Source organism: Rhodohalobacter halophilus, assembly GCF_001715195.1.
GTDB classification, from domain to species: Bacteria; Bacteroidota; Rhodothermia; order Balneolales; family Balneolaceae; genus Rhodohalobacter; species Rhodohalobacter halophilus.
Window position 1 is genome coordinate 57,672 of sequence record NZ_MDWE01000005.1, and the last position, 57,671, is coordinate 115,342.

Genomic DNA, 57,671 nt, shown 5'->3' on the forward strand with positions numbered 1-57,671 from the left:
CATTGTACATGAGGAGCTTCCCTTTGAGGATACCTACAGCAGCGGCTGGATTGATCACGCCTACGACATCTTTATTCCGGCACGGCAGCACGCCTCACCACCGGAGTACTGGGCGAGTTATCCGCAGGAGAAACCGCTATTTATTGCCGAGTATGGCGATTGGGAATACTACGCTCACAATGCCGGATTTAACCAGGATGCCTATGAAGATCTTCAGGAAGAAGAGCGGAATTCACGACAGCTTCGGGGCGACGGACAGGTTCGGCTGGCTCAGCAGGCGCTCAACTTTCAGGAAGCGCACAACAGCAACCTTCAAGGCTGGGCGTTTGGTGATGCCAACTGGGTGATGTACGACTACAACCGCGGTTACGATGTGGATCTGGAAGCATCGGGAATTCGGGATATTTTCAGGCTGCCCAAGTTCACCAACTACTTTTATCAGAGTCAGGTCGAACCCAGCATGGATCCGGCTGCAAAGTTCAACCGGCCGATGATCTATATCGCCAATTACTGGCATGATCCTGATTATACAACGGCTAAAATATACAGCAATACCGAGGAGGTTGAGCTGTTTTTGAACGGAGAATCCCTTGGGAGAAAATCACCGGACAGCGACCGGGTATCGACACATCTGAATCATCCGCCATTTACCTTTGATCTTGAAGAGTTCGAACCCGGCACATTACGGGCAGTGGGATACATTAACGGAGAGATTGTTACCGAAACAGAACGATCTACGCCTGGAGAGCCGGCTACCGTTAAACTGGAGTACGATCGCAGCGGCAGAAATCTAACCGCAGGACAGAATGATGTTGTGTTCATATACGCCTCCATTGTGGATGAAAACGGCACAACAATTCCCATCACAGATCAGGAAGTACATTTTGAGGTGGAGGGAGACGCTGAGTTGATCGGGTACAATCCGATTAAAGCGGAGGCCGGAATCGCAACCATACTGCTTCGGGCCGGAGAAAGTTCAGGTATAGTGGCAGTTGAAGCGTACTCTGATGGATTAGCTTCCGCCCGTTTAGACATTGAAGTTGAAGAGTAAACCAATAGGAGATGGTATGATGAGTAAAAGTAGAAGATTTGGGGCAGTGATCACGGTTATTTTCCTGCTGTCTGTACAAATAGCAAATGGCCAGGAACAGGTTGAGATCAAACAACAGGCAGACATCACTTACGCAATCGGAGCAGACCTTTCATTTTTGAAAATGGCCGAGGAACAGGGTGTGGAGTTTAGGGATGAGGGTGTGGTGAAACCGGGTTTGGAAATCTTTTCCGATCACGGTTACAACTGGATTCGTTTGCGACTGTTTCACACCCCCGATGAACTCCCGAACGATTTAGAGTACACTATTGAACTGGCTCAGGAGGCGAAAGAGTATGGGTTTAAATTTCTGCTCGACTACCACTATGCCGATAGCTGGGCCGATCCCGGTAAACAACCGATTCCCGCTGCATGGGAGGGACTTTCGGTGGATGTATTGGCTGATTCTGTTTACGAATACACCAAAAATACCATCACTGCTTTCCGTGAAGCAGGAGTGATGCCGGAGATGGTTCAGATCGGGAATGAAACCCGGAACGGGATGCTTTGGCCAACCGGTAAACTGCCCGAAAACTGGGACAACTACGCAAATCTGACCAAAGCCGGGATTGACGGGGTGGATGCCGGACGAGGTCAGGAGGCTCGTCCCATCATCATGATTCACTACGATCAGGGTGCGGATAAAGTGGGAGCCCGGGCTTTTTATGAGAAGTTTGAATCGTACAATATTCCTTACGACATGATCGGCCTCTCGTACTATCCGTGGTGGCATGGAAATCTGCTTGAATTCAGAGCCAATCTTCTTTCACTTGACCGCCATTTTGATAAGGATATCATGCTGGTTGAAACGGCGTACAACTGGCGCCCCAGCGAGTATCAAAACGCCAGAGCTCCATACCCAGAGACTCCGGAAGGTCAGGTTGAATTTCTTGAGTCTGTGAATGAGACGATGCTCAGCATCAACAGTGAAAAAATTAAAGGAATCATGTGGTGGGAGCCGGCTGTGATGGGCGGATTGCGATCGCGGGGATTTTTTGATGATGACGGCAATGCGCTGCCGGTAATCAACGTGTTTGATAAATACAGGCTGGGTCGACTGGATAACGAGGGGATGCCGGATTAACATAAGAAGACTACTAAATGAAAGATGATCTGTCCATAGAAAAAGAGGTTGGTTCGGCTCCGCTAAACCGTGAAATGGTTTTGGTGAACAGCCGACTTATTGTGACTGTGCTTCCCGAAATGGGTGGGAAAATCTCAGGGATTGTACGAAGAAAGTCCGGTACTCAATTTCTTCATCAGACAGATGAAAACTATCAAAATGTTGAACTCCCGGCGTATGGACAGGATTTTCAGCTACCTTATGCGGCCGGTTTTGACGACTGCTTCCCAACCGTTGCTCCCTGTTTGATCTCTTTAAATGGAGAGACTATCGAACTGCCGGATCACGGTGAACTTTGGAATTCAAGATGGGAAGTGGAACAAGCAGGTGCGGGTATGAAATTGACCACTTATGGAAAAAAGCTGAACTATCGTTTTTCAAAGTGGGTTCAGCTCGATGGTGATTCGCTGATAATACGATACCGGGCGGAGAATTTAGGGAATTTCGCTATTCCGTTTATCTGGTCGTCTCATCCATTGTTAAATGTAAATCCTGGGGATGAACTGGTGCTGCCTCTAGAGCTGAATGAGATTTTGGTGGATGGAATGTCGGAAGAGGGAATCGGCAAGTTTGGTGATCGATTGTCGTGGCATGAGTTAAAAACAAAAAAGCTCCCGTTTGATCTATCGGTAGTACAGCCAAAAGAGACTGAGTTTGCAGGGAAATTTTTTTCGGAAAAACTACATACCGGCCGGACAGGAATCTACCGCAAGCAGACAGATGAATCCCTCATTTTCGATTTTGATACGAATGTCATTCCCAATCTGGGAATCTGGCTCTGTTACGGTGGCTGGCCGGAAGATTCAGATGAAAAAGATCTGACCGTTGCACTGGAGCCGTGCATCGGTCGCCCCGATAGTTTAAATAAAGCGATGGAGTGGGGTGAACATCTGGAGATTCAACCATCGCAAATGCGAGAGTGGTCTCTGAAAATCTCAGTCCAAGACGGAAAATTTAAAATATAGAAACTAACAAAATAAACTTATGGAATTCGCCTTATTAGATACAATCGTTTTTGTGGCATATGCCCTGGCTATTGTGGGACTGGGTTTATGGGTGTCGCGGGAGAAAGAGGGATATCAAAAAAATGCGGAAGATTATTTCCTGGCGGGGAAGTCGCTTCCCTGGTGGGCCATTGGCGCTTCGCTCATCGCGGCCAATATATCGGCTGAACAGATTATCGGGATGTCGGGATCGGGTTTTGCGGTGGGGCTGGCGATTGCTTCCTACGAATGGATGGCTGCCGTTACGTTGATTATTGTGGGTAAGTATTTCTTGCCCATTTTCATCAAGAAAGAGCTTTTTACCATTCCTGAGTTTATTGAGTATCGATTTAATACCACGCTTAAAACCATTCTGGCGGTATTCTGGATTGCACTCTTTGTATTCGTCAATCTAACCACGGTGATGTACCTCGGTGCCCGAGCTATGGATACCATTATGGGAACCGGGGATGGAAGCCTGTTAATTCCCGCGTTGATTGGACTGGCTTTTATTGCTGCGGCTTATTCGTTGTATGGAGGTTTGTCGGCAGTTGCCTGGACGGATGTTCTCCAGGTTGTTCTATTGATTATCGGGGGTACGGTTACAACCATTGCAGCCTTGAATCATGTAACTCCCGACGGAGGAATTTTGAACGGCATGGTTCATATCTACGATGTTGCGGGCGAGAAGTTTAATATGATTTTGGATAAGTCGAATCCTGAATATTCAAATCTGCCCGGAGTTGGAGTGTTAATTGGCGGTTTATGGGTTGCAAACCTCTACTACTGGGGATTTAATCAGTACATCATTCAGCGAACACTGGCTGCCAAATCTTTACAGGAAGCTCAGAGAGGAATTATATTTGCAGGCTTTCTGAAACTGATCATCCCTCTGATTGTTGTGATTCCGGGAATCATCGTTTATGTACTCTATGTACAGCCGGAAGGAACCACAATCATACCGGGTGTAGCGGATGTGTTTACCAACCCGGATGGGAGTATTGTTTACGATAATGCCTACCCGTGGTTAATCAGGGTATTTTTAACACCGGGCTTTAAGGGTTTGGTGGTAGCGGCGCTTGCGGCGGCGATTGTCTCCTCGCTGGCATCGATGCTCAATTCCATTGCCACGATCTTTACAATGGACATTTATCGTCCATATTTCAACAAAAATGCAACCGATAAGCAAACAGTAAATACCGGTAGAATTACGGCTGCCGTTGCACTGCTTATTGCCATTCTGATGGCGCCTCAGCTGGCCAATGTTCCACAGGTGTTTCAATATATCCAGGAGTATACGGGATTGGTGAGTCCCGGTATTTTGGCCGTGTTTATTATGGGGCTTTTCTGGAAGAAAACGACGACAAAAGGAGCGATTTACGGTGTGCTTTCATCCATTGTTGTTGCCCTGCTGCTCAAGGTACCGGCGCTTGAGATGCCATTCCTCGATCAGATGTTCTACACACTCATCATCACCATTGTGATTATTGCAGGAGTAAGTTTGACTACCAATCCATCCGATGAGGATCCGAAAGCGATTCATACAACTTCAGAGATGTTTAAAACCGGCCCTGCGTTCAATATCGGTGCTTATGCAATATTGATCATTGTAGCGGTTCTCTACGCTGTATTCTGGTAACGAAAAAAATTCAACGCATAAATGATTGAACAGATTGAATTTGAGTTTCAAAAAAGATTCGGTGATCAATATCTGATCATCGAAGCCCCCGGACGGGTAAACCTGATTGGAGAGCATACCGATTATAATGACGGATTTGTACTCCCCGCCGCGATTGATAAGGCAATTTGGCTCGCCATGAATTTAAATGATACAGGGCGAATTCGACTCTTTTCAGTGGATATGAATGAAGAGTATGATGTAGAACTTACTTCCAGTCTCCAAAAATCAGGAATGGGTTGGCCCGATTATATTCTGGGAGTAGTGGATCAGCTTCGAAAACATGGAATGAACAGCGTGGGGTTCGACTGCGTGTTTGGCGGAAATGTGCCAATCGGGGCCGGGCTTTCATCCTCAGCCGCTCTCGAGGGCGGGGTTCTCTATGGATTGGCTGAATTGAATGGATGGAAAATCTCTACCATGAATATGGCTCAGATAGCTCAAAAAGCTGAGAATGAATTTGTGGGAGTCCAGTGCGGTATCATGGATCAATTTGCCAGTATAAATGGAAAAGAATCCCACGCCTTGAAGCTGGATTGCCGTACTCTGGAGTATGATAAAATTCCATTTCGCGACCCCGATTTTAAAATTGTACTGTGCGATACCGGAGTTCGCCGTGAACTTACGGGCTCTGAGTATAATGTCCGCAGAACACAGTGTGAGGAGGGAGTTTCTATTATTCAAAAGTCACACCCGCAAGTGAAAAAACTTCGGGATGTAACTATTGAAATGCTGGAAGAGTATATAGATCAGATGGATGATGTTGTTTACAAGCGATGTAAATTTGTGATTGAAGAGAACCGGCGTGTGTTGGATGCATGTGATGATCTTGAGCAAGACAACATCGGTGCATTTGGGGAGAAGATGTTTCAGTCTCATCAAGGGTTGCAGCACAAATTTGAGGTAAGCTGCAAGGAGCTGGATATCTTGGTTGAGGTTGCAAAAAAAGTGGAAGGCGTGATCGGCTCAAGGATGATGGGCGGCGGATTTGGCGGCTGTACCATCAACCTGGTACGGACCAATACAGTAGAGCAGTTTAAGCAGGAAGTTTCGAGAGATTATTTGAAACAAACCGGGCTTAAGGTGGAAATATATGAGACAACCATTTCGGATGGAACGCGCGTCATCAAGTCAACAGAGAAACAAACGACCGAATAAAATTAAAGAATTATGAAGCTAGATCTGTCAAATCATCCGCATCGAAGGTACAATCCGTTAACCGGTGAGTGGGTTCAGGTTTCGCCACATCGCACCAAGCGACCGTGGCAGGGCAAGCAGGAGAATGTCCCTCAGGAGAAGAAACCGGAATATGATCCGAATTGTTATCTCTGTCCCGGAAATTCGCGTGCCGGAGGTGCACATAATGAGGACTACAAATCGACTTTTGTTTTTGATAACGATTTCAGCGCGCTTTTACCCAATACGCCAAATGAGGAGTACAACAAAAATGATCTGCTGATTGCCAAAGGGGAGAAGGGAATTTGCCGGGTGATCTGTTTCTCGCCTCGCCACGATTTAACACTGCCTGAGATGGAGCATTCTCAAATACGAAATGTGGTAGATCTGTGGGTAAAAGAGTATGAAGAGCTTGGTTCCCGAGACTACATTAACTACGTCCAGATTTTTGAGAACAAAGGAGAGATGATGGGATGCAGTAATCCGCACCCTCATGGACAGATCTGGGCACAGCAGACCATCCCGAATGAGCCGAAAAAAGAGTTGGTTCAGCAGAAAGAGTATTACTCAAAACACAGTCGAACCTTGCTGAGTGATTATTTAGCATTGGAAATGGAGCAAGATGAACGTATAGTAGCTCAAAATGATCACTTTGTAGTTATTGTTCCATTTTGGGCATTTTGGCCGTTTGAAACGATCGTCATTAGCCGCAGGCCGTTTGCTCGATTTACAGACATGACGAGTGAGGAGAGAGATGCACTGGCGGATATCATCAAACAGATTACGGTTAAGTACGATAACATTTTTGAGATCTCCTTTCCCTACTCAGCCGGCTTTCATCCCGCGCCAACCGATGGGGAAGAACATCCCGAATGGCACTTTCACATGCATTTCTATCCGCCGCTGCTTCGATCGGCAACAGTCAAGAAATTTCGGGTTGGGTACGAGATGCTGGGAAATCAACAGCGGGATATTACTCCGAAAGCGAGTGCCGATCTGATGAATTCACTTTCGGATGTGCATTACATGAATAGATAATAAAAAGTATTGGTGGCGGCATATTGAAATTCTCCTATCCGGAACTTCAGGAAACCGGATTTTTTCAAAATCTTGGCTTCATTTCAGCCGGAGCTATGGTAACCGTCATCTCAACATTTGAGGTGGTTTGTGGTTTGCTCATCATGGTGGGACTTTTTACAAGATTAGCCGTAATACCTCTCTTGTTAACCATTAGTTTTACGGTGCTGATTGGCAAGTTTCCAATTTTATTTGAAGAGGGTTTTTGGCTGATGGCTCACATCTCCAGAATTGATTTTGCGATGTTTCTGGGGTGCGTATTTCTCTTCATTACAGGATCAGGGTTTTGGTCATTAGACTGGAGGATATTGCCGAGGGAAGTGTAGAATAAGCAGACCTGCAGAATATGATCGATGAACTGCGAATGACCAATTGACGAACAACGAAATGTGATTTTTCCATTGATATCGCGTTCACTTGTTGGTCTTATTATTTATCTATCTGTTTGGACTGCGCCTAAAAAAATTCTGAAAGGACGAACAGACAGTAGACCCGTGCGTCAGCTCTGTGAAAGGATGAATTATCAAGTATAGTCGCCGAATAGAGGGATTAGTTTGAAACTCAAAATAGCATAGAGGCGATGGTACGGCTGAATTGCTTTACATAAATTTTCCAGAATCAAAACCTGATGATCCATGATACTTCGTGATTGGACTGTGAGCAACCTAGTCTCAAACCTCCAATTCGTCTCTGATTTTTTCAAGTTCGATCTGTAATTTTTCTACCTGTTCAATTTGTCGGACACGCTTTCCTCTTGAAAAGTAGTATACACCTGCAAAGAACAGTGTTGTGAGAGCATAAGCAGTAAATGTACTAACCGGCTCTGCATCTTTAAAGGTATCTGCGTAATAGAAGTAGAAGCACACCAAGAGCAGAATCATGTAAACCGGCATAAATTTCTGCAACATAAATTTTCGAATAGTAAGTTTTTGAATGTTAGCCTGCAGGAATTCAAGGGTGCCTTTATAGGTGTGTTCGTTTTTGTACTGCACGCCTGCCCACAAGCCTGCCAGTGTCCCTGCCAGAAGGATCGACATACTGATCAAGCTTGCGTAGAAATAGATCGTTCTGTCCGGATTTGAGCTCCAAACCCATGCCATCACCACAAATACAATGGCAAAAGAAACCGATACAAAAAGGTTGGATAAAATGAGCTTTTTCTGATCGCTTACTAAACGTTTCATTACTTTTTCTTTCAGTTGATGAACGTCAATTTCAGCATCATTTTGCTGAGATTTCCAATTTTGTTTTAGTTCATCAAACGTTTTCATAATGCTTCTCCATTAGTTTCATAATTCGTTTTTTTACCCGGTTAATACGAACTCCAATCAGGTTCGTGTTGCTGTCTAGAATATCGGCAATCTCTTTGTAGGTTAGATCTTCAAGCACAAGTGTGATCAATAGTTTATCCCCATCACTCAACATCTGAATACAGGCGTGCATTGCATTCAGTCTCTTCTCTTTGTAAATATAATCTTTGTTATTAGAGTTCTCCTCAGCTTCTAAGTCAGACCGGATATACTTTTTGTCGTTACTATTTTTTCGTTGGAACTTAATAGCGGTATTCAATGCAATACGATAGATGTAGGTACTCCATGTTGATTCATTCCGAAACCTGTCGATCGACTTCCAGATTTGAATCAGGATCTCTTGATAGAGATCGGGAATATCTTCCCTGTTCTTTAAATAAGAGCGGCAGATACGATAAATTCGATCTTCGTTTGATTGAATTAAATCTTCAAACAGCCGCTCTTTTTCAGCTTTTTTCATTGCTGATTGAATTGATTTTTTTTCATAAAATCTTTCATTGTTTCGACCATCCATTCCGGTTTGTCGTACATAATAAAATGTTTGGCGCCATCGGCAACTTCGAACTGCAGATTTTTAATATTTTGATACTGTGAAAGATAGGTTTGCTCCATTTGTTCTCTTGTAAATCCCGGAAATTGAGGATTTTCGTCAAATGCACCGATGGCCAAAACGGGGACAGTTATATTTGCAATATCCTCTCTCAGGTCGATTCCCATCATTTCAGTGGCTGAATAGGCTTCCGTTTTTAAATCTGAATTCAACGTCCATTCGGTCAGTATTTCCCATCGTGTTGAATCGTTTGTCATTCCACGAGCCATCATCATGCGAGTGTTTTTTAACTGATCGACATCCATGCCGGAGAGTGAGCTCATATACTGTTTTGCATTGGCCTCGTTAAATCCGGTTACTGCATTGGGATTCATAGTACCGGCCAGAAAAGGTAAAGCATCTACCACAATAATCTGTTTTAACTGAGGCAGATTATCTGATGCGATCCATATGCTCAAGAATCCGCCTAAACTGTGACCGACCAGTGTGACACGATCCAGGTTTTGCTCTTGAATATACCTTTCGATTTCGTCTTTCCATGTTTCTATATAGGGTGCATCAGTCTGAGGAGGAACACCTGCAAATCCCGGCATGGTGAGTACATGGCACTCATAATTCTCAGATAGCGTGAGCACTGTCTCATTCCAGACTTCACCGCTGCTAATCAATCCCGGAATCAGGAGAACAGGTTTTCCGTTTCCCGAAATATCAACCTTGAAACTGTAGTTCGTTTGGGCGAAAGAGGAGATGGAAAAAGCGGTTACCAATATGATAAAATAGAAGAACCTAATGGTTAATTGTTTCAGAAATAGATGTCGGTTGTTAGCTTTCATGATTGTTGGACTTTTGTTGATGTTTGAAACCTTTCTGTTCTGTTAGTACCGAAAAAATTCATTTTATTACACTTCGGATTAAAATTTCTCCCGGATGAATCGATTTCTCTTCATACTTGTTGAACATAACAGCGCTATTTTGAGACGAAATTTTAAACACTTAATTCGCGGTTTGACATGATTTTTATCGAGAATGAGGGGATTACCGATCCACGCATCAATCTTGCCCTTGAAGAGTACGCACTTCGGAATTTTGGGGAGAGTGAGGACTACCTGTTGTTCTACATTAACGGGCCGTCTATCATCATCGGGCGGAATCAGAACACCCTTGAAGAGATTAACGACGAATATGTTCGGGAGAACGGAATTCATGTGGTTCGCCGGATGTCGGGTGGGGGGGCTGTTTATCATGATGAAGGGAATTTGAACTTCAGTTTCATCACCAACTACAAAAAGGAGAACCTTCATAACTTCAAAAAATTCACAGAGCCGGTTATTCAGGTTTTGAAAGAGATGGGCGTGGATGCAGAAATGAGCGGCCGCAATGACATTCTTGCCGAGGGGCGAAAAATCTCCGGCAATGCTCAGTTCTCAACCGGGAAGAGGATGTTCAGTCACGGCACACTGCTGTTTAACAGTGACCTGGAGGAGGTAACCCGCGCGCTGGATGTGAAGATGAGTAAAATCGAATCGAAAGGACATAAATCCGTTCGAAGCCGTGTTGCCAACATCAGTGAGTTTTTGAATGAGGGGATGAGTGTTTCTGAATTCAGACAGCGGTTGCTGGACGGACTGTATCGGGAGCGCGATCATTTCGAAACGTATCACCTCACAAATGATGAGTGGAAGGCCGTACACGAGTTAAAGGATGAGAAATACGGAAACTGGGACTGGAATTTTGGCCGATCGCCGGAGTTTAATATTCAGCGTACAAAACGGTTTTCGGTTGGTGAGATCGATCTTCGGCTGGATGTGAAGAAAGGCCACATCAAAAACCTGAAAATTTACGGAGACTTTTTTGGCCGGGATCCGGTAGAACGAATTGAAAACTTGCTTCAGGGAGTTCGATACGAGCCGGCTGATATTGCTGAAGCGCTTAACGGAGTGGATGTGAAGGATTATTTTGGAAATGTAGAGCGCGAGGATTTTCTCAGTCTGGTATATGGAGAGGATGAATAAGAAAGGGATTTTCAATGTCTGTACATCTCTTTTAAATGTCGTAACGGCCATCAGACCTGATTTTGAGTAGCTACCGCTGCATGCCGGGTGCTCGACTTTCCTGATTGAGACTTTGTTTCAAAAATTACATTATTCGTTTTTGAAATCTTCATGTATAATGTTTGAAACAACTTATCTGGGATGAATTCAATCAAATACACTCTACTATTATCAATCTTGGTTCTGTTGGCTGTCTCCTGCAGCAGCGTCAGTGAACCTGATAAAGCTGTTCATCAATTAGAGGTTACCGCTGAATTATCTGAAGCGGAAGTTGACTCGATAGCCTCTGCTCTCAGCCTTTTTCCAAACGGTACTCAATTTTCCATTGCGTTTATTTCTGATTCTATCGTTTCATTTTACGGTGCCCATCGCATCAACGACGTGTTGGAAAGTATCGACAATCATGATCGTGTATTTGAAATCGGATCCATCTCCAAAGTGTTTACATCCACGCTGCTGGCCCATGCCATACACGATTCGGCAATCAGTGCAGATCAAACGGTAAGAGACGTTTTGGATGTTGAAATGGCAGGGAATCCCGATTTTACCTTTTTGCAGCTATCCAATCACACGTCCGGTTTACCGAGATTGCCCGGAGGCTACACGTTCAACTTTTTGTGGAATATGGACAATCCCTACAAAATTTTTGATGAAGTGGAACTGAAATCCTACTTGAAAAATGATCTTACACTATCTAGAGATCCGGGAGAAGCCCATCGCTATTCCAATTTAGGGGCCGGTTTATTAGGATTTTTTTTAAGTGAATTGGAAAACATCAGTTATGAGGATTTGCTTCAGAGAAAAATCTTTGAACCGATGGGAATGAATCGATCAACCACCGATCGGGAGAATGTTGAAGAATATTTGGTGAGTGGGGTAACGAAAAGAGGGGGATCGGCAACAAACTGGGATTTAGCGGATCTGGCCGGCGCAGGAGGTATCCTCTCAACCGCAGAAGATCTGTCCCGGTTTATCCGATCCAATTTCAATCCTGATGATCCTGTTCTTTCGCTACAGCGTGAGCCTACATTTCAGGTCAGTGATAACATGGATGTAGCGATGGGCTGGTTTATTTTGAATCGGGACAGCGGTGCCAAATGGTACTGGCACAACGGAGGCACCGGCGGATACCGTTCTTCAATTGTGATGGATCCGGATCAGAAAATCGGCGTGGTCGTTTTGTCCAATATTTCAGCCGGTCATTCAAAGGCGGATAACATTGACAGACTGAGCTTTGACCTGATGGAAACGTATTTTGCAAACTGAGAGGGATTAATAATGAGGGGGGCTTGGTTAGAACTATAATTCTAATCTAAATCTATATAAATCAGTAATTCCCCTATACTCTATGATGTAAAATTAGATAACTTTGATAAGTGACTAATGAATCAATCAATGAGGTGGAAAAATGAAAAACCAAGTTCTGTTACTGCTACTTACCGCTCTGATATTGGGTGGGTGTACAAGTTCAGGCGCATTTTTAGCGGCCAATCAAACCATCGTAAATCTTGAAGATGGCAACTACACGATTGCTGCTGCGAATGTAACCGGGGAGTCAGAGTCGGATTATATTTTGGGATTAAGTTATTCAACGGGCCTGTCTGCGTCAACGCTTGCGATTGCCAGAGTGGAAGGAACCGGAATGCTCTATGCCGAGGCACTCGAAAATCTCTGGACAAATTTTGAATTGTCGGGAGAGGAAGTTCAAGGTCAGAAACTGGCTTTGACAAATGTCAGGTACGATTCTGATTTCCTCAATCTTATTCTCTATACAAAAGTGAAAGTGACTGTTCGGGCTGATATTGTAAGGTTTGACTAATCGAATCGATGGATAAACAGCTTATTGGCTGAATTTATTTTTGAACCGTACCTGCTTTATCCGTAATGGTGGGAGGAGCAATGAAAAAAAGAGAATCCGGACGTCTTATAGTTTGGGGATTAGCACTGTTGGTGATCCCTCCCTGGTTGATCTCATTCCCGGAAACGACGGTTCGCCACAACCTGAACCCTCTACTTGTTTACGGCAGCCAAATTGCAGCATGGACCGGATTTTCACTGTTTGCTCTCACGTTTGTGTTGGTCGCCCGATTAAAATGGCTGGAAGATTATTTCGGAGGGCTTGATAGATGTACCACCAGCATCACACCATGGCACGAACGGCCTTGGTCCTGCTGCTGATACACCCGATTCTGCTTGCATTTCGATTCATCCCGAGTGAATTAGATAAAGTTTTCTGGTATCTGTTTCCGGTACATCGCAGAATTTCCATTGACCTGGGAAGCTGGGCGCTATGGGGGTTGATTCTGCTGATGCTGGTCACCATTGTTATTAAACTGCCGTATGACAAGTGGAAGATTACCCACAAATTTATGGGTCTCTTTTTTATTCTCGGTATACTCCACATCTTCCTTCTGGACCTTTCTGTAACAGCAAACCAGGCCCTTACGACCTACCTCGCAATTCTGTCAGTTCTTGGTGTTGTAGGCCGGATCTATAAATCGATTCTGTTCGGGTGGGTCATAAACAAATCTCACTATCGGGTTGAGAAAACCGTGCGTTTGAACGAGCAAGTGATTGAAATAACGATGGCTCCGGAAAGTGAAACGGTTCATTCTGTACCCGGTCAATATTTCTTTTTCACATTTCTGCATTCGAAAATTTCAAAAGAGTCGCACCCGTTTACCGTTGTTCAAGAAACTGAAGACGGCCAGATAAAAATTATTGTCAAGGCACTGGGCGATTATACGAATCAGCTTTATTGGGAATTGGAATCCGGTGCAACGGCTCTGCTGGAAGGGCCATACGGACGATTTGATTATCGGCTTGGTAAACAAGATCAGGTTTGGATTGGAGGGGGCGTGGGTATCGCGCCGTTTATTAGCTGGGGCAACGATCTGAAACAACAGGGAAAATCTGATTTAAATATAGATCTGTATTACTGCGTGAACACAGAACAGGAAGCGATTCACCTACAACTCTTTCAAGAGCTGGAAAGTCGGCTGAGTGGTTTTCGGGTACACCTGGTCAGAGCTGATGTAGAGGGACTTCTGAACCCGAATGACATTCCCGGTGTGAGAGAAAAGGATTTTTTTATCTGCGGACCGGCAGATATGAGAAAATCCCTATTGAAGGATTTAAAAAGTCTGGGGGTTCCCAAAAATTCGATTCATTTTGAGGATTTCGATTTTACCTGAAAACCGGAATTAGAATCACAATTCAAAATTGAACCACGCTTCCTCAAAAAGGCAGAATTTATTGATGCCGGGTCTTATTCGTGATTTAATATCCCTTCACTTAGGGAAGTGTGGATGAACAGAAATTCGCTCAATCTGTTTGATATGGTGATCGATATGGTCTTTCATGAAATGAATGGTTTGATGTAATGTAAGATAGCCCGCTCTTGGATGTTTATAGATCGTTTTATTGAAAATTTCTTCATCCGCCTGAATCATTAAACCCTTCAGCTCATATCTAACAGAGTTCCATTCATCGATCATCATTTCAAAATCGGGGTACTCCTCGTTTACTTCCGCAACTTTTGGAGCTTTAAATTTTACTGGCAGCTTCAAAGCAAATTTTAGAAGCAATGATCGTACTTTGGCACCCAATGTAACTTCGGGAATAGCTGCCGAATCGCTCATCTTCCTTTTGATATATCTGAACGAGAGAGATTCTGCCGTGACCAGGTGACGGATCACCTGAAGCATATTCCACGAATTGGGATCAGGTTTAAAATGAAGCTGATCTTCTGAATGCGTCTTTAAAAACTTCAGGAGATCTTCTCTCTGTTTTTCAAGCCGGCTAAAAAGGTGGAGGGTCTGTTTTTTCATTCTATCAATGTAGCGGAGGATATTGAGATTTCTAAGTTAAAAATCACTTTTCAAGGATTGTAGGAGAAAGATCCTGTTGAATTTGTGTGAACAATAAAGAGATCAGGTTTTCCATTAATTCAAGATCGTGCTAAAACCTATGTCCGATAACGGCATATTTTTTTATCATTAATTAATAGGTTTGAAAAATTGATGTGTCAATCAGGGAGAAGGAGCAGAATGAATCAAGTGAAAAACAGTTCATCAGAGTCAATAACAACAGAAAGTTCTTGGTTTAACCTGGATATTGAAAATGCTCTCAAAAACCAGGGAAGCTCCTATCATGAAGGTTTGACAGCAGATGAGGCGAAAAACCGGCTGGATCAATTTGGTCCGAATGAAATTGAAACCCAAAAGGGGATGACCAAGTGGGAGATTCTGCTTCATCAGTTTAAAGATCCGCTTATCTACATTCTCCTTGCTGCCGCATTTGTTACGCTCATTCTACAGGATTATACCGACTCGGCCGTAATTATGGTGGTGGTTCTTCTGAATGCTGTGATCGGCTATTTTCAGGAATCGAAGGCTCAAAACGCTATAGAGGCACTTTCGAAATTGGCAGCACCCAAAGTGATGGTGATTCGAGCTGGTAAAGAGATGGAGATACCCGGGCGTGATCTGGTTCCGGGCGATATTGTACTTCTTACATCCGGGGGGAGGGTAGCTGCCGATATGCGCATTTTGCACTCCAATGGTCTGGAGGTGAACGAATCTGCACTAACCGGCGAATCGATGGTGGTTCGAAAGAAGGAAGATCCAATCGAGGACGAAAACCCTGTACCCGGTGATCAAAAAAATATGGTGTTTGCCGGAACCATTGTGGCTCAGGGAAGAGCACGGGCGCTGGTGGTACGAACGGGAAAGTCTACGGAGCTTGGAAAAATTGCCACTTCCGTAAAGGAGATTGGGATTACCAAAACACCACTTCAGCAAAAAGTGGATAAGCTCGGCCACATGATTGGCTATGTGATTGTTGCATTTTCTATTTTGATAGCGATCATTGGTTTAGTTCATAAAATGGCACCTTCGGAAGTGTTTATTACCGTGGTTGCTATGGCTGTCTCTGCGATACCCGAAGGCCTGCCTGTGGTCTTAACAGTAACACTCGCAATTGGAGTTAGGCGAATGGCAAATCGTCAGGCGATTATCCGGTCGCTTCCGGCAGTTGAAACTCTCGGCAGTACAACGGTCATCGGTTCGGATAAGACCGGAACGCTGACTAAAAACGAGATGACGGTTCGTAAAATCTGGGCAGACGGACAGTTTTACGAGACATCAGAAGCCGGTTATAATCTGAATGGAAAAATATTGCGTAACGGACACCCGATGGAAGTACCGATCGGGTCGGCGCTTCATAAAGTTCTGCTTACAGGAACACTCTCAAATGAAGCCAATGCTATATCACTCTTGGATGGAGAACCTCATGGAGATCCAACAGAAATTGCTCTTCATGTATCGGCATATAAAGGAGGGCTGACTTTAATCGATGCAGAAAAGAATGAAGATGAATTGGATCTCATTCCATTTGAACCTGAACGGCAGTTCATGGCTACGTTAAATCGTTTTGAAGGAGAACGATTCATTTTTATGAAGGGCTCTCCCGAAGCAATTTTAGCTAAATGTTCACACCGGGTAACCGACAGTGGTTTAATTCCTTTAAATGAAGAGAATGCCCGAAATGCTGCAAAGAGAATGGCTGCAGAAGGGCTTCGTGTATTGGCTATGGCCTACAGGCCAACAGATAGTGATCAGTTCGATAACGCAGAGAATATAGGAAGTGATCTGATTTTTGCCGGCCTTCAAGGGATGGAGGATCCCATTCGGCCGGAGGCTTTAGAGGCTGTGAAAGTAGCGCAGGGTGCCGGAATTCGAGTGGTGATGATTACAGGTGATCACATCGATACGGCGGTTGCTATCGGTCGCCAATTAGGGCTTGACCCTGAGGAACATGGAGCTTTAGAAGGTAAAATGATCGATCAAATGTCGGATGAGGAGTTGGATTTGAAACTGGAATATGTAAATATTTTTGCCCGTGTTACCCCTCAGCATAAATATCGAATTGTGGAGAGACTCAAGGTATTTGGGCATATTGTTGCCGTTACGGGAGACGGTGTGAATGATGCTCCTGCGCTTCGGGCCGCTCATCTTGGAGTCGCAATGGGTAAAACCGGAACGGACGTTGCCAGAGAGGCCTCCGATATGGTGTTGTCGGATGATAACTTTTCAACCATTACTTCAGCTATTGAAGAGGGCAGGATCGTTTTTGCGAACATCCGGAAAGTGACGTTTTTCTTGCTATCTACGGCTGTCGGTGAGGTAATCGTGATTTTGGCCGCAGTAATTATGAACTGGCCATTACCGTTTGTTGCCGTTCAGATTTTATGGATTAATTTGGTTACAAACGGTCTGCAGGATGTTGCCCTGGCATTTGAACCGGGGGAGCCGGGTATACTGAAAAGAAAACCGCGGCCGGTGAAAGAAGGAATTTTAAACGGGAGATTGATTGAGCGCCTTGGCGGAGTTGGCATTGTGCTGGCAGTTGGAACCATCGCAAGTTTTTGGTGGGCCATGAACGAAACAGGTGGTGATCTGGATACGGCAAGAACCGTTGCAATGACCCAGATGGTCGTGTTTCAGTTTTTCCATGTGGTGAACTGTAGATCGCTGGATCGCAGCATTTTTAAGATCAATTTCTTTTCAAATAAATTTCTGTTCGTGAGTATGACGGCCGCTTTACTGGCGCACCTTGCTGTGCTACATGTTGGATTTCTTCAAAAAGTATTCCGTACAGTACCTCTTGATGCTGGGCAATGGGTGATGATAGTTGGAATCGGTTCACTGGTTATTATTGGCGGTGAAATTGATAAGATTGTAAATCGATGGAGAAAGAGCTTTATCGGTTAATTGCAATCTTTGAATGACAGGTTTTTGGGTTCCCTTAAGTAGAAAGTATTTTTAAAAAGGTGGATTTAATTGTAACTATGCAGTTCACCAGATTTTAAATCTTAATCGATTGAATCCTCCGAAGTGACAGCAATTCTATTTTTGACGGGTCTACTTCTACTTATTGCCGGTGCCGAAGTATTGGTTCGGGGTGCATCGCGTTTGGCGGCGATTGCGGGACTTTCTCCGCTGGTGATCGGGTTAACCATAGTGGCATTCGGTACAAGCTCACCGGAGTTCTCTGTAAGCCTTAAATCGGTCTTCAGTAACCAGGCCGAAGTTGCAGCAGGCAATGTTATTGGAAGTAATATTTTCAATATTCTATTTATTTTGGGTCTATCTTCACTCATTACACCGCTCAATGTGAAAGAAAAACTGGTCCGATTCGATGTGCCGGTAATGATTGTGCTTTCAGTTGTTGTGTGGATATTCTCGGTTAATCTTATCATCGGCCAAATGGAAGGACTGCTGATGTTCTCCACGCTTTTAATTTACATTACTCTTCTGATCTATTTTGGCAGATCTACGAAAGAGGATAGAAGTGAAGGTGCTTCGATAAATACCGATTCGGATTTCTCAATACTGCAGGTTGGGAAACACCTGGTTTTTGTAGCAATTGGTCTTGTAATGTTAATTTATGGTTCAGGTTGGTTTGTGGATGGAGCCATTGAAGCGGCACGCTTTTTTGGAGTCAGTGAACTTGTTATCGGTTTAACGATTGTTGCGGCTGGAACTTCATTGCCGGAAGTTTTTACATCTGTCATAGCAGCCTTTCGGGGGGAGAGAGACATTGCCGTTGGAAATGTCGTAGGTAGCAACATTTTTAATCTGCTTGGTGTTCTCGGTTTTACTGCATTCATGAGTCCCGGTGGCTTGGGTATGAGTTCTTCACTTTTATCCTTCGATCTGCCTGTTATGGTTTTTGTTTCGCTTCTCTGTCTGCCAATCTTTTTAACCGGAAAAATCATCAATAGAAGAGAGGGTGCCTTTCTTTTATTTTTATATGTGGCATATATGACCACTTTATGGGGGCTACTAAAAACTACCCGTTTTCATTTGTGTTAACAGTTTGAAGATTTTTTCTGAACATATCGAGAAATTTGAACCATATCGTGCTCATAAAGAGCTTCCCAAGCCCCATGTAAGGGGCGATTTTGTCCGAATTGTAGCATTTTCACCACACCCGGACATACCTCACCCATTAAGGGTCCCTGGCAAGCAACAGGCTGGCCTGTTTCAAATTCCAGCACATACAGCTAAAGTCAAAGATCAGTGCGTTCTTGATCTGGCAGCGGGCACTGGCCTTCAGGGCTTTCGACTGGGTCTTCATCCAGGCAAACGGATGTTCCACAGCCGCTCGAATCCGTCCAAGTTTGCGGTTTCGTTTTATCTGACTCTGACTCAGCGGATAGCCCCGATACGCTTTATCCTGAATTCCATAAAACCATCCAAACTCCCGTGCCATCTTCTTAATGCGATCATCGGCGTAGCCTTTATCGCCAAACAGCGCTTTCGCTTTCAAATCCGCCAGCTCCTCAGTATACCGGCTGTCATGGTGATTGGCCGGGCTGAAGATCCGTTTGTTGATCAGCTTGCTTTCCGCATCCAGTCCAATATGTCCTTTGTATCCAAAGTAGGTTCGATTTCCTTTTTTGGTCGAGCGGGCATCACTGTCGTACTGCGGATTCTGTTGAACCGACTGCAATTGCTGTTTGGTCTTTTTTATCGTTCGATTGGTCGATTCCACCATCGTGGCATCGACGATGCTGCCCTTGCGGACAAACAGGCCTTTATCATCGAGCTGGCGGTTCACTTCTTCGAACAACCGATCCGTCAGACCGGCTTTGGCCAGCTCATCCTTGAACTTCCAAAAGCTGGTGAAGTCCGGAGCTTTGTTGCCAAGGCAGAGCCCAACGAAGTGCTGAAAACTCAGACGATCGTTGAGCTGCTCTTCAAGCTGTGGATCACTCAATCCATAAAAATGTTGCAAAAACAGCGATTTGACCATCAACATGGGGTTATGCCGCGGTCTGCCGCCCTTTTTGGTTCCAGTTTGATCCAATCCGGCAATAATTTTCATCAGAGGTACCCAGTCAATCACCGATTCCATCTTGGCCAGAAAGGCGGCTGTTTTTGTATTCTGCTTTTCGGGGTGGAAGAGCTGGTCGGCCAAGGTGCGTTGATTGTCTTTTTGGATCATGATATGGTGGTATCTCATTGGTATTTATATGCTTATAAGATACAAAAATACGAAATTAGATAACTATTAAAACGTCATTAAACAGGGTTTTTCAAAGGCCCCAATGTATTCATCGGCATAAGGATGGATCAATACTCATGGAAAGGCGGAACACCGTGTAGGAAAAACTTGACGGTAAAAATTGCTGCTGAAGTTCTGCCTCTAATGGAGAATACCTGACAAAAAACTGAGAGAATATCCTACACAAACCTTACAGTTCAGGGACACCTTAATCTTTTGAGTTTTGTGATTTTGATAGTAGAGCAGGTTTGAAAACAAGAGAAAAAAACAGGAGGAAATGTGTCTTTAGCAAAAGTAATAGAGGTGATAGCCGAAGGGAAGTCAATGGAAGAGGCCATATCCAATACAGTAAAACAGGCGTCGAAAACGGTTCACAACATTCGCAGCGTCTACTGCGAAAACATGCAGGGAATCGTAGAAAATAATAAGGTTGTCAAATTCAGGGTGAATGCAAAAATTACCTTTGTTCTTGAAGACCAGAAAGCGTAGAAGAGGTTTTGGATGACCGGACGGAGTAGGTACAGACTCTAAGGATGCAAAAAAGCAGAAAACTGGGTACCGAAATACCGACCGGATCATCCACATTAAATTGATTGAGGTGTTTGATCATGTGTATCAGAGGTATTGAAGTTGTTTGTACTACAGCTTTTGCCATAAACAAATAAAGCCTTGCAAGTCATGGACCTGCAAGGCTTTAAAATTTTTACTGTACCCGAGAGAGGACTTGAACCTCCACGCCCGTAAGGGCATACGCACCTGAAGCGCACGCGTCTACCAATTCCGCCACTCGGGCAACTGAATAGATTCCAAATATAGCAACTATCCCACACAGATTGCAACCCTTGCGTGTAGAAAAATTATTTTTTTGGGGGATGTCGGTTTTATTCCTGTCACCATTTCAAGAGCTGTTTCAGTAATGCCTCAAACTGTTTGTTCTACACTTTGTTAAACCTCAAATCATACCGACATGAAAAATGTACTAACAATTCTCGCCTTTCTGTTTCTTGTTCCATCGCTGGTTTTTGGACAGCCCGAAATACCCGTTGAGGAGTGGACCGGAAAAACAATCTTGCTGATCGGGGCACATCCCGATGACGACGCCGGGCGACACGGAACCCTGGCTATGCTTCAGGACAACGGAAATGATGTTCACATTTTACTGATGACGTCCGGTAATGTAGGAACGTTCGACCCTAATATGACCCGCACCCGCCTTGCCAAGATTCGCCGGCAGGAACAACTCGCAGCTATGGCCGATCTGGGAATTCCGGAGTCAAACTACATCAATCTCGGATATACCGACGGTATGCTGGAGTTTGCCGATAAAGAAGAGGTTGTTCGCAGGCTGGTTTATCATATTCGTGACCTAAAACCGGATGTATTGATTGCTTTTGAACCCGGCTGGGGATATCAGAAGTGGCACAAAACAGATCACCGTGCAGCCGCATACCTGGCTGTGGATGCCGCGCGAGCTGCAGAGTGGTTTCTGCTTTTCCCCGAGCAAATTGAGCAGGATGGTCTGGAAGCTCACGGTATCCGGGAGTATATGTTCTGGGGCTCTGAAGGAAATAATACCACTGTGGACATTTCAGATTATGTAGAAAATAAAATCAACTCACGGTCCAGGCATATCAGCCAGTTTACCTCTATGAGGGATAATTACATTAGTTCAAACCTTGAGGATCTGCCGGGTGATGAGGCCGAACAGTTCTTGGAAAGACTGAGAAGAACTACGGGCCCGGAAGAGCACTTCAGGTATTACAGGGGTGCACCCGACGGAGCCGGCTCGAGAAGAGATTGATATCTTGTTTTCTATAGTTGGTTGAACGGAATCTCATCATCAGGAATTTTTTTTAATTCTGCAGCTAATTCCGGCTGCAGGATTATTTTATTTATGCCTGTTCTTTTTAGATATTGAATTCAGAATGAAGACTCTACCTCTGCGAACCACATTACATCGAAATCCATTAATCAAACATTTAGCATGAGCGACAACTTTGATCACATCGGGCAAAAGATATTTGAGAAAATTGAAACCTCGATTCTCGAGAATGCAAGTGAAGCGTCGAAGCTGGTGGCATCAGAAATTGCCGGTTTGATCCGAGCCCGAAATCAAATAGGTCAAAACACAGTACTTGGCTTGGCAACGGGATCGACTCCGATACAGGTTTACGGTGAACTTGTACGGATGCATAAGGAAGAAGGCCTGAGCTTTAAAAGGGTGATTACGTTCAACCTGGATGAGTACTATCCCATTCGTCCGGAAGAGCTGCAAAGTTACGTTCGGTTTATGAATGAGTATCTGTTCAATCACATCGATATTAAGAGGGAAAATGTTCATATTCCGGACGGTACGCTTGACCGGCAAGAGGTGTATAAATATTGCCAGGATTATGAGCGGAAAATTGATGAAGCGGGCGGACTGGATGTTCAAGTTCTGGGAATTGGCCGGACTGGTCATATTGGATTTAATGAACCCGGCTCGCTTGAAAAAACCCGAACCCGTCTGGTTACTCTCGATGAGTTGACCCGCTCGGATGCTGCAGCTTCATTTTTTGGCGAGGAGCATGTACCGCGCCGTGCAATTACAATGGGGGTTGGAACCATACTGAAAGCAAAAAAAATCTACCTGATGGCTTGGGGGGAGGCGAAAGCCCCGATTATTCGCCGTTCGGTAGAAGGGGATATTTCAGCACAGGTGCCGGCCACCTTTTTGCAGAAACATGAGAATACAAAAGTTATACTGGATGAAGCCGCTGCATCAGAACTTACGCGCAGAAAAACCCCGTGGCTGGTAGGTCCATGCTCTTGGGATGATGAACGAATTCGAAAAGCGGTGACCTGGCTGAGTCTTGAAGTGGGGAAACCCATTTTGAAGTTGACGGATGAGCATTACAATCAGCACGGCATGAGTGATGTGGTAACAGACCACGGGCCGGCCTATAATGTAAATATCAGGGTTTTTAACCAGGTTCAACACACCATTACCGGCTGGCCGGGCGGTAAACCAAATGCAGACGATTCGAACCGGCCGGAACGGGAAAAACCATTTCCGAAAAGAGTTCTGATCTTCTCTCCGCACCCAGATGACGACGTGATTTCTATGGGGGGGACCTTAATGCGGCTTGCAGAGCATGGCCACGAGGTGCATGTGGCATATCAAACAACCGGAAATATCTCGGTTTATGATAATGAAGCGCTGCGTTATGCAGATTTTTTATCGCAGTATAGCTCCGGTAAGAACGAAAAAAACCTATTCAAAAATCTGTTGAAATCTGTAGAGGAAAAGAAACCGGGTGATACGGACTCTGAAATGATGCTCGAGATCAAAACTAAAATCCGTCAGGCAGAAGCGCGGGCAGCTTGTCGGTACTCCGGTATTCCTGAAGAGAATATCCATTTCTTGAAGATGCCGTTTTATGAAACGGGGCGTGCCAAGAAGAATCCGCTGAGCAGTGAAGATATCACGTTGATCAAGGATCTGATGAAGAGTGTGAAACCTCATCAGGTCTATGCTGCCGGAGATCTTTCTGATCCGCACGGTACCCACAGAATTTGCTGGGACTCGATCCGTACGGCACTTGATGAATTGAAAGGTGAGGAGTGGATGAAGGAGTGCTACGTTTGGCTCTACAAAGGAGTGTGGCAGGGATGGGACATCAGCGAGATTGATATGGCCGTTCCGCTGAGTCCGGATGAACGAATGAAAAAGCGAAAGGCCATTTTTAAACACGCTTCACAAAAAGATCAGCCTAAATATCCCGGCTCTGAAAGCCGTGAATTTTGGATGATTGCTGATGAACGAACCATGAAAACTGCCAAACTGTACGATCAACTCGGGTTAGCAGAATATGACTCCATTGAGGGATTTACGAGATATAAACTCTGATCATCAAGGATGAATTCATTTTTTCCCGGGGGATGAAAATTTGTTGTTGTTCCTGGCGAAGAAAAATTCTATCTATCGGAAAATCTCTTCAAATATTTTTCATCGTTCTCGGTATAGTTTAATTGCTCAATGTTCAATTCAGAAGGTAGTTCCCTCAATATTTGCCGATTGTGAATTCAGGTATGCGACTGACAGATAACAGCTTGGCGGTGTTCCAATATGAATAATGGCGACAATAGCTATCATAAGATTGTTGAAAAAATCCGATCGGGAGATCAGTACGCTTTTGAGAAAATGTTTCATGCATACTACTCCAAGCTATGTGTATTTTCAAACAGCTATGTAAAATCCCTGGACCTTGCCCGCGACGTGGTTCAGGAAGTGTTTATCAAAATCTGGGATAACCATCAAGAGTTTGAAATCAGGCAGTCGCTTAAAGCTTATCTCTATCAGGCTGTCCGGAATCAGTCATTAAATCAGATCGAGAAGAATAAACAGAAGAGAAGGCTGAGCGAAAGCCTGAAAAAGCATGAAGAGATCACGGAAGAGGTTGAGTCGCCGGATCTGAATACCGAAGAGCTCACCCAAAAAATATGGAAGCTGGTTGAAGAGCTGCCCGAACGCCGCAGGTCAATATTTATACTTTATCGAAAACATGGTCTTTCCTATAAAGAGATTGCCGAAGTGATGGATATCAAGAGGAAAACGGTGGAGAACCAGATGGGCAAATCTCTTCAGTTTTTACGTGAACAACTCGATCTGTAGAGGGTTGTTGAAAAAAATTATTTCTAAGTGGGGGGTTAGGGAATCCTCTCTGTCTAATCAGTAACAAACAAGAAGTATCTATGTCAGAAAATGAAGAAATATGGTCAGTAATCGTTCGGTACCTCGATGGTACACTGGACGAGAATGACTCAAAATTATTGGAAAATTGGCTTGAAGAGGGCAATGAAAATCGCAGGATTTTGCACTCTGTCAGTCAGATCTGGAAAGCCTCTGAAGATCGTTCACAGGATTCGCTTATTCAGGAGTTAAACCTGGAAGAGGATTGGGGGCGGATTGCCGATCACATAAACCGGTCTGATGAGAAAGCAAAAAAAGCCCGCGTTTTAAAGTTTAAACGTCTCAGAAAACGTCAGCAGTTTTTATCTAACCTAATGAAAGTGGCTGCATTGGTATTGGTGGCACTGGCATCCGGTTTTTTAACACTTCAGTATGCTCCGGTTCAGCAGGAAAAAGTATATGAGCCTGTATTTAATGAGATTAAAACAAGCGCGGCCGAGCGGGCAAGAGTTGAGCTTGGCGATGGTTCGAAGGTGACCTTAAACGCGGCGAGCAAACTCATCATGCCGGAAACATTTAGTCAGCATTCGAGGGAGGTAGAACTGCAGGGGCAGGCTTACTTTGACATAGAGTCTGACAAAAACCGCCCATTTAGAATTAAAACACAATCCGGTTTGATTGAAGTTGTAGGTACGGCTTTTGATGTTCGTTCCTATGCAGAAGAAGATGTGATTGAGGTTGTGGTGAGAGAAGGTACGGTTGAGGTGAGTCATGAATCGGCATCATCGCAGAAACTGATTGTAAATGAAGGTTACAAAGGATCTATTGCAGTATCCGAAAGTCGATTGAATTTGGTATGGGCAGAAGACCTGGATAGCTACTTCGCCTGGATGGAAGGGCGGCTGGTGTTTAAGGAGGATCCGCTGCATAAAGTATTCCGGCATATCGAGCGAATCTACGACATTGAAATTGTTTTTAGCGGATCGGATGCATCCGTATTGGAGAAAGAGTTTTCCGCAGACCTGAAAACCAGATCTGTACGAGAAGTGATGGACGTATTGAAGATGGCCATGGATATAGAATTCGAGATGGAAGAAGATCGAGTGGTTATCTATTAAACAAATGTCTGACAGGGCATTATAACAACTAATACAAACCAAAAACCCACGCGTATGAAGACCGTTACGTTGTCAAAAGGATTGCCTTTACTGGCATTAATGGTGTTACTTACATCATTGGTACCGATTAAGGCATCCACCCAAGTACAGTCTCCGGAATCGGAGTTACCGCAACTGGTTTACTATTCCATACAGGATTACAGTGACCAATTGAGGGAGTTGAAATCGCCAATTGCTGTTGATTTTAAAAATGTCCCGATAGTGGAAGCGCTTTTTCAGGTGGCCGAAAAGGCAAACCTTGAAATTGCTTTCGATTCAGGAGTTTTCAGTGATGACAAGCTCGTAACACTGCAGCACAGTGAGATTACAGTTGGCGAAACACTTGAACAAATATTGAAAGACACCGGCTACGAAGCGGTCATAACATCCCGCCGCCAGATAGTTCTTCGGGAACGAGTAGTTGAGGAAGTTGAAGAAGAGGAGTTGATGGTGGATGTCCAAGGACAAGTAGTTGATGCTGATACCGGTGAACCGCTGATGGGTGTAACCGTATTTGTGGTGGGAACCCAGACAGGTACCACAACGAACGCCGATGGACGATTTACGTTAACTGTACCGGATGGAGGGGAAGTACTCGCATTTTCGTATGTAGGATATGTTCGGCAAGAAGTTACAATCGGCGATGAGACTGAATTTTTTATTGAGTTACGTTCTGATGTAGCCATGCTCGAAGATGTGGTCGTAGTTGGTTACGGTGTTCAAAGAAGAACGGAAGTTACCGGTGCGGTTACATCTATTCGGGCGGAATCCATCCAGAATAACCCGGGTTCCAGCTTCGAAAATGCACTTCAGGGCCGACTAGCCGGTGTAAATGTAGCTGAATCGACCGGTGAGCCGGGCGCCGCACCCCAGATTACTATTCGGGGTACAGGTTCGATATCGGCCGGGAATGAACCGCTCTATGTGATTGACGGTGTACCGGTATCTCAGAATTTCAACCTGCAGCAAAATGTGGGTTCGCAAAATCCAAACTTTGCTGCTACTCGTGTCAACCCGTTGGCAACAATCAACCCGAACGATATTGAGTCGATTGAAGTGTTGAAAGACGCTTCGGCTGCAGCTATTTACGGATCGCGCGGCTCAAATGGTGTTATTCTGGTAACTACAAAACGCGGGCGTGCAGATAGTCCTCCGCAGATTAATTTGAGGTCTTATGTAGGTGTTCAATCCGCATTTAATGTGCCCGAGCTGATGAATGCAGAGGAGATTATTGAGTATACCAAGGATTCCAGAAATAATACCTATCTGCGCCAACAGGATCCGACCAATCCGGCAAGTCCTTTTTATAACCCTCAGTACAATCCGGATACCAATGCCGGGCGGGAAGCATCGGGTGCTACCGGTAACCACCTGATTCCGGATGCGTACGTAAACTGGGACGGAACCGACACAGATTGGCTCGACCTTGTACTTGAACCATCGGTTCTGCAAAATTATGATATGTCTGTTTCAGGCGGTGGATCTAACTTCACCTACTTTGTTGGAGGCGGGTTTATGGATCAGACCGGTATTATCAAGGATTCAGGTTTCAACCGTTACTCCGTGAATGCCAATCTGACAACGGACATTTCTGAGAAATTTCAAATTGGTCTTGGGTTAAATGCAGCCTTCACAGAACACGACAGAAAGGCGGCAGGTGCACCATACTTTGGGAATCCGCCGGGTATCATCTACTCAGCCATGACACAATCTCCGGTTGTAGATCCTTACAACGAAGATGGAACGTATCGTCAGTTGGAGGGAAGTCATAACCAGCTTGGCGGGGCAACAACCACGACAAACCACCCACTGGCTGTTCGTGACTATATTGATGAGAAGATCAAAAACAACAGAATTTTCGGTAACCTGTTCGGGACGTACAATCTGATGGACAACCTTCAGTTTAAGTCTCTGATCGGGTATGATCTGGATAACTACCAGCGTTCATTCTACCAGGGTACTCAACTCTATTACCGAGGCGGAGATCCGCGGCCATACGGTGAATCGTCGTCGGCACAGGGCTTTAACTGGCTTTGGGAAAACACACTGACCTATCAGACTAACTTTGGTCAGGATCACAGGCTTGACGCTGTTTTGGGTTTCACCGCTCAAAAGCAGGAAGATGAGAGAAATCTTGTCATCGCTCAAAACTATCCGGATGATCAGGTAAAAACCGTAAATGGCGGTCAGATTACCGGTGGTGAGCAGATGATTGAAGAGTGGTCGCTGGTATCGTACCTGGCACGTGCCAACTATGTATACAAAAACCGATATCTGCTTACAGCCACCATCCGTTCCGACCGTTCGTCACGTTTTGGAGTGAACAATCAGACAGGTGTATTCCCTTCTGTATCGCTGGGATGGCAGATGACGAATGAATCATTCATGCAGGATCAGGATCTGTTTAACGAGCTCAAACCACGTATCAGTTACGGTGTGACCGGTAACTTCCTTATTCCAAACTACGGATCAATCGGCCTGCTTGCAGGTTCAAACTATGTGTTTGATGATCAGGTAGTATCCGGAGCGCAACCGGCAACACTGGGGAACTCCGAACTAACCTGGGAGACAACCCGACAATTAAATGCCGGAATTGACTTTGCACTGATGGAAGATCGAATTTACGGTTCACTCGACTATTACGTGAGTAGAACAGAAGATCTGTTGCTTGAGGTGAATATCCCTGCAATTACAGGATTTACCCGTGCATTAACCAATATCGGTGAAGTGGAGAATAAAGGATTCGAGATTCAGTTGACATCCAGAAATACCGTTGGAGCGTTCCAGTGGTCAACGGACTTCAACTTTGGGTCGAACCGTAATGAAGTGATTGCGCTTGGTCCTGAAGGAGATCCAATTCTGGTGCCGGGTGCTGCAGGAGTTCGCCACATTACCCGGATCGGAGACCCGATCGGAAGTTATTACGGTCATGTTGTGGAGGGAATCTTCCAGACGCAGGATGAGATTGATAATGCTCCCACAGACATGCTGGCATCAGATCCTACACCGGGTGATTTCAGATTTAAAGATATCAATGGTGATGGTGTGATTGACGATCAGGACAGAACGGTAATCGGAAGTTATCATCCTGATTTTACCTGGGGTATTACCAACCGGTTCAACTGGAAAAATGTTGATTTCAGTTTCTTCTTCCAGGGAGTTCAGGGGCGTGAAGTGTTGAACCTGACCAGCCGCCACCTTCGAAACGGTGAGGCAAACTTTGGGTCGTACGCTATTCTGAACGAACGATGGAGGTCACCGGAAAATCCCGGAAACGGAATTGATCCGAAAGCAGACCGTGTATCAGGCGGTAATAACAACCGCCCGTCATCCTATCAGGTTGAAGATGGATCCTATATCAAGCTGAAGAATATCACGCTTGGCTATACAGTACCTGTACGTCTGATCGACGGTTTTGCACGCAATGTGCGTGTGTACGGAACTGTAACCAATGTGGCAATCTGGACAGATTACATCGGGTTTAACCCCGAAGTGAATCTCTCCCAAAGCAGTGGATTGACCCCGGGTGAGGATTACGGAGCTTATCCGTTGTCGAGAGCCTTCCAGTTTGGTATCGACATCTCCTTTTAATGCAAAAAGAAACTATGGTGAATATTATGAATAGACTAAAAAAACTATTGCTGGTACTGCCGGCATTGATTCTGGTAGTTTCGTGCGGAGATGATTTTACCATTCTCGCTCCGCAATCGGAACGTAACGTAGAGAACTTCTATCAAACCGATACAGATTTCCGGGTAGCGATAAACGGCGCCTATGCCGGATTAGCCTCCAACAATCTGTACGGTAGAAATCTGATGCTTCTGCATGAGATGAGATCAGATAATACAACCAATGCCGGCGGTGCAACCGGGTTGGCCGAATCTCTTGAACGTATTACTCTGTTTGAGGAGCTGCCCGACGCAACCGAGCTCGAAAATACGTGGGCAGGCGGCTACAAGGTGATTGCCAGTACCAACACGATCCTAAGCAGAATTGATAATGTAAACTTTGATAATCCTGCACTTGCCGATCGTATCAGAGGGGAAGCCCTATTTATCCGATCGCTGGTCTACTACAATCTGGCGGTTACATTTGGGAATATTCCAATTCAGCTGGAAGAGGTAACAACACCCAATATCGAGATCAACCAGGTAACGGCTGATGTGATTTACGATCAGATTATTACCGACCTTGGAACTGCGGAAGGATTACTTCCTGCATCCTATTCAGGCGGTGATGTTGGCCGTGCCACAAGCGGTGCCGCAGCTACACTCCTCGGCCTTGTTCACTTAACCAATGGCAATGCCGGTCAGGCAGAAACAGCACTTCGACGGGTAGTTAACTCTCAGGAGTACGACCTTGTATCGGAGTACGAAAATCTATGGGGACCGTCTAATGAGAATAATATTGAGTCTATTTTTGAGATTCAGTATAAATCGGGCGGACAGGGTACAGGAAGCGGGTTTACCGAGTACTACTCTCCGGATCTGAGTATTTCAGGCGGTGTGGGTGGCGGAAACGTACCTCAGGGAGTAACCGACGATCTGCTGGATGCATATGATGAAACCGGAGATGATCGGTTTAACACAATCGGCCTGGATGAAGATGGTGATGAGTACCTGAACAAGTACGATGCCATCCAGTCAATCGCATTTGATTCGGATGTAAACTTTGTCGTTTTCCGCTATGCCGATGTTCTGCTGATGCTTGCAGAGGCGATCGGGGAGAGCCCTGAAGCTTACGACCTGATTGATGAAGTTCGGGAACGTGCAGGTCTTACAACTCCATCCGCTACACTGCCGGGAACGTTTGAGGATATTCTTCTTCACGAACGCCGCCGGGAATTTGTAGGTGAGAATAAGCGGTGGCCGGATCTTCTGCGATTTGGTGTTGCACAGCAGGTGATGTCTAACTTCCTGTCTGATCAGGGAGTGACACCTTCTGATGTTCGACTCCTCTACCCAATTCCACAACGAGAGCTGGATGCAGCTCCCGGCGCATTGGAGCAAAATCCGCTGTAAATTATATGACCTCGGCCCGGAATGGTATTCGTATTGTTTCGGGCCAAATTAAAATCATTAAAGTATCTAATTAAGAATACCATGAAGAAATTCGTTCTAACTACTTTTGCGCTGCTATTTGTGATGGCATCGGCGTTAAAAGCGCAGATCAACACATCGGCTGATACGCCTCTGCGTGTGATAGCCATTTTTGCCCACCCGGATGACGCTGACTCAAAAATGGGTGCAACTGCCGCAATGATGGCAGAAATGGGCCATGAGGTGAAATTTCTCTCCCTCACAAACGGAGATGCCGGTCACCACGAAAAAGGCGGAGGAGCCCTTGCAAGAATTCGCCGGGCCGAAGCCGAAGAAGCCGGTAAACGACTTGGCTTAAAAGAGTATGAAGTTTTTGATAATCACGATGCAGAGCTGCTCCCCGATCTTCATATACGGATGGATGTGATACGTGCCATTCGCGATTGGAATGCTGATGTAGTACTGGGTTTACGCCCCAACGATTACCATCCCGATCACCGAAACGCAGGCAAGTTGGTAATCGACGCTTCCTATATGGTGATTGTTCCTAATGTGGCACCGGACACCCCGCCACTGCGAAACAACCCGGTGTTCTTTTATATGCAAGATCGCTTCAGTAAGCCGAATCCGTTTAGCCACGATGTTGTGGTAGGTATCGATTCTCACATAGAAACCAAACTTGCCGGACTGGATGCACATACATCGCAAATGTATGAGTGGCTGCCATGGACCAGCCACCGCCTGGATGAAGTTCCGGAAGATCCTGATGAGCGCCTGGAGTGGCTGCGTCAGCGATGGATCGGTCGTGAAATGTCAGATGAGCAGAGAGCCGGACTGGAAAAATGGTACGGTTCACAGCGGGCAGCTCAGTTTAAATATGCCGAATCATTTGAAATTGCAGAATACGGACGCTATCCGACTGAAGATGAGCTTCGAATGATATTCCCGATGTTAGGAAATTAAGTATAACTCTTCATAACGTACCTAAGCCGTGCCGGTTTGGTAGCCGGACGGCTTTTTTTTCATAAATTCATTTTTAGAGAACACATGTCAAATCACAAACTGAAGGAACCGGTAATAGGCATTGACCTGGGAGCAACAAACCTGCGTGTTGGTCTTGTTCGTGGCGATAGACTCGAACGTCTTGAAACGTGTAAACTTCCCGAAGATAAATCGGTAATGTCCATTCTGAACAAAATGGAAGAAATGATCCAAACCGTTGACGATGGTGCAGATCATATCGGAATTGGAGTTCCCAGTGTTGTGGATTCCGATGAGGGGATTGTCTATGATGTTCAGAATATTCCCGGATGGGAAAAAGTTCATCTGAAAGACCTGCTGGAAGAGAAAACCGGTAAAAGTGTTTTCTTAAACAACGATGCGAACTGTTTTGCCTTGGGTGAATGGATGTTTGGCAATGGCAGGGGGAAAAATAATATGATCGGGCTGATTATAGGTACCGGTTTTGCCGGCGGTATCATTATTGATGGAAAGCTGTACGAAGGCCGGAATTGCGGTGCCGGTGAATTTGGCATGATTCCCTACAAACAGTCCATTTTGGAACACTACTGCAGCGGGCAATTTTTTACACGGCTGGTTGGGGTGAAGGGAGAAGAGATCTACAATAAAGCCATTAATGGTGATGCTGCTTCCATAAAACTTTTTCAGCAGTTTGGAGGCTATGTTGCGGAGGCAATTAAGATGGTTCTCTACACCTATGATCCCGAATCGATCATTCTGGGAGGATCTGTCAGTCAAACGTTCCATCTGTTTGAACGGAGTTTTGAACAAGAGCTCAAAAGCTTCGGTTTCCCTCACTCTCTCACCAATGTCGAAATCACGGTTTCAAAGACTAAACACATTGCAGTTTTAGGGGCAGCGGCACTCTGCGCAAATCATATCAACGTTAAATACACCGAATAATGATGAAAAAACTTCTCTCTTTTCTATTACTGATTGCATGTATTCAGCTCTCATTACCAACGGTTTACGCTCAGTCAGGATCCGAAGTAACCGTTCAGGTTCAGCGGTCTGCCGAAGGTGCACCGGTTAAATTCGGCCTTCCGTTTCAGAAAGGGGAGTTGAAATCTCCGGATCATGTTCGGGTACTGAACAGCGGCGGGGATGAAATAGCCATACAAACAACTGAAGTAACGAGCTGGCAACCGGCCGATGACAGTGTGAAATGGCTGTGGGTTTTCTTTTTTGCTGATGGGTCGGAAGAGTATGTGGTACAGTATGGTGAAAACGTACGGCAGAGTGTATTTACAGACAGCCCGATTATGTTTAAAAATAATCAGCGGGTCAATGGGTTTGCGGAAATAGAGACGGGCCCCCTAAAAATTCGAGTGGATAAAGGGGGATCAGGATTTTTGGATCGGGTCTATTTTAACCCGGATCAGGATGGGTATGATGAGGAGCATATTGTCGCAAGCGGATTAGCTGAACGGGGATCTTTTCTGGATTTGATGGATGATGCAGGAATCGATACCTCACATGCGGTAATTCATCAGCACTTTATTGAGAAGGGCTCCGGTCCCATGCATGCAATTTTGCGAGTAGAGGGAGAGTATGAGTATAACCGAGAGGATCATGAAAATTCTCCGTTTGTAACATACATTCATACGTATGCCGGGAAGGCGTATGTGAAAGTTTTGCACACAATCACCTATACCGGAAAACCGGATCAAAGTGAACCGTTAAACGGCAGACAGCACGAGGATATCGGCACCCAGACCGAACTGTTGATTGACGAAGAGGAGCGATCAAAAGATGAGGGGCTGACCCGGCCGAAAGACAGAATTGCATCTGCCGGATTTGGATTGAAGTACCATTTAGATCGGCAACAGAATGCCCGGACGGCATTGGAAACCGGAAAGTGGTGGGAAGATGGTGAACCCGACTATTTTGAACAGCGGCTGACAGGTCGAAATGCCGTATCTGTCTTTCAGACGGGACCGCAAGCCGCTAGAGAAACTCCGATGACAGTATCTGATAAAGATCAGAGGGTAGAAGGATTTGTAGCGGAGATTCGAGGGGACCGTACGTTACGAGAAGGCGAGAAATCGGAAGGGTGGTTGTCTGTGTCCGACAGCAATAGAGGGATCACAATTGCCCTGAAGAATATGGTAGAGGAGTATCCGAACGAGTTGAGTGCAAATTCGGCAAACGGTACCCTACATGCTTATACATGGTCGCCCAATGAAGAACCCATGAGTTTTGCGAGGTTTAATACAAATCCGGACGGCGGAATGGTGGGGAATTTTGCCCAGGGTTTAACGAAAACCACAGAAGTAATTCTCAATTTTCATGAAGGTGGAAAAAGCGCAGAATCAGTTCGTGATGAAGTGATCTCTTTATTGAACCCTCCTGTAGCCCATGCCGGTGCGGAGTGGTACAGCCGATCCGGGGTTTACGGTAACTTTGCAGGAACCGGTACACAGTTCGATGAACTTGAAAGATCACTTCAGTACAAATATGAGTGGATGCTCTTTAACCAGAAATGGGAACCGTGGTACGGGATGTTCGACTATGGAGATATGCGGAATTACTATTTCAATAACACCTGGGTGCAGTGGGCAAATAACGAACCTGCAATGGATTTTCAGTATTGGATGCAGTTTATGAGAACCGGTGATGTGGATTTTTATGAGATGGCTAAAGCAATGAGCCGCCATACAATGGATGTGGATAATACCCATTGGCCGCGGGCCAACAGATATCGGGGCGATACAAACCGTTCTCTTGACTGGTTTGATTCTGAAATGCAGCCTGAGATTGATCCTTATGTTGGAATGGGACGCCGTCATGCAGGTCAGCAGTGGATTTCGATGCTGTCGGCACATGTGTGGGTTCCCGGATGGATCGCCTCTTACTATCTGGATGGATACCATCGTGGCCTGGATGTAGCCCGTTTAACCGGAGATTATTATGTGCGAAGAGAGTTCGGTGGTCATGGAGTGACGGGCAGAAGACTCTATCTCTCCATTTGGAATCTTGCGGAGCTTTACGATGCAACAAAGGATGAAATCTATCTTTCTGAGCTGGATGATCGCTTGGAACGTATGCTCAGTTTGCAGCGCCAGCAGGGCGGTCGTATTGTGATTGATCGTTATGGCTATTCTCAAAACTATATTTCACACGGATTGTCAAAGGTACTTCAGATGTTTGAAAGACCCGACCTGGAACGTGCGTTGGTAGATAATGCACGAAGTCTCTACAATAACCCGCCTTATGATCACGATATGGAGTCTTATCTATCAAGTATTCACCCATTGATTGTAGGGTATGATCTCACCGGAGAGGAAAAGTATATACGCGAAGCGTGCTACAGAAGCCGTTATTTGCCCGTTGACGAGATGCCAAATGCGGTACTCTCCTATGATAATCAAGGGGAACTTGCAGAGGCTTTGGAGTCTGTCAGTCGTTTGCCATCAGCCGGTGAAGGCCCTTCATTCCGAGGCCGACTTCCCATCTGGACCTACTCCAATGGGCTCCGGATCTTTGGTTGGACACACGCTTTTAATGTGCCATATACGATTGAGAGACTGCAGCATCTTCAGGACCTGAGCGGTTTACAGTGTGTGGATTAGACTCTCATAAAAAACCATAAGATAAATTCGTGGCTCCGATGATGGTAGCCACGAATTGTTCAAATCAATAAAAGGTGTAGGTATATTTTACCAGCATCGTACGGTTTTCAAATCGTGGAAGAGTGGGAGTAATTCGATTCAAATCCCGGTTAGACAGTTCACTGTAAACGATCCAGAAATCGTGGCCTTCACTAAAATTATATCGGAATCGTGCATTGGTTCCAAACTGTTTTGAACGATGGCTGTATTGAGATAGAACTTGCAGTGAGAGGTGAGTATTTAAAGCCATGATCGAACGAACTCTGAACAGATGAAGATATTCCGACTGATTTCTGTTAGGAAATTGAAGAAAGTTCAGTTCAGCATCAGCACTGATTTCAAAATGTTTGGACGGATTCCAGGCCGGAGAAAACGTTAAGGAATACTGATCGCCATCATAAAAAGTTCCGGCCCGGCCGGCAATGGACGTACGAACCTGTTTTGAACTGGGCATTTCGTATTCAGCTTCAAATCCCCAAAAGGTATAGCTTCCAGCATCAACAAATGAACTCTCACCGAAGTTGAGAGGAAACAGAAGATCTTCGTACCAAACAGTTGCGATAAAAGATAGTTCAGTGTCGTTCTTAAGCTCTATTTCCCACGGCTGTTCTATCTGAAAGGATTCTACCGATCGATCCTCATTTCTTAAAATCAATAAACTCTTGAGGGACGGGTTGATAATCCGAACCGGAGATTCCGGTGAACTGAAGTGTCCGTAGGCCAATTCGAGTTCAAATTGAGAATAGTTGTAACGCGGATTAAAACCAACTTCCGGGAGATAATGCTCGCCCGATCGAAGAGCCGAAAAATCGTAATAAAAACCACTCGATGTTCTTTTCAGCAGATTGAAGCGTAACAGTGACTGTTCTAAGGCATTGGAGGGAGTGCGGTCGTCAAATGTTGTGGCAGTTTTTACATCCAGAAAGTGATTCCCTTTGTAGTTAAGCAGCAGATCGAATCCGGCGCCAACGTTGTAACTGCCGTCACCGCCAATACGATTTGTAATCATACCGCCGGCATGTGAGTTTTGATTGATCACATTTCGTTTTGCGCGATATACTCCAAAATTTTCAGACGGCAGGGTATGTGAGTTCACTCTGTCAGTTTGTAAATTCAGAATCCCAATATCCCAGCCTCCCGTACGCCCTGCAAGGCGAGCACCGCCAAGTATACGAACCTGCTGCCCCTGTTCAAGACCAATTCTCCTGCTGTAAAAAAGAGCGTTGTTTCCACCCAGGTTAAAATCAAAAATATCCGACCGTTCCTGGAAAAACTGTCTTTTTTCCGGAAAGAAAAGTGGGGTTCGGGATAGATTAACCTGAGCTTCATCAGCTTCTACCTGGGCAAAATCTGTGTTGAGCGTGATATCCAGGTTCATATTTCCACTGATGGGATATTTAATATCCAAACCGGCTTCAGTTACATAATCTGTTTCAGTTTCAAATGCATTTCCATTTTCATTCAACAGGTTGATTTGATCAAACCCGCCAAGCAGATAGGGGGTGACATAAACCGGTTTCCGGTACTCGATTCCCGTAAATTTAACTTTTTGAGCCTGAGTAGGTTTGGTGAATCCACGAGACCATTCCGGAGCGATATCGGGAAATATATGCCGTTCAGCTCGGCGGGCATCCCACCGGTAGGTAATCAGCCCCATTATTACTTCTTCATTCACCTCCGTGAAACCAAGGCTTGAGAAGGGGATACGCATCTCTGCAAACCACCCTTCATCGGTTATTTGAGCAGCGGCATCCCAATAGGTGTTCCAGTCCCGATTGAATGAATTACTCCCTTCTGAATCGTTGGATATCTGCTGATCGACTCGAACACCGGTTGGAGTGACAAAGAACCATTTTGCATTCTCATTATCATTAAAGGAATCCAAAATGATCGCAAATGTCTCATCTCCGCTATAACGATCCCGGTAGAGAGTGTTGGCAACAATATGTTCCGGTTCAGAGTCATACAATTCACCGGCCACGTAAAGGTATTCATCATCATAAGCTACTTTGATGATGGTTTCATTCGACATATCCCCGCCATAAACCGGTTGATAAACAGTCATTGGAAATGGTTCTATCTGCTGCCAGGCGGGTTCATCGGGAATTCCATCAAGTGTGATGGGTGAGGAGATTCTTTGTATGGAAATAGGAGTCTGTTTCTGCTCCTCCTGAACCGGGCTTTGAAACAGCAGACCTATGGTTATGGCAAGTAGTGTGTTCATGAAATTCAGTTTGCCCAATTTGGAATTGTACCGATCTCAACCCCAAATACATACGCGAAGAGCGTATAACTGGCGATACTCAAAATTACCGAAACAATAATATTAAGCCAGATTCCGGCTTTAGCCATTTGAGGGATGGATACCTTGCCGCTTCCGTAAATGATAGCGTTGGGGGGTGTGGCAACCGGAAGCATAAATGCACAGCTTGCTGCAATGGCCGCCGGAATAACAAATAGAAATGGGTTTTGCCCGATTCCTATTGCTGATGATGCTAAAATTGGCAGAAAAGCCGCGGCTGTGGCCGTATTACTGGTGATTTCTGTGAGAAATACCACAATCATGATCATCACAAATAGCAGGAGAATAATGGGCAAGGCATCGAGACCGCTCACTCCTTGCCCGATCCAGGCAGCGAGTCCGGTTGAACTGATAGCTGATGCCAGGCTCAGGCCGCCCCCGAAGAGAATTAAAATTCCCCAGGGCATATCACGTAAATTGTTCCATTGCAAAAGGTTTCCACCAGAACTTTTTCCGCTCGGAATTATAAATAGGGCGACTCCAGCCGTAATTGCAATTCCTGCGTCGGAGAGCCCGGGAATTATCTCAGAGATTAACGGGCGGAATATCCAGAGCAGGGCTGTTGTTGTAAAGATAATTGCAACCCGAAATTCCGGTGTGGAGATGGATCCCAGTGCGTTTAATTGATTCGAAATGATTGTTTTACCGCCGGGTATCTCTTTCATCTTTATTGGAAAGATGAACTTGCTAAGCAAAATGTACATGATGGGCAGCATCAGCAGAACGAGCGGAACGCCAACCATCATCCAGCGGGCAAAACTGATTTCAATTCCATAACTCTCCAGCATAAACGCCGCAAGCAGGGCGTTGGGTGGAGTTCCGATTAGGGTGCCTATTCCGCCGATATTACAAGCGTATGCAATAGCCAGTAAAAGAACGATTTCGAAATTAGTGACGGTGGTTTTGCCGTCCGGCCCCTTGTTCTCTACAAACTGAAGTACTGAAACCGCAATAGGGAGCATCATCAGTGCGGTTGCCGTATTACTCACCCACATGCTTAAAAATGCAGAAGCGATAATAAAACCAATAATAATGGATGAGGGCTTGACCCCCACAAAACTGACAATGTTGAGGGCTATTCTCTTGTGAAGGTTCCAGGTTTGCATGGCGATGGCTATAATAAACCCGCCCATGAAAAGGAATATTAATGGATTGGCGTAAGGCGTGGTTGCCTCGGCAATGGGTGAAATTTCTAATATGGGAAACAGAACAATGGGCATCAGCGCGGTTGCAGCAATGGGGATCGCTTCTGTGATCCACCATGTGGCCATTAAAATTGCAACGGCTGCGGTCCGCCAGGCTGCTTGATCGAGCCCATCAGGTGCAGGCAGAAAGAATATTATTAGGAATAGTACGAACCCGAGGTATAAACCAAATCGAGATGAATCGATAGATCGTTTAAACATAGCTCCAATGATGTTAAAAAGTGCACTGATTTATAGACCGCTGCCAACTGCCGAACCCCTAAAAAAATACGGATGCAGATCAGAAACTGGTGGAATCGAATAGAGCCTGCATCATTTTTTTATAAGACGGAGTCAGTTTTACATTACGCCGATCCATCATTTTCTCCATTGCATCAATGGCTTTCTCGAAGTGATAGGGAACTATATTCTGTCCGCTAACCCAACTGAATGAAGGAATGAACTTTGGTGGGTATCCGTCGGAAAACAGATTGCAGCAGACCCCGCAAAGGGTTCCGGTATTTAACATAGAGTTTATGCCCGTTTTGCTGTGGTCACCCATAATTGTTCCGATAAACTGCTGCCCGGAGTCGATCTCTTTACCGGACGTCCATTCGGTCACTTTAACGGTTCCGTAGTTATTTTTCAGGTTCGATGTGTTGGTGTCAGCACCGAGATTTACCCATTGGCCAAACACTGAGTTTCCGGCATATCCGTCGTGGGCTTTATTGGAATAGGAGTGGAAAATTACGTTTGAAATCTCTCCGCCAACTTTGCAAACCGGTCCGATGGTGGTGTCTTCATAAATTTTTGCTCCCATTTTAACCACAGATTTTTCCCCAATTGAAGAGGGACCCCGCACCACGGAATTGGCCATGATTTGGGCATTTTTACCAATATAGATCGGGCCTTTCTCTGCAATGAGCATTGCACCGGGTTCAATCACGGCATCTTCATCAATGTAAATTTGTTCCGGTTTCACAAAAAGGGTGTTTGGATAGATTTTTTCATCCCCGTAGGCAATTTTCCCTGATCGGCGGATATCTTCCCGAATCTCGCTGCCATTTATCTGAAACAGTTCCCAGATGTTTTTCAAAATTACGCTCCCTTCTGACGAAATCTGCTGAGTAGTGATCGACTCTTCGTCAATTCCATTTTTACACCACTCTTTGTGCATCTCGGTTGAAACCAGTGCAGCCACTAATACCGAGCCGGAAGTCAGCCCTTGAGAAATTTCTAATTCATCAATTTGTTCTTTTAAATGTACATTCGGTAGGAATCGCGGGTTGATCCAGAGAACGGCATCGTGATCTTTATGAATAGAAGGGGGATCAAACACTCCTCTCAGGTGCTGCCTGGTTGGGCCACACAGCGGAACACTTTCAGGTATTCCAAGTACGAAAGCCCATTTTTCAGCCAGTGTATAAATACCCACTCTCAGGTCGTAAACGGGGCGGGTAAGAGTCAGAGGATGAAAATTCTCGAGGCAGTGATCTTCAAAAAAGGAGTATTGTAATTTCATTATATTATTATTTCCTTTTCAGGGGATTAATTTTAGTCAGATCAATTCGTTTGACGTTTTAAATAACGCAAAAAAATCTGACAATCGTTATGAAGATTGCACACCGTTTTTGAACAGGTGGGCGCAAAAGTATTAGAAAAAGAGTGAACCCGGTAAATAAAGATGCCGGAAAATTAAATAAAGGTATTTTATGTGCGGAATTGTAGGTTATGTAGGTGACAGAGACGCTTCTCAGGTACTCATCAAAGGTTTGAAAAGGTTGGAGTATCGCGGATATGATTCAGCCGGCGTTGCCATTATGAACGGTGAGCTGAATATTCAAAAAGGGAAAGGGAAAGTTGCCAACTTAGATAAAAAAGTTGAAGCAAATGGGTTGGCAGGAAACATTGGGATTGGCCACACACGCTGGGCAACTCATGGAGAACCAAATGATATCAATTCACATCCTCATCTGAGTGAATCGGGGAATATTGCGGTTGTACACAATGGGATTATTGAAAACTACACCTCTCTGAAAAAAAAGCTGACGGAAAAAGGGCGGACGTTTAAAAGTCAGACCGATACAGAGATTGTCGCTCAGCTACTGGAGGAGATTTACTCTTCATCAGATGAAATTACGTTTGAACAGGCAATTCAGTTAACTCTGAAGCAGATCGTTGGTACATATGGGCTGGCCATTGTAAATATGGAGACACCCGAAAAAATTTACATTGCCCGAAAAGGTTCACCCTTGCTGCTTGGAATCGGTGAGAATGAGATGTTTATCGCTTCAGATGCGTCACCTATTGTTGAGTACACCAACAAGGTTGTCTACCTGGATGACGGAGAAATGGCGGTTGTGACTCGAGATGGATATGAGGTAAAAACAATTGAAGATGTAGCTCTGACCAAAGAGGTACATGAACTTGCCATCAGCCTGGAGGAGATCGAAAAGGCCGGTTATCCGCACTTTATGCTAAAAGAGATTTTTGAACAGCCCCGTTCGCTGGCAGACTGTATGCGCGGGCGGATTGATCCGGAAAAGGGAACCGTGCAGCTTGGCGGAATTGCCGATGTGATGGATGATCTTGCAAACGCGAATCGAATTGTCATTGCAGCATGCGGAACCAGCTGGCACTCCGGGCTGGTGGGTGAGTATCTTTTCGAGTATCTGGCCAAAACACCGGTTGAGGTAGAGTACGCATCTGAATTTCGCTATCGTGATCCATTAATCGGAGAAGGCGATGTGATGTTGGTGATCTCTCAAAGTGGTGAAACGGCAGATACTCTCGCGGCCCTTCGTGAAGCGAAGGAGCGAGGTGCGATGGTTCTGGGTATCTGCAATGTTGTGGGATCTACGATCTCCCGCGAAACCGATGCGGGGGTATTTACCCATGCCGGACCGGAAATTGGGGTAGCTTCCACAAAAGCATTTACTGCACAGGTTGTGGTATTAACGATGATGGCGCTGGCTCTCGGTATTAAAAAAGGGCACATAAGTAATGAAAAGGCGAAAAAATATATCAAGGAGCTGAATACGATTCCGGAAAAAGTAGATCAGATTTTAAAGGAGTGCGATGATGTAACCAAAGAGATGGCGAAGATGTTTACTTATGCACCGAATTTCCTTTACCTGGGCCGAAGCTACAATTTCCCTGTTGCGCTTGAGGGTGCTTTGAAGCTGAAGGAGATCTCTTATATCCACGCAGAAGGGTATCCTGCTGCAGAAATGAAACATGGGCCAATCGCTCTGATCGATGAAATGATGCCGGTGGTTGTAATTGCCGCAACAGATCACACAAATGACAAGATGATATCCAACATAGAAGAGGTGAAAGCACGAAAGGGACGTATCATCTCCATCATGAATAAGGGGAACAGCGATGTAAAAGATCTATCTGAGTATTCGATCTCTATACCATCTACCTATGATGTGTTTTCACCTCTGCTAACCGTTATTCCGCTGCAGCTGCTCTCGTACTACATAGCTGTAAATCGTGGGTGTAATGTAGACCAGCCGCGGAACCTAGCTAAGAGTGTTACTGTTGAGTAGAGTACTCTCAGCTATTTTATTTCGTTTACAAGTGTATGAAGTTATCAGTCAAAAATATGGTTTGTCCCCGATGCGTGGAATCTGTTTCGGGAATTCTTGCCGGGATGAACATATCCAATGCCGAAGTAGAGCTTGGCTCGGTACATGTTGACAGAAAGTTGACCGATCAAGAGATGTTAACTCTTAGTCAACGTCTTCAGGATAAAGGCTTTGAACTGATCTTTGACCGGGAGACGGAACTTGTGAACGAAGTAAAATCGGCTCTGATTAAATATGTTGATCATCTGGAAAAGGAACAGAACCCGGAAAAATTGTCGGTATTTGTCTCCCGGTTAACAAACTACAACTACTCTTATCTGAGTAAGATATATTCAGAACAGACCGGTGAAACTGTAGAGACACATCTCATTAAAATGAAAATAGAGAGAGTGAAAGAGTTGCTCGGTTTCGAAAAATGGACACTGAGTGAAATAGCTTGGAGGCTCAAATACAGCAGCGTACAGTATCTATCCAATCAGTTCAAAAAAGTGACCGGGTTGACCGTGACACAATACAGGAAGTCTGATCAAAAAGCCCGTCAGCCTTTGGATCAGATTTAATCCAAAAATTTTACACAACCTGCTCTTTCCGATATAACGATTCCAGTTCAGTGAGTTTGTAAGTTCATTACAGAAAGAAAATGTGAAAACTGAATTGCAGAAAATGAAGAAACGTGTTCAAATAAACGGAATGCATTGTGCAGGTTGCGTCAATGCTGTTGAGAAAGTATTGAGTCGCCTGGATAACGTGAAGGATGTAAACGTTCAGCTTACCACAGAGAGTGCAGAAATTGAAGTGGAAGGGGATGACTTTCCTTATGAGAAAGTTCGGGAAGCAATTGAAAATGCCGGGTATGAAGTTGAAGAAGAGAAAACTGAATCGGTCTCACTTCAGATAGGAGGGATGCACTGTGCCGGATGCTCTTCAGCCGTTGAAAAAGCACTGAATAAAAGAGAGGGGATTATTCAGGCAAATGTGAATCTTACAGCAGAAAAGGCTTTTGTTGAGTACGATTCTTCAATCATTTCAATAGATGAGATCCGAGAGAGTATTGAGAGTGCCGGTTACGAAGTGATCGATCAGCAAAAAAAAAAGCAAATAAGTTAGATCAAAAAAAGGAGAGAGAAGAGAAAAAGCTCTCGGCTGCTAAGAAAAAGATGGTTCAGAGCTGGGTTGTAACACTCCCGCTGATGCTCTGGATGTTTCTAAGCATGGTGCTTGGAATTCATCTTACTTCTCACCTTGTGATGGAGTTTGCAATGGTTGCCGGTGCCGGTTATGTCCTTTTTGGGCCGGGCTTAGAAACCCTTCGAAGTGCACTGATCTCCAGCCGAAATCTCACACCCAACATGGATGTGCTGATTGCTCTCGGAACAACGGCATCACTCATTACCGGATTTGTATCCCTGGCTCATATGTTTGGGTGGGTCCACTCGCCATTCTACAGTTTTGCCGGGATTGCGGCTATGATCATGTCTTTTCATTTGACCGGCCGATACATTGAAGCAAAGGCACGTGGCCGAGCATCGGATGCAATTACTAAACTTCTGACACTGGAAGCGAAAACTGCAAGAATTATCAAAAATGGCCTGGAAGAAGAGATTGAAGTAAGTGAATTGAAAAAAGGGGATGTGATGATTGTCCGCCCGGGCGAAACCATTCCAACAGACGGTGTGGTTGTAGACGGCAAAAGTTCAGTTGACGAATCGATGGTAACCGGAGAGTCGATGCCGGTAGTGAGGGAGAAAGGGGATGAAGTCATAGGCGGGACGATAAACAGTGAAGGATCGATACGTGTTCAGGCTAAGGAGGTCGGCGAAAATACGTTCCTCAACAAAGTTATCCGGATGGTGGAAGAGGCTCAGGGATCGAAAATACCGATTCAGGATTTTGCGGATCGGGTTACGGCTATTTTTGTGCCTGTTGTACTGGCCTTAACAGCATTTACATTTGCCGTATGGATGATCTTTCCGGAAGGGTTACGCCCGATTCTGGTCTGGGCAGACTCATTTTTGCCATGGATCATCACCGACCTTGAGCCGGTCAGTCAGGCTTTCTTTGTAGCGCTTGCAGTATTGGTGATTGCATGTCCCTGTGCGCTGGGCTTAGCTACCCCAACCGCCCTGATGGTTGGAACCGGACTTGGTGCCGAGAATGGAATTTTAATCCGGAAAGGTGAAGCGATTCAGCGCTTGGAAGAGGTGACAACATTTGTATTTGATAAGACCGGAACTCTGACCAAAGGTGAGCCTGAAGTGACGGACTGGGTTAGTTTTACAGACGCAGATGAATTGCTGAAAAAGAGAATTGCAGCAATTGAGAACCTTTCGGAGCATCCACTAAGCAGGGCTATCACTTCTTATACCGGAATTGATGATCTGCCTGATGTAGAAAATTTTGAGTCCTTCACCGGAATGGGTGTAAAAGGAGAGGTGGATGGTGAACGAATTCTGGCTGGGAATAAAGATCTGCTTGAAAAATTCTCCGTAGCACTTACCTCTGAAGTGGAACGAGAGTCATCCAAACTGTTGGCTTCAGGGAAAACAACCATATTTTTGGTTATTGGTGAGAAAGTTGAAGCACTTTGCGGTATAAAGGATACTCTGAAAAAAGAGACTCCCGAAGTCATCGCGTCACTGCACAAGAAAGGGTATAAAACGGTGATGCTGACGGGAGATCAAGAGAAAGTTGCTGAAATTATTTCAAAAGAGATCGGAATCAATGAGTTTTATGCTCAAGTAAAACCCGGTGAAAAGTCGGACGTTATCAGACAGCTCCAAGAGAAGGGAGAAGTGGTGGCCATGGTAGGTGACGGAATTAATGATGCGCCTGCATTAACCCAATCTGATGTTGGAATCGCCCTCGGAACCGGGACTGACATTGCAATTGAATCAGGCAGTATGATTCTTATAGATGGCAACCCGCAAGCAATATTGCGGGCTATAAACTTGAGCAGGGAGACATTCAAGAAAATTCGTCAAAATCTCTTCTGGGCATTTTTCTATAATTTGGTAATGCTGCCTGTTGCAATGGTTGGCTGGATGCATCCCGTTCTGGCTGAAATTGCCATGGCTCTGAGTTCCATCAATGTTGTAGGAAACTCCCGAAGATTGCAGACAAAAAATATTGATGAATCAGGAACAAAATAGATGATTTCTTGTAACAAATTCCTTTCTAAAAACTCTTATTAAGTACACAACATTACAAAAGCTGTGAAAGGCTCATTCAAAAAATTGTAAATAGTTGTGATGGTGATAAACAAAAACTTGATTTTGGCTACGGTTCTATTTAGATAGAATAGTCCCACAAAGCCACTCTTTTAAAATTTTGTGTTCTCTGATGAAAAACTGGAAAACATTACTCTTTAAGGTAGCTCTGCTCGTAGTTATCGCAATTGTTATTTTTACCGGCTGAAAGTTTACTTTGCATGGTGTAGCCATGACGTAGTCCACCGTAATTTTTTATACCTTCTTGAAAGGGGTAAATAGAAAAGTTTTATCATGAGCGGTGACATAGAATTTCTTCAAAAACATGCTACACTCATTTCTAAGCTTCTCAACTACACGTTTGATGCTTGTCTTATCTGTGAACCGTCTGATGGTGAGTTGAGGACTCTGTATGCCAATCAAACCTACTACTCACTCACCGAACAGGCAGAAGAGGATGTTGTGGGAGCTAAACCACGATTAACAGCCAATAAAACTACTGCTGACAACATTTATCAGTCCATTCTGAAAAGTTTTAATCAGAGTGAAACGTTCGAAAAGGAGTGTTCCGGGCTGACAGCTGCCGGTAATCCATTTTGGGCTATCGTGAAGTCATACTCCATAGATGACGGCGATGAAAAGTTTTGTGTGATTCTTATTAAGGATATCACAATTCGAAAAAGAAGGGAGAGAGAACTGACGAAGGCAGTTGAATCAGCGGAGGAGTCAAAAGTAGTGAAGGATAAATTTCTGGCGAATATGAGCCATGAGATGAGAACCCCCCTAAACGGCATACTTGGTACAGCTCAACTACTGGAAGGAACAGAGTTGAGTGAGGAACAGGCAGACTATGTAGAAGAAGTTCGGCACTCTGCTGAAAACCTTTTAGCAATCATCAACGATATTCTGGAATTTAACTTCCTGAAATCAACCCAGTTCAAGCTCGAGAACAGGAAGTTTAACCTTCAAAAACAGCTGAGCGGCCTGCTTGAGACAATAAAGGGGAGAGCCGAAGAAAAAGGTTTAAAGCTAGAACTCGTAGTATCAGATAAATTTCCCTCACAACTTTTGGGAGATTCTGTCCGACTGACACAAATTTTAATGAACCTGATTGGTAACTCCATCAAATTTACCAACGAAGGGACGGTAACTATTTTGGCCAGGGCCTTGAAGCCTGAAAATGGAAGGGTACCGGTTGAAATAAAAGTAAAAGACTCAGGAATCGGTATTCCTGAATCGATGGTTGAGGATGTGTTTGAGAGTTTTAATCAGGCGTTCAAGTCCAGGTTGTACAAGTATGGAGGTACCGGAATTGGACTTTCTATAGTGAAGCAACTGGTTGGGCATATGGATGGCCGGATTGATGTGGAGAGTGAAATTGGGAAAGGAACAACGGTGACACTGCTGTTACCGTTTGAACTTCCAGGGTCGTCCACAGAGTACAAATCGCTGGATCAGCAGGAGTCTGATGAGGAAGAGTTTTCCGGACATAAAATCTTAATTGTGGATGACTATCCTCTGAATCGCAGAATTGTGAAAGGTATGCTGAAGCGTTTGGGGGTTGAAGTAGATGAAGCCGAAGATGGTGCTGAAGCTCTTCAATTGAGTGAGCATCACAATTATTTAGCTATTTTTATGGATGTTCACATGCCGGGAATGGGTGGGCTAGAAGCAACCCGTAAAATTCGGGGTCGAGAAGAGAAAAAGGGAATTCACACACCGATCGTTGCAATCACGGCATCTGTGTTGGATCGGGATATTGAAGAGTGCAGAGAGGCCGGAATGGATGGGTTTATGGCAAAGCCATTCACATACAACCAGATCTACGAAAATTTCAAAAAATATGTTGTTGACAGGGAGAGCGGTGAGCAGCTTCCAGAAGATGATGGTCAGGAGCCCGATGAATTATTAAACAATCTTGAAGAGATGACGGGTGGTGACCAGGAGCTGATAGTAGAGATGCTGGACCTATTTCTGGATCAAACTCCCGAATTGATGGATCAAATTCTTGAGTATTTTAATCAGGGCAAATATAATCTTGTAAAGAGCAGCTCTCATACCCTTAAACCAACATTCACATATATTGGTATGGAGCAAGCCACAGAGCTGGCTAAAAAAATTGAAGAGATGGCAGGCCGTGAACAGGTCATTGAAAAAGAGCTGGCTATCTTGATAAATGAGCTGAAAGATCTATGTGATGATGCGATTAAGAGAGTAGGCAAAGTGAGAGAAAGGTACTCATAGTTGTTGTACCATCTGCAGGTGAGGAATTCCGTCCTCATCATAAACGTCGCTGCAAGGTGCAAAACCGAGCTCCTTATAGAAGGATTTCAGATGAGCTTGTGCTTCTATAAATACACGATCATACTCCATTTCATGAACCCATTTGAGGGATTCTTTTACGACCATTTTTCCCAATCCTCTGCCCCTATGATCTTTATGGACGACAATTCTCCCAATGTATACATCGCTGAATTTATCGCCCGGTGGCACTATCCTGCTGTACGCGATTAGATTACCATCCTCTTTTAGCAGCAGATGGTCTGAATGAGAATCTCGCCCGTCAATATCATCATAGATGCATGTCTGCTCTATGATGAAAATATCCTGTCGCAGTTTCAGAATCTCGTAAAGGTCGGTTGAAGGCATATTTTGAAGACCTTTGAATCGGGTAAATTGCATGAATTATTAAACTTTTATGTTAAAACCCCGTAAAGCTAATCAGGTTTGTATTAGCAGAAAATTTCAGGAAAAGTACTAAATCCGATTCCCATGTTAAAAATACTATTAATCAACAGCTTGGTTATTTTCTTCGGTGCCTATTTGTTAGATGGTGTAAAGGTTAAAAACTATTTAACGGCATTGGGTGTAGCCATTCTGCTGGCTTTAATCAACGTATTTATTAAACCATTCATCGTGCTGCTTACCCTTCCGTTGACGATTATTACGCTGGGGCTGTTTGTCTGGGTAATTAATGCCTGGATGCTTATGCTAATAGATAAACTTGTTGAGGGCTTTTCGTTAAAAAGTTTCTGGTGGGCTCTGTTTTTTGCTCTCTTCATCTCCATTCTTAATGGACTACTCCTGCGGATATTTTAGACTATCAGTAATTGTTAAACTTCCGTTAATTTGATTGACTCGGATGCTATGTGTTCGAGTAATTTTTGTTATTTTCTACAGTTGATCTCTGACAGTGAGAATGTGCAAATAATTGCAAAAATTTTCTTGCAGGCGAACGATTTAACACCGTTTTTGTACTTCTTAATTGTACAGTGACAAACAGGCTGTATGATAATTTCCCCAGCCGGATTTAATGATTTCATCAGATGGTAAAGAAGAAAGTAACAGTTAAAAATGAAGCCGGGTTGCATGCTCGCCCATCATCAGTATTAGTAAAAACCGCATCTAAATTTGATTCAGATTTTTACATTAGTATGTATGGGTATAAAGTAAACGGCAAAAGTATTTTGGGGGTCATGACCCTCGCGGCAGAAAGTGGTGCCGAAATGGAGTTGATATTTGACGGCCCTGACGAAGAGGAAGCACTTAAAATTATTTCTGAGCTGTTTGAGAATAAGTTTCAACCTAACTAATGGTTATGAGGAGTCGTATTGAGCTAACAGGTATACCTGCTTCAAGAGGGATTGGCCTTGGCAATGCCTATATACTGGAAGACAATACAGAAGATGTTAGCCCAGAAAAGATTCAGACCAACGAGGTGGAGGGACACCTGGATCGGTTCAGACGCTCCATCAACTATTTGAGAGAGAAATTTGAACGTTTGAAAAAAAGTGAATCGGGAGAAGTTGCCGAAATTTTAGATGCACAGATCGAGACACTGAAAGATCCCGAGCTGAATAAATCCATTCAGCATAAGATAAAGAATGAGCTATACCGGTCTGAATATGCGATCTACAGCACATTTAATGAGTATATCCATGTTATGGAGAATGCTGATTCGGAATGGCTGAATGACCGAACAATTGATCTGATTGCCATTCGTGATCAGCTAATAGATATTGTGAGAAACCGCCGCCGGGAAACGGAGGTGACAGAAAACTCTGTCATTTTCGCTTCAAATATTTCACCGACAAAGATGATTGAACTGAGTCGCCAGAATATTGCCGGTGTTGTTATGGAGAAGGGTGGACTGACCTCCCACGCGGTAATTCTATCCCAGTCACTTGATATTCCCTGCGTCATCAATGTGAAATGGAACCGAAAAAAGTTGCTGAAAGGCGAGGAAGTTTTTGTTGATGGCGATACTGGAAAGGTAATCATCAGACCCGATGAGCGAGAAAGCCGATACTATCGGGACAGAAAAGAGGAACAGGAACGGCTCTACCAAGAATCGCTAAAGATTATTGATCAGCCCAGCGAAACTCGATGTGGCTCTCCATTTCATCTTCAGGCGAATGTGGAGTTTCTTGAAGAGCTGCCAAGAATTGAAAAACATGGTGCACACGGGGTAGGGCTTCTTCGAACAGAAACGATCTTGTTTCAAAAAACCGGCTTTGATGTTGAAGCTCAATTGAAATTTTATCGGGAAGTAGTTCAGGCCAGCGGTGGTTCTGAAGTAACGATTCGGCTGTTTGATGCCGGAGGGGATAAACTTATCGGAGACTCCGATTTAGAAGCGAACCCTTTTTTGGGGTGGCGTGGTATCAGAATGTTGCTTGACAGGCAAGATCTACTGGATAACCAACTGGAGGCCATTTATCGTTTGTCCGGAGAGTTTCCTGGTCAGATAAAAATGTTGGTTCCGATGATTTCATGCATGAGTGAATTGAATAAACTGAAGAAGGCAGCTGAGAATATCAGGACAAAACTTGAGAAGGGGTCTGTGAATATCGACTCCGAATTGCCAATTGGGATTATGATTGAGGTGCCCAGTGCGGCACTCCTCGCTGAGCAGTTCGCTGAAAATGTAGATTTTTTTAGTATCGGTACGAATGATTTAACGCAGTACACTCTGGCTGTTGATCGTGGGAATGAAAGGATTTCAGATCTTTTTCAACCAAATCACCCGGCAGTTTGGAAGCTGATTCAAATGACCAAGGTCGGTGCCGATAAACATGGAGTGCCCGTTGCGGTATGCGGTGAAATGGCATCGAAACCGAAAGAGGCCGCCTGCCTGATTGGAATGGGGATCAATAGTTTAAGTATGACTACGTCTGCACTTCCGGCAGTAAAAGCTTTTCTTTGCGATCACACTCTCGATGAGATGCAGTTACTGGCTGATTCTGTACTCAGTGCAAACTCACCCTTAGAGGCAGAAAAATTGTTAAATCAGTTTGTCTGATCTCTTATAAGATGGTATTGCAAAGCTCTCTTCATCTGATTTAAATTAAAAACCATAACAGTTTATGCGGTTGATGATTATCCATCGACGGAGCTTAATCAGGAACCGTTTCCATAGTTGATAATTTAAGGCTTTATTGCAAAATCACCTTAAAAATATCCGCAAATAGGATGTTTGTAAAGAAATCATCTTTGTAATAATCTTTTCTTAAGTAAAATAATTAGTTAATATGGTGAATCAACTGAAAAAAATTCAATCATCATGTTAAGTAAAGCATATACACCAAAGAGAACTGTTTGTAAGGTAACGTTTACACTGCCCGGTGAGTGGGCCGATCAAGAAGTTAAGCTGGTCGGTGATTTCAATGACTGGGACCGAAAAACAGATTCAATGAAAAAGAATAAAAAAGGGAACTGGGAGATTACAAAACGATTAAAACCTGAATCGAACTACAAATTCCGATATCTGATTGACGGTGAACATTGGGAAAATGATGACCATGCAGATCAATATGTACCCAACGAGTTTGGCAGTGAAGACTCAGTGGTAATAACCGGTAAATAATGATCATGGGGAGCAGGCCTTTTCATACCGAGCAATTTAAAGAGAATCTAAAAACGAAATGGCTCGGTAGAACTTTTCATTTTATTGAAGAGGTCGGCTCAACCAATTCCTATCTGAAACGGATCCCTGAGAATGAATTGACTCACGGAGAAGTTGTTGTAGCGAATCATCAGACCGAAGGGCGGGGACAGCATCAAAAAAAATGGATTGCCGATCCCGGACTTAATCTGACATTCACAGCCGCCTTCAAACCGGGGAAAGCAGATCGGTTATCACTTCTGACATTGGCATTTGCCTATGGTGTTTTGACTGTTTTGAGAAGATATACATATGAGGCGGTCTTTCTGAAATGGCCTAATGATCTCTACGTGGGTTCAAAAAAAATCGGAGGTGTATTGACAGAGTGTACATTTCTGGGAGTTCGTCCTGAACGAACATTAATTGGGGTCGGGCTCAATATTTTTCAGGAGAACTTTCCGAAAGAGTTGGAGGGTGAGGTTGCCGCTTTATGTCAGGTTTCATCGAAAGAAATACATCGTGAGCAGTTACTGGCGGAAGTTTTAAATGCCTGCGAAATGATATATGAAAACTGGGCTGCCGGAGATTCTGAACTTCATAAATCGATCAGTCGAAACCTCATTGGATATGGCGAATGGGTTCGGCTGAAAATTGATAATGAATTACTTGATGATCGGTACAAATTTTTGGGAGTTAATGAAAAAGGTGAGTTATTGGTATTAAATAACAATTTGGAGCTGAACACCTATTCACATGAGCAAATTCGAATCATCTCCGGTAGCGAAAGCATTTCAAAAATCCGTTGATAACTTACTGCCCGACTCTTCAAAGTTGATTGCCGGAATCAGCGGTGGGCCGGATTCCATGGCTTTAATGTACCTTCTGCATCGTTTTGAGATAGATGCTGTTATGGTTCACTGTAACTATCAGTTACGGGGTGAGGAGTCTGAAAAAGATCAACGGCTGGTAGAAAAAATGAGCGTATTCTGGGGGTTCGAATGTGTATCCGTCCGACTTGATAAAGAGATTTCAGGTGCAAATTTTCAGGCTTGGGCAAGAGACCGGCGCTATGAAATATTTTCGGATTTAAAGGAGGAATTTGAGGCAGATTTTATTGTAACCGCTCACCACCAGGATGATCAGATTGAAACAATCCTTCAGCGAATTTTAAGAGGGGCAGGGATGCAGGCATGGCAGGGAATCCAGCCGCTTGAGAATCAGCTTTGGCGCCCGCTCCTGGATCTCTCTAAATCTGATATTCTCACGTTTGTAGAGGAGTTGAATATACCTTATCGGATTGACGGAAGTAACGAAGAGTCAACGTATGCGCGAAATTTTCTACGCCATAACTGGTTTCCTGAACTACACAATTTTTTTCCGGGCTGGAGAGAAAATATTTTAAAACTTCCCAGGCGGGCATCCGAGTATGAGCTGATGGCAAAAGAGTTGTTGAGTCAAACGCTGAACGATGGACATTCTCTGGACTTTGATTCATTCAAGAACCTGCCGGAGTTGATACGTCCGGTGATCCTCTATCAGTTTATTCAAAGGGAAAAAGCAGGAGTGGACCCGAGCAGTTCATTAACTCAGATAGCACAACAGCTTACGGAGCTACAGTCGGGCAAAGCCATTCAGCTATCATCAAAGTATGAAATCATGCGAGACCGGGATGAATTGGTTATTCGTAAAACGGCTGGTTCAACGATCTCACAGGTAGTTATAAAAAGGGAAGATCTTCAGGATCTTGGTGCTGTGTATGGAGTTCAATTCACCATAGAGAAGTATTCCTCTTCTTATGAGAGTGAAGCTCTCTACTTGGATCTCAATAAATTGAGTTTTCCGATTACTGTAAGACAGTGGAAAGAGGGTGACAGATTTCAGCCGTTGGGAATGGAGGGTACCCAGCTCATCTCGAATCACCTGACAAACAGAAAAATTTCATCAGCTCAAAAATCGGAAGCTTTCTTGATAGAATCTTTTGATGAAACTGTCAGTGCCGTTATATTCCCGCACAACACGTCAGATGATCAGATCGGAACGGTGTCTGAAACAGTTCGATGTTCATCCGATACAGAAAAAGTACTTGTCATTCGAAATACATAAAAAATTTCATGGGCCAATATCTTCCTGAAAAAATAAATGTAAAAGGTGAGAGTTTTCGCATCTATCTCACTCAAGAAGAGATTCAACAGAGAATAAAGCAGATTGGTAAACAACTGAGCACGAAGTTTCAGGATAAGCGGCCGATTTTTATTGGCGTGCTAAATGGCTCATACATTTTTCTGGCTGATTTGATGCGTTATGTAAACATTCCTTGTGAAGTGGATTTTATGAAACTGAGCAGCTATGGGGATGAAAAAGTGTCATCCGGACAGGTACACGATCTTAAACAGATCGATGCTGATATTCAAGACCGGCATGTAATCATCGTGGAAGATATTGTTGACACCGGACTCTCTATGAAATATCTGGTTGAGAAGTTAAAACAGCATCAGCCCGCATCACTGACTGTGGTTACGCTACTCCATAAAGCGGAATCCACGCAGCACGATGTACAGATAGACTTTACGGCATTTAAAATTCCAAACCTGTTTGTGCTGGGTTACGGTCTGGATTTTGCCCAAGAGGGTCGAAATCTCGGGCAGATTTACATACAGACGGCCGGTGAGGACTCTTGACTTCTAATTAACGGTTATTCATTAATTACAAATCAATTAAATAGTTAATCCATGCTAACTTTGAATTTATTTCAAATCAAGGTTGCAAAGGGCTTGAAAAGCTTCATATATTTGATGCTCTCAAAAAGATGAGAAATGAATTCGATCACGGAGAGATGGCTGAGTGGTCGAAAGCGCTCCCCTGCTAAGGGAGTAAACCCCGAAAGGGGTTTCGAGGGTTCGAATCCCTCTCTCTCCGCACTAAATAAGAGGATGCTGTTCCGCGAATAGCATCCTATTTTTTTATCCCAATCAGGTACATCATGTCTTTTCTGGTTTTAGAGTTTATTCCCACCGCATTTATCCCACTGTTCATCTTCTTTGCCCGTATCCTGGATGTGAGTATCGGAACCATTCGAATTATGTTCGTTTCGAAGGGGTACAGAGGAAAAGCAACCATTCTTGGCTTTATTGAAGTGTTGATCTGGATCATCATTGTGGCACAGATTTTTCAAAATCTTGACAACTGGATGAACTACGTAGCTTTTGCCGGCGGTTTTGCTACTGGTAACTTTGTGGGCATGTATATCGAAGAGAAGATGAAGATGGGGGTTCAGATCTACCGGATTATTGTTAACCAGGAGAACTCAAACCTTGCCGAAGAGCTGATGAACCGTGACTTTCGAGTTACCGTTGTGCCCGGCGAAGGTAAGTTCGGCCCCGTCAATGTTCTGTTTACGGTAGCAAAAAGAAAAAGATGGCAGGAGCTGTCTGATGTTGTGAATGAGTTTGCACCGAATGCATTCTACTCGGTGGAGGATGTAAAGAAAGTATCGATGATGGATGATGAACTGCAGCCCAATCGGCTGGATGTGTGGACGCGCATGCTGAAGCTAAAGAAAAGTATTTGAACCTTTTTCTGAATCATCACAAATATTGCGTGTTTCTGATTACATTTAAACCATGGAAGAATCGCGCAAGAATAAGCTATTAGCAAAACGGGAGCGAAATAAAAAACTCCGGGAAATAACGGAATACTGTCAGGATCATGTTATTCCATGGCTCGATGTATATCTCCCCTTGAAGAGAGACGGTGCCGTACTTGAGGTTGAAAGTCTTGCAGTTACATTTGGCAACGAACGTAAACTTTTTGAAGAGGCTCTGATGGCGCTGCTGCCGGATGATGAGCAGAGTTTACTGTCTGATGTAACAGAAGCAGCGACACTTCCTATTCACCAAAAGATGGAAGACTATTTCCCCTCACGACAAAGCCTGAGATATTTTCCAGAAGGGGGCTCATTAAAATCCATCACATCTGATTTATCAAATATCTTGGATGCCGCTGTCACTCGACTGGATATTTCTGAAGCTGACAAGTGCCTGGTTTGCTATCCGATCTATACACCGGTTTTGTCCATGTCATTTCAAGAGATAAGAAATCACGCAGACATCTTGTTGAATCCTTCCGAATGTATTGCATTGATTCATGAAGAGTTTGATTGGATGATCTTCAGAAGTCTTGAAGATGAATGGGTTTGGGCAAGGAATTCGAATTGACCAGGTCTACTCAGAATTTTGACCGTACACTGTTATAATCAACTTCCTCGCTCCACCCCGGTTTCTGTGCTCACACAGATAAATACCCTGCCAGGTACCAAGATTAAATCTACCGTTTGTGACAGGAACAGAAACGGAGTGTCCCAGCATGGAACTCTTGATGTGAGATGTCATATCATCCGGACCCTCCAAAGTATGCTCAAAAAGTGAGGGATCTTCCGGAACCATGCGATTAAAGTGCGACTCAAAATCCCTGCGAACGGATGGATCCGCGTTCTCATTGATGGTTAAACCGGCGCTGGTATGTTGAATGAAAATATGAGCAATTCCAGTTCGGATATTTGTGAGTTCTGGAATTTTTTCTAAAATTTCATCTGTAATCAAGTGAAACCCGCGAGGTTTGGGTGATAAGGCAATTGATTTCTGAATGACACTCATAAACTATCCGAAAATTCCTTTGATGGATCCGCCGTCATGGCTGATGGTTTGCCCTGTTACATATCCGCTGTGCGGAGAAAGAAGCCAAGCAGCAAGAGATGCAAACTCCTCCGCTTTACCCATGCGTTTGACGGGGATATTTTCCACCATCTCTTCCTTGGCTTTATCATAAGAAATACCTTTTAGGCTGCTGTTGTTTTTGATGACCCGCTCAATAGCCGGAGTTTCGTGAGAACCAGGTGCCAGAACATTGACCGTGACTCCATTTTCCGCAATCTCAAGCGCCAGAGATTTTGCAAATCCTACAACCCCGGCACGGAAGGAGTTACTAAGAGTCAATGCAGGTAGCGGCTGCTTTACAGACTGACTTTCAATAAAGAGAATCCGGCCATATTTCTTTTCCACGAGAAGAGGAGCTAAGCGAAGAGTAAGGTCTATTTTCCAGCGCATTACAAGTTGCCATGCGGCATCCCAGTCGGCCAGGTCTGTTTTTAAAGGAGTTCCGGTGGGGGGACCGCCTGCATTCAAAACGATTCCATGAAACGGTTTTTTCTGAACACTCTTTTCGATCTTTTTCAAGGTGTCATCATAGAGAATGCTCCCTTCAATAATATCTGTTTGATCTTCATAGTGGCCGAAATTTTCTCTAAGCAGGTTACCGCGTCGGGCTACCAATACCACATTTGCACCCTCCTTTAGCATTTGTCGTGCAATGGCTTCTCCAAATCCGCTGCTTGCTCCGCAGACGATAAATCGTTGTCCTTCAAATTGTAAATCCATAAGTAAAATTGTTCTGAAAGGTTAATACAGAAATAATATCGAACTCTCGTAATAAAAGCTTATTTTAGGAAGCTGTAAACTTTTTCAATTAAATATTTCAAGAATTGCCGCAAAGTCGGCAGTTCAATTTCAATTTTTATGACACAAGATATCAGAAACATAGCCATTATCGCCCACGTAGATCACGGAAAAACCACCTTGGTGGATCAGATGCTGCGGCAGAGCGGTACATTCAGAGAGAATCAACAAGTTGATGAGAGAGTGATGGACTCCGGTGACCTTGAAAAAGAGAAGGGAATCACAATCAGCTCAAAAAACACGGCAGTGCTGTGGAACGACACGAAAATCAATATCGTAGATACACCGGGTCACGCCGATTTTGGCGGTGAGGTGGAGCGGATTTTGAAGATGGTGAACGGTGTAATTCTTCTGGTAGATGCTGCTGAAGGTCCATTACCACA

Annotated in this window: 50 protein-coding genes and 2 tRNA genes (2 of these 52 cut by a window edge); 40 read left to right on the plus strand and 12 right to left on the minus strand. The window is 44.4% G+C overall.

Going from position 1 to position 57,671, the window contains the following annotated elements; translation table 11 throughout:
• The 7 genes in view from BG260_RS02060 to BG260_RS02090 are tightly spaced (at most 23 nt apart) and all read left to right on the plus strand, a layout consistent with a single transcriptional unit that may run on beyond the window.
• Positions 1–1,051, plus strand: the end of a protein-coding gene (locus BG260_RS02060; protein WP_069130279.1) for a glycoside hydrolase family 2 protein. Its footprint begins 1,337 nt before the window's first position; the window shows 1,051 of its 2,388 coding nt (coding positions 1,338–2,388); its start codon lies beyond the left edge, outside the window; the stop codon is at positions 1,049–1,051.
• A 16-nt stretch (positions 1,052–1,067) separates the two neighbouring features.
• Positions 1,068–2,174 carry a glycoside hydrolase family 53 protein gene (locus BG260_RS02065; protein WP_069130280.1) on the plus strand — a complete coding sequence of 369 codons (1,107 nt, stop codon included), beginning with the start codon at positions 1,068–1,070 and terminating at the stop codon, positions 2,172–2,174.
• 17 nt (positions 2,175–2,191) lie between these two features.
• Positions 2,192–3,178, plus strand: a complete 987-nt coding sequence (locus tag BG260_RS02070) for an aldose epimerase family protein (RefSeq protein WP_069130281.1) — start codon at positions 2,192–2,194, stop codon at positions 3,176–3,178.
• Positions 3,179–3,197: 19 nt separating this feature from the next.
• Positions 3,198–4,835, plus strand: a complete 1,638-nt coding sequence (locus BG260_RS02075; RefSeq protein ID WP_069130282.1) for a sodium/sugar symporter — start codon at positions 3,198–3,200, stop codon at positions 4,833–4,835.
• A 21-nt stretch (positions 4,836–4,856) separates the two neighbouring features.
• Positions 4,857–6,032: a galactokinase gene (gene galK / locus BG260_RS02080; protein ID WP_069130283.1), complete on the plus strand. Its 1,176-nt coding sequence runs from the start codon at positions 4,857–4,859 to the stop codon at positions 6,030–6,032.
• A 9-nt stretch (positions 6,033–6,041) separates the two neighbouring features.
• On the plus strand, positions 6,042–7,088 hold the full coding sequence (locus BG260_RS02085) for a UDP-glucose--hexose-1-phosphate uridylyltransferase (protein ID WP_408005545.1): 1,047 nt from the start codon (positions 6,042–6,044) through the stop codon (positions 7,086–7,088).
• Between the two features lie 23 nt (positions 7,089–7,111).
• On the plus strand, positions 7,112–7,453 hold the full coding sequence (locus tag BG260_RS02090) for a DoxX family protein (protein ID WP_083750047.1): 342 nt from the start codon (positions 7,112–7,114) through the stop codon (positions 7,451–7,453).
• Between the two features lie 345 nt (positions 7,454–7,798).
• Here BG260_RS02090 and BG260_RS02095 read toward each other — a convergent pair whose 3' ends face one another.
• Genes BG260_RS02095 through BG260_RS02105 form a run of 3 tightly spaced genes read right to left on the minus strand, consistent with a single transcriptional unit; the run spans position 7,799 to position 9,820 of the window.
• The gene (locus BG260_RS02095) at positions 7,799–8,398 is read right to left on the minus strand and encodes a hypothetical protein (RefSeq protein WP_069130286.1); all 600 of its coding nucleotides are present in this window, start codon (positions 8,396–8,398) and stop codon (positions 7,799–7,801) included.
• Positions 8,385–8,897, minus strand: coding sequence for an RNA polymerase sigma factor (locus BG260_RS02100; RefSeq protein WP_069130287.1), 513 nt, complete (start codon positions 8,895–8,897; stop codon positions 8,385–8,387). The genes BG260_RS02095 and BG260_RS02100 overlap by 14 nt, the downstream gene beginning before the upstream one ends.
• Complete coding sequence (locus tag BG260_RS02105; RefSeq protein WP_069130288.1) at positions 8,894–9,820, minus strand: alpha/beta fold hydrolase; 927 nt, start codon at positions 9,818–9,820, stop codon at positions 8,894–8,896. Before BG260_RS02105 ends, BG260_RS02100 begins: the two co-directional genes overlap by 4 nt.
• Positions 9,821–9,997: 177 nt before the next feature.
• Here BG260_RS02105 and BG260_RS02110 point away from each other — a divergent pair, with 177 nt between their 5' ends.
• From BG260_RS02110 to BG260_RS02125, 5 genes are all read left to right on the plus strand, one after another.
• Positions 9,998–10,999: a lipoate--protein ligase gene (locus tag BG260_RS02110; protein WP_069130289.1), complete on the plus strand. Its 1,002-nt coding sequence runs from the start codon at positions 9,998–10,000 to the stop codon at positions 10,997–10,999.
• Positions 11,000–11,179: 180 nt separating this feature from the next.
• Complete coding sequence (locus BG260_RS02115; RefSeq protein ID WP_069130290.1) at positions 11,180–12,304, plus strand: serine hydrolase domain-containing protein; 1,125 nt, start codon at positions 11,180–11,182, stop codon at positions 12,302–12,304.
• Positions 12,305–12,446: 142 nt separating this feature from the next.
• On the plus strand, positions 12,447–12,857 hold the full coding sequence (locus BG260_RS02120; protein ID WP_069130291.1) for a DUF6567 family protein: 411 nt from the start codon (positions 12,447–12,449) through the stop codon (positions 12,855–12,857).
• A gap of 80 nt (positions 12,858–12,937) precedes the next feature.
• Positions 12,938–13,216: a hypothetical protein gene (locus BG260_RS14010; RefSeq protein WP_141691499.1), complete on the plus strand. Its 279-nt coding sequence runs from the start codon at positions 12,938–12,940 to the stop codon at positions 13,214–13,216.
• Positions 13,186–14,232, plus strand: a complete 1,047-nt coding sequence (locus BG260_RS02125; RefSeq protein WP_176719411.1) for a ferredoxin reductase family protein — start codon at positions 13,186–13,188, stop codon at positions 14,230–14,232. The genes BG260_RS14010 and BG260_RS02125 overlap by 31 nt, the downstream gene beginning before the upstream one ends.
• A 96-nt stretch (positions 14,233–14,328) precedes the next feature.
• On the opposite strand, the gene BG260_RS02130 is transcribed toward BG260_RS02125, so the two are convergent.
• Complete coding sequence (locus BG260_RS02130) at positions 14,329–14,868, minus strand: DinB family protein (RefSeq protein ID WP_069130293.1); 540 nt, start codon at positions 14,866–14,868, stop codon at positions 14,329–14,331.
• 219 nt (positions 14,869–15,087) lie between these two features.
• On the opposite strand from BG260_RS02130, the gene BG260_RS02135 reads away from it, so the two are divergent.
• Together BG260_RS02135 and BG260_RS02140 are read left to right on the plus strand one after the other, a co-directional pair.
• A complete protein-coding gene (locus BG260_RS02135) occupies positions 15,088–17,811 on the plus strand; it encodes a cation-translocating P-type ATPase (RefSeq protein ID WP_069130294.1) in 2,724 nt (907 codons plus the stop codon).
• 141 nt (positions 17,812–17,952) lie between these two features.
• Complete coding sequence (locus tag BG260_RS02140) at positions 17,953–18,915, plus strand: calcium/sodium antiporter (protein ID WP_069130295.1); 963 nt, start codon at positions 17,953–17,955, stop codon at positions 18,913–18,915.
• 136 nt (positions 18,916–19,051) lie between these two features.
• On the opposite strand, the gene BG260_RS02145 is transcribed toward BG260_RS02140, so the two are convergent.
• Positions 19,052–20,068 carry an IS5 family transposase gene (locus tag BG260_RS02145; protein WP_083750050.1) on the minus strand — a complete coding sequence of 339 codons (1,017 nt, stop codon included), beginning with the start codon at positions 20,066–20,068 and terminating at the stop codon, positions 19,052–19,054.
• A 321-nt stretch (positions 20,069–20,389) separates the two neighbouring features.
• On the opposite strand from BG260_RS02145, the gene BG260_RS02150 reads away from it, so the two are divergent.
• Positions 20,390–20,599, plus strand: a complete 210-nt coding sequence (locus tag BG260_RS02150; RefSeq protein ID WP_069130297.1) for a dodecin family protein — start codon at positions 20,390–20,392, stop codon at positions 20,597–20,599.
• A gap of 220 nt (positions 20,600–20,819) precedes the next feature.
• Here the strand turns inward: BG260_RS02150 and BG260_RS02155 are convergent.
• A tRNA-Leu gene (locus BG260_RS02155) sits at positions 20,820–20,903 on the minus strand.
• Between the two features lie 174 nt (positions 20,904–21,077).
• Here BG260_RS02155 and BG260_RS02160 point away from each other — a divergent pair.
• From BG260_RS02160 to BG260_RS02200, 9 genes are all read left to right on the plus strand, one after another.
• Complete coding sequence (locus BG260_RS02160; protein ID WP_069130298.1) at positions 21,078–21,911, plus strand: PIG-L deacetylase family protein; 834 nt, start codon at positions 21,078–21,080, stop codon at positions 21,909–21,911.
• A gap of 183 nt (positions 21,912–22,094) precedes the next feature.
• Complete coding sequence (gene nagB, locus BG260_RS02165) at positions 22,095–23,999, plus strand: glucosamine-6-phosphate deaminase (protein WP_069130299.1); 1,905 nt, start codon at positions 22,095–22,097, stop codon at positions 23,997–23,999.
• Positions 24,000–24,218: 219 nt separating this feature from the next.
• Positions 24,219–24,764, plus strand: a complete 546-nt coding sequence (locus BG260_RS02170; protein ID WP_069130300.1) for an RNA polymerase sigma-70 factor — start codon at positions 24,219–24,221, stop codon at positions 24,762–24,764.
• An 80-nt stretch (positions 24,765–24,844) separates the two neighbouring features.
• Positions 24,845–25,900 carry a FecR family protein gene (locus BG260_RS02175; protein ID WP_069130301.1) on the plus strand — a complete coding sequence of 352 codons (1,056 nt, stop codon included), beginning with the start codon at positions 24,845–24,847 and terminating at the stop codon, positions 25,898–25,900.
• Positions 25,901–25,954: 54 nt separating this feature from the next.
• A complete protein-coding gene (locus tag BG260_RS02180) occupies positions 25,955–29,530 on the plus strand; it encodes a SusC/RagA family TonB-linked outer membrane protein (RefSeq protein WP_245683877.1) in 3,576 nt (1,191 codons plus the stop codon).
• A gap of 26 nt (positions 29,531–29,556) precedes the next feature.
• Complete coding sequence (locus tag BG260_RS02185; protein WP_069130364.1) at positions 29,557–30,960, plus strand: RagB/SusD family nutrient uptake outer membrane protein; 1,404 nt, start codon at positions 29,557–29,559, stop codon at positions 30,958–30,960.
• Between the two features lie 81 nt (positions 30,961–31,041).
• The gene (locus tag BG260_RS02190; RefSeq protein WP_069130303.1) at positions 31,042–31,941 is read left to right on the plus strand and encodes a PIG-L deacetylase family protein; all 900 of its coding nucleotides are present in this window, start codon (positions 31,042–31,044) and stop codon (positions 31,939–31,941) included.
• Positions 31,942–32,025: 84 nt separating this feature from the next.
• Positions 32,026–32,901 carry an ROK family protein gene (locus BG260_RS02195; protein WP_069130304.1) on the plus strand — a complete coding sequence of 292 codons (876 nt, stop codon included), beginning with the start codon at positions 32,026–32,028 and terminating at the stop codon, positions 32,899–32,901.
• Complete coding sequence (locus BG260_RS02200; RefSeq protein WP_245683878.1) at positions 32,901–35,570, plus strand: exo-rhamnogalacturonan lyase family protein; 2,670 nt, start codon at positions 32,901–32,903, stop codon at positions 35,568–35,570. Before BG260_RS02195 ends, BG260_RS02200 begins: the two co-directional genes overlap by 1 nt.
• A gap of 64 nt (positions 35,571–35,634) precedes the next feature.
• On the opposite strand, the gene BG260_RS02205 is transcribed toward BG260_RS02200, so the two are convergent.
• The 3 genes from BG260_RS02205 to BG260_RS02215 form a co-directional block, all read right to left on the minus strand.
• On the minus strand, positions 35,635–37,833 hold the full coding sequence (locus tag BG260_RS02205; RefSeq protein WP_069130305.1) for a carbohydrate binding family 9 domain-containing protein: 2,199 nt from the start codon (positions 37,831–37,833) through the stop codon (positions 35,635–35,637).
• Positions 37,834–37,838: 5 nt separating this feature from the next.
• The gene (locus tag BG260_RS02210) at positions 37,839–39,317 is read right to left on the minus strand and encodes an SLC13 family permease (protein WP_069130306.1); all 1,479 of its coding nucleotides are present in this window, start codon (positions 39,315–39,317) and stop codon (positions 37,839–37,841) included.
• A 79-nt stretch (positions 39,318–39,396) separates the two neighbouring features.
• Positions 39,397–40,617, minus strand: coding sequence for a putative sugar nucleotidyl transferase (locus tag BG260_RS02215; protein ID WP_069130307.1), 1,221 nt, complete (start codon positions 40,615–40,617; stop codon positions 39,397–39,399).
• Between the two features lie 190 nt (positions 40,618–40,807).
• Here BG260_RS02215 and glmS point away from each other — a divergent pair, with 190 nt between their 5' ends.
• From glmS to BG260_RS02235, 5 genes are all read left to right on the plus strand, one after another.
• Positions 40,808–42,649 (plus strand): glutamine--fructose-6-phosphate transaminase (isomerizing), encoded by a 1,842-nt coding sequence (gene glmS / locus BG260_RS02220; RefSeq protein ID WP_069130308.1) that lies wholly within the window; start codon positions 40,808–40,810, stop codon positions 42,647–42,649.
• A 35-nt stretch (positions 42,650–42,684) separates the two neighbouring features.
• Complete coding sequence (locus tag BG260_RS02225; protein ID WP_069130309.1) at positions 42,685–43,248, plus strand: helix-turn-helix domain-containing protein; 564 nt, start codon at positions 42,685–42,687, stop codon at positions 43,246–43,248.
• Between the two features lie 103 nt (positions 43,249–43,351).
• Entirely contained in the window at positions 43,352–43,795 is a 444-nt protein-coding gene (locus tag BG260_RS14245) for a heavy-metal-associated domain-containing protein (protein ID WP_218089709.1), read from the plus strand.
• A 50-nt stretch (positions 43,796–43,845) separates the two neighbouring features.
• Entirely contained in the window at positions 43,846–45,837 is a 1,992-nt protein-coding gene (locus BG260_RS02230) for a copper-translocating P-type ATPase (RefSeq protein WP_218089710.1), read from the plus strand.
• Between the two features lie 351 nt (positions 45,838–46,188).
• On the plus strand, positions 46,189–48,138 hold the full coding sequence (locus tag BG260_RS02235; protein WP_069130310.1) for a PAS domain-containing hybrid sensor histidine kinase/response regulator: 1,950 nt from the start codon (positions 46,189–46,191) through the stop codon (positions 48,136–48,138).
• Here BG260_RS02235 and BG260_RS02240 read toward each other — a convergent pair.
• Complete coding sequence (locus BG260_RS02240) at positions 48,133–48,576, minus strand: GNAT family N-acetyltransferase (RefSeq protein WP_069130311.1); 444 nt, start codon at positions 48,574–48,576, stop codon at positions 48,133–48,135. The two genes, BG260_RS02235 and BG260_RS02240, sit on opposite strands and share 6 nt — an antisense overlap.
• A 90-nt stretch (positions 48,577–48,666) precedes the next feature.
• On the opposite strand from BG260_RS02240, the gene BG260_RS02245 reads away from it, so the two are divergent.
• The 10 genes from BG260_RS02245 (at position 48,667) to BG260_RS02290 (ending at position 55,992) form a co-directional block, all read left to right on the plus strand.
• Positions 48,667–48,993, plus strand: a complete 327-nt coding sequence (locus BG260_RS02245) for a phage holin family protein (protein ID WP_069130312.1) — start codon at positions 48,667–48,669, stop codon at positions 48,991–48,993.
• A gap of 227 nt (positions 48,994–49,220) precedes the next feature.
• Positions 49,221–49,487 (plus strand): HPr family phosphocarrier protein, encoded by a 267-nt coding sequence (locus BG260_RS02250; protein ID WP_069130313.1) that lies wholly within the window; start codon positions 49,221–49,223, stop codon positions 49,485–49,487.
• A gap of 5 nt (positions 49,488–49,492) precedes the next feature.
• Positions 49,493–51,196: a phosphoenolpyruvate--protein phosphotransferase gene (ptsP, locus tag BG260_RS02255; protein WP_176719412.1), complete on the plus strand. Its 1,704-nt coding sequence runs from the start codon at positions 49,493–49,495 to the stop codon at positions 51,194–51,196.
• A 261-nt stretch (positions 51,197–51,457) separates the two neighbouring features.
• Positions 51,458–51,760, plus strand: coding sequence for an isoamylase early set domain-containing protein (locus BG260_RS02260; protein ID WP_069130315.1), 303 nt, complete (start codon positions 51,458–51,460; stop codon positions 51,758–51,760).
• A gap of 5 nt (positions 51,761–51,765) precedes the next feature.
• Complete coding sequence (locus BG260_RS02265) at positions 51,766–52,584, plus strand: biotin--[acetyl-CoA-carboxylase] ligase (RefSeq protein ID WP_069130366.1); 819 nt, start codon at positions 51,766–51,768, stop codon at positions 52,582–52,584.
• Positions 52,532–53,881, plus strand: coding sequence for a tRNA lysidine(34) synthetase TilS (gene tilS, locus BG260_RS02270; RefSeq protein ID WP_069130316.1), 1,350 nt, complete (start codon positions 52,532–52,534; stop codon positions 53,879–53,881). Before BG260_RS02265 ends, tilS begins: the two co-directional genes overlap by 53 nt.
• A gap of 8 nt (positions 53,882–53,889) precedes the next feature.
• Complete coding sequence (gene hpt / locus BG260_RS02275; protein ID WP_069130317.1) at positions 53,890–54,456, plus strand: hypoxanthine phosphoribosyltransferase; 567 nt, start codon at positions 53,890–53,892, stop codon at positions 54,454–54,456.
• A gap of 149 nt (positions 54,457–54,605) precedes the next feature.
• Positions 54,606–54,694 (plus strand) — tRNA-Ser (locus BG260_RS02280).
• A 64-nt stretch (positions 54,695–54,758) separates the two neighbouring features.
• Entirely contained in the window at positions 54,759–55,346 is a 588-nt protein-coding gene (locus BG260_RS02285; protein ID WP_069130318.1) for a DUF2179 domain-containing protein, read from the plus strand.
• Between the two features lie 52 nt (positions 55,347–55,398).
• Positions 55,399–55,992 (plus strand): hypothetical protein, encoded by a 594-nt coding sequence (locus BG260_RS02290; protein WP_069130319.1) that lies wholly within the window; start codon positions 55,399–55,401, stop codon positions 55,990–55,992.
• Between the two features lie 6 nt (positions 55,993–55,998).
• On the opposite strand, the gene BG260_RS02295 is transcribed toward BG260_RS02290, so the two are convergent.
• Positions 55,999–56,430, minus strand: coding sequence for a secondary thiamine-phosphate synthase enzyme YjbQ (locus tag BG260_RS02295; RefSeq protein ID WP_069130320.1), 432 nt, complete (start codon positions 56,428–56,430; stop codon positions 55,999–56,001).
• 3 nt (positions 56,431–56,433) lie between these two features.
• Positions 56,434–57,210, minus strand: a complete 777-nt coding sequence (locus BG260_RS02300) for an SDR family oxidoreductase (protein ID WP_069130321.1) — start codon at positions 57,208–57,210, stop codon at positions 56,434–56,436.
• Positions 57,211–57,348: 138 nt separating this feature from the next.
• Here BG260_RS02300 and typA point away from each other — a divergent pair, with 138 nt between their 5' ends.
• Positions 57,349–57,671: the start of a translational GTPase TypA gene (gene typA / locus BG260_RS02305; protein WP_069130322.1), read on the plus strand. It continues 1,498 nt past the right edge of the window; the window shows 323 of its 1,821 coding nt (coding positions 1–323); its start codon is at positions 57,349–57,351; its stop codon lies off the right edge, out of view.

Coding starts and splice junctions, on each gene's coding strand:
- BG260_RS02145 (WP_083750050.1), bottom strand. CDS start 20,068: ATGAGATACCACCATATCATGATCCAAAAAGACAATCAACGCACCTTG.
- BG260_RS02135 (WP_069130294.1), top strand. CDS start 15,088: ATGAATCAAGTGAAAAACAGTTCATCAGAGTCAATAACAACAGAAAGT.
- BG260_RS02245 (WP_069130312.1), top strand. CDS start 48,667: ATGTTAAAAATACTATTAATCAACAGCTTGGTTATTTTCTTCGGTGCC.
- BG260_RS02230 (WP_218089710.1), top strand. CDS start 43,846: ATGGTTCAGAGCTGGGTTGTAACACTCCCGCTGATGCTCTGGATGTTT.
- BG260_RS02120 (WP_069130291.1), top strand. CDS start 12,447: ATGAAAAACCAAGTTCTGTTACTGCTACTTACCGCTCTGATATTGGGT.
- BG260_RS02105 (WP_069130288.1), bottom strand. CDS start 9,820: ATGAAAGCTAACAACCGACATCTATTTCTGAAACAATTAACCATTAGG.
- BG260_RS02215 (WP_069130307.1), bottom strand. CDS start 40,617: ATGAAATTACAATACTCCTTTTTTGAAGATCACTGCCTCGAGAATTTT.
- BG260_RS02265 (WP_069130366.1), top strand. CDS start 51,766: ATGGGGAGCAGGCCTTTTCATACCGAGCAATTTAAAGAGAATCTAAAA.
- BG260_RS02100 (WP_069130287.1), bottom strand. CDS start 8,897: ATGAAAAAAGCTGAAAAAGAGCGGCTGTTTGAAGATTTAATTCAATCA.
- BG260_RS02295 (WP_069130320.1), bottom strand. CDS start 56,430: ATGAGTGTCATTCAGAAATCAATTGCCTTATCACCCAAACCTCGCGGG.
- BG260_RS02285 (WP_069130318.1), top strand. CDS start 54,759: ATGTCTTTTCTGGTTTTAGAGTTTATTCCCACCGCATTTATCCCACTG.
- BG260_RS02175 (WP_069130301.1), top strand. CDS start 24,845: ATGTCAGAAAATGAAGAAATATGGTCAGTAATCGTTCGGTACCTCGAT.
- BG260_RS02180 (WP_245683877.1), top strand. CDS start 25,955: ATGAAGACCGTTACGTTGTCAAAAGGATTGCCTTTACTGGCATTAATG.
- BG260_RS02260 (WP_069130315.1), top strand. CDS start 51,458: ATGTTAAGTAAAGCATATACACCAAAGAGAACTGTTTGTAAGGTAACG.
- BG260_RS02160 (WP_069130298.1), top strand. CDS start 21,078: ATGAAAAATGTACTAACAATTCTCGCCTTTCTGTTTCTTGTTCCATCG.
- BG260_RS02250 (WP_069130313.1), top strand. CDS start 49,221: ATGGTAAAGAAGAAAGTAACAGTTAAAAATGAAGCCGGGTTGCATGCT.
- BG260_RS02190 (WP_069130303.1), top strand. CDS start 31,042: ATGAAGAAATTCGTTCTAACTACTTTTGCGCTGCTATTTGTGATGGCA.
- BG260_RS02205 (WP_069130305.1), bottom strand. CDS start 37,833: ATGAACACACTACTTGCCATAACCATAGGTCTGCTGTTTCAAAGCCCG.
- BG260_RS14010 (WP_141691499.1), top strand. CDS start 12,938: ATGAAAAAAAGAGAATCCGGACGTCTTATAGTTTGGGGATTAGCACTG.
- BG260_RS02065 (WP_069130280.1), top strand. CDS start 1,068: ATGATGAGTAAAAGTAGAAGATTTGGGGCAGTGATCACGGTTATTTTC.
- BG260_RS02200 (WP_245683878.1), top strand. CDS start 32,901: ATGATGAAAAAACTTCTCTCTTTTCTATTACTGATTGCATGTATTCAG.
- BG260_RS02210 (WP_069130306.1), bottom strand. CDS start 39,317: ATGTTTAAACGATCTATCGATTCATCTCGATTTGGTTTATACCTCGGG.
- BG260_RS02115 (WP_069130290.1), top strand. CDS start 11,180: ATGAATTCAATCAAATACACTCTACTATTATCAATCTTGGTTCTGTTG.
- BG260_RS02225 (WP_069130309.1), top strand. CDS start 42,685: ATGAAGTTATCAGTCAAAAATATGGTTTGTCCCCGATGCGTGGAATCT.
- BG260_RS02170 (WP_069130300.1), top strand. CDS start 24,219: ATGAATAATGGCGACAATAGCTATCATAAGATTGTTGAAAAAATCCGA.
- BG260_RS02095 (WP_069130286.1), bottom strand. CDS start 8,398: ATGAAAACGTTTGATGAACTAAAACAAAATTGGAAATCTCAGCAAAAT.
- BG260_RS02125 (WP_176719411.1), top strand. CDS start 13,186: ATGGCACGAACGGCCTTGGTCCTGCTGCTGATACACCCGATTCTGCTT.
- ptsP (WP_176719412.1), top strand. CDS start 49,493: ATGAGGAGTCGTATTGAGCTAACAGGTATACCTGCTTCAAGAGGGATT.
- BG260_RS14245 (WP_218089709.1), top strand. CDS start 43,352: ATGAAGAAACGTGTTCAAATAAACGGAATGCATTGTGCAGGTTGCGTC.
- BG260_RS02290 (WP_069130319.1), top strand. CDS start 55,399: ATGGAAGAATCGCGCAAGAATAAGCTATTAGCAAAACGGGAGCGAAAT.
- BG260_RS02300 (WP_069130321.1), bottom strand. CDS start 57,210: ATGGATTTACAATTTGAAGGACAACGATTTATCGTCTGCGGAGCAAGC.
- BG260_RS02185 (WP_069130364.1), top strand. CDS start 29,557: ATGAATAGACTAAAAAAACTATTGCTGGTACTGCCGGCATTGATTCTG.
- galK (WP_069130283.1), top strand. CDS start 4,857: ATGATTGAACAGATTGAATTTGAGTTTCAAAAAAGATTCGGTGATCAA.
- glmS (WP_069130308.1), top strand. CDS start 40,808: ATGTGCGGAATTGTAGGTTATGTAGGTGACAGAGACGCTTCTCAGGTA.
- BG260_RS02240 (WP_069130311.1), bottom strand. CDS start 48,576: ATGCAATTTACCCGATTCAAAGGTCTTCAAAATATGCCTTCAACCGAC.
- tilS (WP_069130316.1), top strand. CDS start 52,532: ATGAGCAAATTCGAATCATCTCCGGTAGCGAAAGCATTTCAAAAATCC.
- BG260_RS02195 (WP_069130304.1), top strand. CDS start 32,026: ATGTCAAATCACAAACTGAAGGAACCGGTAATAGGCATTGACCTGGGA.
- BG260_RS02130 (WP_069130293.1), bottom strand. CDS start 14,868: ATGAAAAAACAGACCCTCCACCTTTTTAGCCGGCTTGAAAAACAGAGA.
- BG260_RS02075 (WP_069130282.1), top strand. CDS start 3,198: ATGGAATTCGCCTTATTAGATACAATCGTTTTTGTGGCATATGCCCTG.
- hpt (WP_069130317.1), top strand. CDS start 53,890: ATGGGCCAATATCTTCCTGAAAAAATAAATGTAAAAGGTGAGAGTTTT.
- nagB (WP_069130299.1), top strand. CDS start 22,095: ATGAGCGACAACTTTGATCACATCGGGCAAAAGATATTTGAGAAAATT.
- BG260_RS02070 (WP_069130281.1), top strand. CDS start 2,192: ATGAAAGATGATCTGTCCATAGAAAAAGAGGTTGGTTCGGCTCCGCTA.
- BG260_RS02235 (WP_069130310.1), top strand. CDS start 46,189: ATGAGCGGTGACATAGAATTTCTTCAAAAACATGCTACACTCATTTCT.
- BG260_RS02110 (WP_069130289.1), top strand. CDS start 9,998: ATGATTTTTATCGAGAATGAGGGGATTACCGATCCACGCATCAATCTT.